General features: G+C 44.8%; 51 protein-coding genes and 6 tRNA genes (2 of these 57 only partly in view). 48 read left to right on the top strand and 9 right to left on the bottom strand.

What is annotated here, in order from left to right:
- The 5 genes from nhaC to B9N86_RS04715 all read left to right on the top strand — a co-directional run.
- Positions 1-905 carry the 3' portion of a Na+/H+ antiporter NhaC gene (gene nhaC, locus B9N86_RS04695; RefSeq protein WP_208917991.1) on the top strand. 469 nt of this gene lie to the left of the window's left edge, so the window shows 905 of its 1,374 coding nt (coding positions 470-1,374); its start codon lies beyond the left edge, outside the window; the stop codon is at positions 903-905.
- Positions 906-1,184: 279 nt separating this feature from the next.
- Positions 1,185-1,343 carry a hypothetical protein gene (locus B9N86_RS04700; RefSeq protein ID WP_208917992.1) on the top strand — a complete coding sequence of 53 codons (159 nt, stop codon included), beginning with the start codon at positions 1,185-1,187 and terminating at the stop codon, positions 1,341-1,343.
- A gap of 177 nt (positions 1,344-1,520) precedes the next feature.
- Positions 1,521-2,693: a response regulator gene (locus B9N86_RS04705; protein WP_244562947.1), complete on the top strand. Its 1,173-nt coding sequence runs from the start codon at positions 1,521-1,523 to the stop codon at positions 2,691-2,693.
- Position 2,694: 1 nt separating this feature from the next.
- A complete protein-coding gene (locus B9N86_RS04710; protein WP_208917993.1) occupies positions 2,695-3,366 on the top strand; it encodes a class D sortase in 672 nt (223 codons plus the stop codon).
- Positions 3,367-3,740: 374 nt separating this feature from the next.
- A complete protein-coding gene (locus B9N86_RS04715; RefSeq protein ID WP_210190640.1) occupies positions 3,741-8,150 on the top strand; it encodes a collagen binding domain-containing protein in 4,410 nt (1,469 codons plus the stop codon).
- An 85-nt stretch (positions 8,151-8,235) separates the two neighbouring features.
- Here B9N86_RS04715 and B9N86_RS04720 read toward each other — a convergent pair whose 3' ends face one another.
- Entirely contained in the window at positions 8,236-11,301 is a 3,066-nt protein-coding gene (locus B9N86_RS04720; RefSeq protein ID WP_208917995.1) for a hybrid sensor histidine kinase/response regulator, read from the bottom strand.
- Between the two features lie 297 nt (positions 11,302-11,598).
- On the opposite strand from B9N86_RS04720, the gene B9N86_RS04725 reads away from it, so the two are divergent.
- From B9N86_RS04725 to B9N86_RS04755, 7 genes are all read left to right on the top strand, one after another.
- Positions 11,599-12,903, top strand: a complete 1,305-nt coding sequence (locus tag B9N86_RS04725) for an ABC transporter substrate-binding protein (protein WP_208917996.1) — start codon at positions 11,599-11,601, stop codon at positions 12,901-12,903.
- A gap of 24 nt (positions 12,904-12,927) precedes the next feature.
- Entirely contained in the window at positions 12,928-13,860 is a 933-nt protein-coding gene (locus tag B9N86_RS04730) for a carbohydrate ABC transporter permease (RefSeq protein ID WP_425298572.1), read from the top strand.
- Between the two features lie 9 nt (positions 13,861-13,869).
- Positions 13,870-14,700, top strand: coding sequence for a carbohydrate ABC transporter permease (locus B9N86_RS04735; RefSeq protein ID WP_208917997.1), 831 nt, complete (start codon positions 13,870-13,872; stop codon positions 14,698-14,700).
- A 90-nt stretch (positions 14,701-14,790) separates the two neighbouring features.
- Positions 14,791-15,534 (top strand): glycerophosphodiester phosphodiesterase, encoded by a 744-nt coding sequence (locus B9N86_RS04740; protein WP_208917998.1) that lies wholly within the window; start codon positions 14,791-14,793, stop codon positions 15,532-15,534.
- 339 nt (positions 15,535-15,873) lie between these two features.
- Entirely contained in the window at positions 15,874-16,851 is a 978-nt protein-coding gene (locus B9N86_RS04745) for a LacI family DNA-binding transcriptional regulator (RefSeq protein ID WP_208917999.1), read from the top strand.
- A 119-nt stretch (positions 16,852-16,970) separates the two neighbouring features.
- Positions 16,971-17,888, top strand: coding sequence for a prenyltransferase (locus tag B9N86_RS04750; protein ID WP_208918000.1), 918 nt, complete (start codon positions 16,971-16,973; stop codon positions 17,886-17,888).
- Between the two features lie 25 nt (positions 17,889-17,913).
- Positions 17,914-18,642, top strand: a complete 729-nt coding sequence (locus B9N86_RS04755; protein WP_208918001.1) for a DUF6081 family protein — start codon at positions 17,914-17,916, stop codon at positions 18,640-18,642.
- 243 nt (positions 18,643-18,885) lie between these two features.
- Here the strand turns inward: B9N86_RS04755 and B9N86_RS04760 are convergent, their stop codons facing one another.
- Genes B9N86_RS04760 through B9N86_RS04770 form a run of 3 tightly spaced genes read right to left on the bottom strand, consistent with a single transcriptional unit; the run spans position 18,886 to position 21,804 of the window.
- Positions 18,886-19,782, bottom strand: a complete 897-nt coding sequence (locus B9N86_RS04760; protein WP_208918002.1) for a glycine betaine ABC transporter substrate-binding protein — start codon at positions 19,780-19,782, stop codon at positions 18,886-18,888.
- Positions 19,783-19,784: 2 nt separating this feature from the next.
- A complete protein-coding gene (locus B9N86_RS04765; protein WP_208918003.1) occupies positions 19,785-20,618 on the bottom strand; it encodes an ABC transporter permease in 834 nt (277 codons plus the stop codon).
- On the bottom strand, positions 20,611-21,804 hold the full coding sequence (locus B9N86_RS04770; protein WP_210190694.1) for a quaternary amine ABC transporter ATP-binding protein: 1,194 nt from the start codon (positions 21,802-21,804) through the stop codon (positions 20,611-20,613). Before B9N86_RS04770 ends, B9N86_RS04765 begins: the two co-directional genes overlap by 8 nt.
- A 376-nt stretch (positions 21,805-22,180) precedes the next feature.
- Here B9N86_RS04770 and B9N86_RS04775 point away from each other — a divergent pair, with 376 nt between their 5' ends.
- The 3 genes from B9N86_RS04775 to B9N86_RS04785 all read left to right on the top strand — a co-directional run bounded on the left by B9N86_RS04775 (position 22,181) and on the right by B9N86_RS04785 (position 24,848).
- Entirely contained in the window at positions 22,181-22,747 is a 567-nt protein-coding gene (locus tag B9N86_RS04775) for a GbsR/MarR family transcriptional regulator (protein ID WP_208918004.1), read from the top strand.
- A gap of 130 nt (positions 22,748-22,877) precedes the next feature.
- On the top strand, positions 22,878-24,206 hold the full coding sequence (locus B9N86_RS04780) for an alpha/beta hydrolase (RefSeq protein ID WP_208918005.1): 1,329 nt from the start codon (positions 22,878-22,880) through the stop codon (positions 24,204-24,206).
- Between the two features lie 81 nt (positions 24,207-24,287).
- A complete protein-coding gene (locus tag B9N86_RS04785; RefSeq protein ID WP_208918006.1) occupies positions 24,288-24,848 on the top strand; it encodes a GNAT family N-acetyltransferase in 561 nt (186 codons plus the stop codon).
- Positions 24,849-24,943: 95 nt separating this feature from the next.
- Here the strand turns inward: B9N86_RS04785 and B9N86_RS04790 are convergent, their stop codons facing one another.
- On the bottom strand, positions 24,944-25,804 hold the full coding sequence (locus B9N86_RS04790; protein WP_208918007.1) for an NAD-dependent epimerase/dehydratase family protein: 861 nt from the start codon (positions 25,802-25,804) through the stop codon (positions 24,944-24,946).
- A 250-nt stretch (positions 25,805-26,054) separates the two neighbouring features.
- Here B9N86_RS04790 and B9N86_RS04795 point away from each other — a divergent pair, with 250 nt between their 5' ends.
- The 7 genes from B9N86_RS04795 (at position 26,055) to B9N86_RS04825 (ending at position 34,162) form a co-directional block, all read left to right on the top strand.
- Positions 26,055-26,552, top strand: a complete 498-nt coding sequence (locus B9N86_RS04795) for an ArsR/SmtB family transcription factor (protein ID WP_244562948.1) — start codon at positions 26,055-26,057, stop codon at positions 26,550-26,552.
- Between the two features lie 32 nt (positions 26,553-26,584).
- A complete protein-coding gene (locus B9N86_RS04800) occupies positions 26,585-27,910 on the top strand; it encodes an MFS transporter (RefSeq protein WP_208918008.1) in 1,326 nt (441 codons plus the stop codon).
- Positions 27,911-28,095: 185 nt separating this feature from the next.
- A complete protein-coding gene (locus tag B9N86_RS04805; protein ID WP_208918009.1) occupies positions 28,096-29,202 on the top strand; it encodes a LolA family protein in 1,107 nt (368 codons plus the stop codon).
- Positions 29,203-29,478: 276 nt separating this feature from the next.
- Positions 29,479-30,657: an alanine racemase gene (alr, locus tag B9N86_RS04810; protein WP_208918010.1), complete on the top strand. Its 1,179-nt coding sequence runs from the start codon at positions 29,479-29,481 to the stop codon at positions 30,655-30,657.
- 233 nt (positions 30,658-30,890) lie between these two features.
- On the top strand, positions 30,891-31,172 hold the full coding sequence (locus tag B9N86_RS04815; RefSeq protein ID WP_046681343.1) for a CopG family ribbon-helix-helix protein: 282 nt from the start codon (positions 30,891-30,893) through the stop codon (positions 31,170-31,172).
- A 3-nt stretch (positions 31,173-31,175) separates the two neighbouring features.
- Complete coding sequence (locus B9N86_RS04820; RefSeq protein WP_208918011.1) at positions 31,176-31,526, top strand: type II toxin-antitoxin system PemK/MazF family toxin; 351 nt, start codon at positions 31,176-31,178, stop codon at positions 31,524-31,526.
- A gap of 425 nt (positions 31,527-31,951) precedes the next feature.
- On the top strand, positions 31,952-34,162 hold the full coding sequence (locus tag B9N86_RS04825) for a Tex family protein (protein WP_280174967.1): 2,211 nt from the start codon (positions 31,952-31,954) through the stop codon (positions 34,160-34,162).
- Between the two features lie 180 nt (positions 34,163-34,342).
- Here B9N86_RS04825 and cmpA read toward each other — a convergent pair whose 3' ends face one another.
- Positions 34,343-34,471 carry a cortex morphogenetic protein CmpA gene (cmpA, locus tag B9N86_RS04830; protein ID WP_208918012.1) on the bottom strand — a complete coding sequence of 43 codons (129 nt, stop codon included), beginning with the start codon at positions 34,469-34,471 and terminating at the stop codon, positions 34,343-34,345.
- A 79-nt stretch (positions 34,472-34,550) separates the two neighbouring features.
- Complete coding sequence (locus tag B9N86_RS04835; protein WP_208920095.1) at positions 34,551-34,901, bottom strand: hydrolase/acyltransferase; 351 nt, start codon at positions 34,899-34,901, stop codon at positions 34,551-34,553.
- A 203-nt stretch (positions 34,902-35,104) separates the two neighbouring features.
- On the opposite strand from B9N86_RS04835, the gene B9N86_RS04840 reads away from it, so the two are divergent.
- The 13 genes from B9N86_RS04840 (at position 35,105) to B9N86_RS04900 (ending at position 45,307) form a co-directional block, all read left to right on the top strand.
- Entirely contained in the window at positions 35,105-35,575 is a 471-nt protein-coding gene (locus B9N86_RS04840) for a SprT family protein (RefSeq protein ID WP_208918013.1), read from the top strand.
- Positions 35,576-35,619: 44 nt separating this feature from the next.
- Positions 35,620-35,695 (top strand) — tRNA-Asn (locus B9N86_RS04845).
- Positions 35,696-35,701: 6 nt separating this feature from the next.
- Positions 35,702-35,790 (top strand) — tRNA-Ser (locus B9N86_RS04850).
- A 471-nt stretch (positions 35,791-36,261) separates the two neighbouring features.
- Positions 36,262-36,957 (top strand): Type 1 glutamine amidotransferase-like domain-containing protein, encoded by a 696-nt coding sequence (locus B9N86_RS04855; RefSeq protein WP_208920096.1) that lies wholly within the window; start codon positions 36,262-36,264, stop codon positions 36,955-36,957.
- 114 nt (positions 36,958-37,071) lie between these two features.
- Positions 37,072-37,146: transfer RNA gene (locus B9N86_RS04860), tRNA-Glu, on the top strand.
- 87 nt (positions 37,147-37,233) lie between these two features.
- Positions 37,234-37,309, top strand: a tRNA-Lys gene (locus B9N86_RS04865).
- A 28-nt stretch (positions 37,310-37,337) separates the two neighbouring features.
- Positions 37,338-37,420 (top strand) — tRNA-Leu (locus B9N86_RS04870).
- A gap of 892 nt (positions 37,421-38,312) precedes the next feature.
- Positions 38,313-38,654: a KGG domain-containing protein gene (locus B9N86_RS04875; RefSeq protein ID WP_208918014.1), complete on the top strand. Its 342-nt coding sequence runs from the start codon at positions 38,313-38,315 to the stop codon at positions 38,652-38,654.
- A 313-nt stretch (positions 38,655-38,967) separates the two neighbouring features.
- Positions 38,968-40,563: an AraC family transcriptional regulator gene (locus B9N86_RS04880; protein WP_244562949.1), complete on the top strand. Its 1,596-nt coding sequence runs from the start codon at positions 38,968-38,970 to the stop codon at positions 40,561-40,563.
- 110 nt (positions 40,564-40,673) lie between these two features.
- Complete coding sequence (locus B9N86_RS04885; protein ID WP_208918016.1) at positions 40,674-41,684, top strand: ABC transporter substrate-binding protein; 1,011 nt, start codon at positions 40,674-40,676, stop codon at positions 41,682-41,684.
- Between the two features lie 22 nt (positions 41,685-41,706).
- Positions 41,707-42,714 (top strand): FecCD family ABC transporter permease, encoded by a 1,008-nt coding sequence (locus tag B9N86_RS04890; protein ID WP_208918017.1) that lies wholly within the window; start codon positions 41,707-41,709, stop codon positions 42,712-42,714.
- Positions 42,707-43,729, top strand: coding sequence for a FecCD family ABC transporter permease (locus tag B9N86_RS04895; protein WP_208918018.1), 1,023 nt, complete (start codon positions 42,707-42,709; stop codon positions 43,727-43,729). The genes B9N86_RS04890 and B9N86_RS04895 overlap by 8 nt, the downstream gene beginning before the upstream one ends.
- Before the next feature lie 18 nt (positions 43,730-43,747).
- Positions 43,748-45,307: an alpha/beta hydrolase gene (locus B9N86_RS04900; RefSeq protein WP_208918019.1), complete on the top strand. Its 1,560-nt coding sequence runs from the start codon at positions 43,748-43,750 to the stop codon at positions 45,305-45,307.
- Between the two features lie 124 nt (positions 45,308-45,431).
- On the opposite strand, the gene B9N86_RS04905 is transcribed toward B9N86_RS04900, so the two are convergent.
- The gene (locus tag B9N86_RS04905; protein WP_208918020.1) at positions 45,432-46,076 is read right to left on the bottom strand and encodes a PAS domain-containing protein; all 645 of its coding nucleotides are present in this window, start codon (positions 46,074-46,076) and stop codon (positions 45,432-45,434) included.
- Between the two features lie 171 nt (positions 46,077-46,247).
- On the opposite strand from B9N86_RS04905, the gene B9N86_RS04910 reads away from it, so the two are divergent.
- From B9N86_RS04910 to B9N86_RS04930, 5 genes are all read left to right on the top strand, one after another.
- The gene (locus B9N86_RS04910) at positions 46,248-46,613 is read left to right on the top strand and encodes a helix-turn-helix domain-containing protein (protein ID WP_208918021.1); all 366 of its coding nucleotides are present in this window, start codon (positions 46,248-46,250) and stop codon (positions 46,611-46,613) included.
- A 72-nt stretch (positions 46,614-46,685) separates the two neighbouring features.
- Positions 46,686-46,768 (top strand) — tRNA-Leu (locus B9N86_RS04915).
- A gap of 157 nt (positions 46,769-46,925) precedes the next feature.
- On the top strand, positions 46,926-47,168 hold the full coding sequence (locus tag B9N86_RS04920) for a zinc ribbon domain-containing protein (RefSeq protein WP_208918022.1): 243 nt from the start codon (positions 46,926-46,928) through the stop codon (positions 47,166-47,168).
- A gap of 85 nt (positions 47,169-47,253) precedes the next feature.
- Entirely contained in the window at positions 47,254-47,532 is a 279-nt protein-coding gene (locus tag B9N86_RS04925; protein WP_208918023.1) for a hypothetical protein, read from the top strand.
- Between the two features lie 404 nt (positions 47,533-47,936).
- On the top strand, positions 47,937-48,356 hold the full coding sequence (locus B9N86_RS04930; protein WP_208918024.1) for a thiol-disulfide oxidoreductase DCC family protein: 420 nt from the start codon (positions 47,937-47,939) through the stop codon (positions 48,354-48,356).
- 5 nt (positions 48,357-48,361) lie between these two features.
- Here B9N86_RS04930 and B9N86_RS04935 read toward each other — a convergent pair whose 3' ends face one another.
- Positions 48,362-49,201 (bottom strand): thermonuclease family protein, encoded by an 840-nt coding sequence (locus B9N86_RS04935; protein ID WP_208918025.1) that lies wholly within the window; start codon positions 49,199-49,201, stop codon positions 48,362-48,364.
- A gap of 322 nt (positions 49,202-49,523) precedes the next feature.
- On the opposite strand from B9N86_RS04935, the gene B9N86_RS04940 reads away from it, so the two are divergent.
- The 8 genes from B9N86_RS04940 to B9N86_RS04975 form a co-directional block, all read left to right on the top strand.
- The gene (locus B9N86_RS04940; RefSeq protein ID WP_208918026.1) at positions 49,524-50,678 is read left to right on the top strand and encodes a P-loop NTPase family protein; all 1,155 of its coding nucleotides are present in this window, start codon (positions 49,524-49,526) and stop codon (positions 50,676-50,678) included.
- Positions 50,671-51,918: a TadA family conjugal transfer-associated ATPase gene (locus tag B9N86_RS04945; RefSeq protein ID WP_208918027.1), complete on the top strand. Its 1,248-nt coding sequence runs from the start codon at positions 50,671-50,673 to the stop codon at positions 51,916-51,918. Before B9N86_RS04940 ends, B9N86_RS04945 begins: the two co-directional genes overlap by 8 nt.
- The gene (locus tag B9N86_RS04950; RefSeq protein ID WP_208918028.1) at positions 51,915-52,679 is read left to right on the top strand and encodes a type II secretion system F family protein; all 765 of its coding nucleotides are present in this window, start codon (positions 51,915-51,917) and stop codon (positions 52,677-52,679) included. Before B9N86_RS04945 ends, B9N86_RS04950 begins: the two co-directional genes overlap by 4 nt.
- 14 nt (positions 52,680-52,693) lie before the next feature.
- On the top strand, positions 52,694-53,566 hold the full coding sequence (locus B9N86_RS04955; RefSeq protein ID WP_208918029.1) for a type II secretion system F family protein: 873 nt from the start codon (positions 52,694-52,696) through the stop codon (positions 53,564-53,566).
- A gap of 87 nt (positions 53,567-53,653) precedes the next feature.
- A complete protein-coding gene (locus tag B9N86_RS30125; protein WP_244563118.1) occupies positions 53,654-53,779 on the top strand; it encodes a Flp1 family type IVb pilin in 126 nt (41 codons plus the stop codon).
- Positions 53,739-54,440: a TadE/TadG family type IV pilus assembly protein gene (locus B9N86_RS04965; RefSeq protein WP_244562950.1), complete on the top strand. Its 702-nt coding sequence runs from the start codon at positions 53,739-53,741 to the stop codon at positions 54,438-54,440. Before B9N86_RS30125 ends, B9N86_RS04965 begins: the two co-directional genes overlap by 41 nt.
- A 2-nt stretch (positions 54,441-54,442) precedes the next feature.
- Positions 54,443-56,680, top strand: a complete 2,238-nt coding sequence (locus tag B9N86_RS04970) for a hypothetical protein (protein ID WP_244562951.1) — start codon at positions 54,443-54,445, stop codon at positions 56,678-56,680.
- A gap of 10 nt (positions 56,681-56,690) precedes the next feature.
- Positions 56,691-57,671, top strand: the 5' portion of a protein-coding gene (locus B9N86_RS04975; protein WP_244562952.1) for a TadE/TadG family type IV pilus assembly protein. Its footprint extends 3 nt past the window's final position; the window shows 981 of its 984 coding nt (coding positions 1-981); it begins with the start codon at positions 56,691-56,693; its stop codon lies off the right edge, out of view.

Here is a 57,671-nt window from a genome sequence, read left to right on the forward strand (position 1 = left end):
GTGCCTTTTTAGGGAATAACATTTCTCCTTTATCGGATACAACGAACTTAGCTTCCGCCATAGCAGAAGTGGATTTGTTCGAGCATATACGCAACATGATGCGAACGATGATTCCTGCTTTCCTGATTTCGCTCGTCTTTTTCGTCATTATAGGTCGCTCGAATTCTTTAACTACGGGCAATCAGATTAATGAGCTGGTCAATACATTGCGTTCTTCATTCACCATCACAGTATGGACGCTGCTTCCTGTTTTGACGCTGTTCTTGTGTGCGTGGAAAAAGGTTCCTGCCATCCCGACCTTGCTATTGAGCATTGCCATTACGGTCGGTGTTATTTTCTTATATGCGCCACAGACAAGCTTTCTTGATTTATCAAATCTTATGCAGGACGGATTCGTATCGAATACAGGTGTAACCAGTGTCGATGAACTGCTTACACGCGGAGGAATTCAAAGTATGATGTGGTCTGTTTCCCTGATTCTCTTGGCTCTCGCGTTAGGAGGCTTGCTAGTGGAGTTAAATATTATTAATACGTTAATCGATAAAATCTCCGCTTTCGTTAGCAGTAAAGGAAAGCTAATTCTTATGACTGCGTTAAGCTGTATGGGCATTAACCTTCTACTGGGCGAACAATATTTGTCGATCATTTTACCAGGCAAGGCTTTTAAACATCAATTTAACAAGTTGCATCTTGCTTCCAAACATCTGTCGTCGACAGTTGCTAATGGTGGAGCAGCCTTCAATGCGTTAATTCCGTGGGGGGTTAGCGGTGTTTTTATTACAGGTACGTTGGGTGTTTCTACATTGGAGTATTTACCTTATGCAGTATTTTGTTTCGCAGCTCCATTGCTAACGATCGTGTTGGGGTTTATAGGCAAGGACAAGAAAAATACTAAAACAGCATAAGAGGAAACCGCATGCTTATCGACAAATTAAGAGGATCCGCATTTCAATAATATAGACCACCTGAAAGCCCCTGATTCATCTGGTAGATGAACGGGGGATTTCTTTATTTTGTGAGTGCATAAAAATACTGATTGCTTTAATATTCAAAAATTATTCAGAAGCTTATGATTTAATTGAAATGATATGCTTTTCTGCATAGACATTTTACAAAAAAAATGAGTGGTGAGACTTGGGATATGAATATGAAGTTATCTATTAAGCAACAGGAAGCTCTTGAGCATGCAGAACATAATGGTGGAAGGCTCTTTAGAGGTAAGGGAGGCCTTTGGACAGTTGAAGGGGCCTCATCCGCAGGGGAAAATTGGCATGGAATGGTCACCCCAGAATGGTATTGTACAACAAATACAATCTTCGCTTTGGTACGGCGGGGTTGCATGATCATGGACAATTTTGATAGCTGCTCTTTGATAAAGGATGAACAGTATCATGACACTCGAAAACGTAAGGAAGGTTAGTGAAACAATGATCCCTATGTTCAAACTTCGGAACATTTGGGCCCCTTTTCTTGGTAAAATAGAATCAGACGATGGAAGAGAAGGAGGCCGACGAGGGAAAATGGACTTGAAGGTGATCGTTGTTGACGATGAATGGCTCGCTCTGAAAAAGATGGAAAAGCTGTTAGTAGAGAGATCCGAATTGGATGTTAAGGTTGAGTTGGTCGGGATTTTTAATGATCCATACCAAGCTTTAGAATTGGCTCAGCAGGAAAAGGTGGATATAGCATTTCTGGATGTACAGATGCCGGAGATTGACGGATTTGAATTGGCTGAAAGATTTCAGCAGATTCAACCGCATATTCGGATTATTTTCGTTACGGCTTATCAAGAATATGCTGTAAAGGCGTTTGAGATGAACGCACTCGATTATTTGCTGAAACCGGTACACCAGACCAGACTGGCAACGACATTAAAGCGCGCTGTTGAATCGAACGTGACAAGTAAGCCATTACCGAAGGATGCAGCTCCACTCACACTCTGTTGTTTGCAAAGCTTGCATTATATCGATACATTAGGAAATGTCCGATTTTTTCCCTGGAAAACATTAAAGGCCCCCGAACTATTTGCTTATCTTGTATATTATCGAAATAAAACTGTGAGCAAGCAAATGCTGATTGATTTGTTATGGCCAGGGTACGATGCTGAAAGAGCAACAGCTCAGTTGTATACAGCGATTTACCAAATTCGAAAAATTATTAAAGCTGCCGGACTTGATCTGGAGATTAAATATAAAGATGAAGGCTACCGAATGGTATGGGGGACGTTGAGGCTGGATGTGGATGATTGGGAGAATGATGTTCGTCAAGCTGCTGAGGTTACTCCTGATACACTCGACAATCACCTATCCATAAAAGCACGTTACACAGGTGACTTTCTGGAAGAGCATCGCTATTTGTGGGCGGAGTACGAGCAAGACCGAATTCGTTTGATTTGGCTGGACCATGTGAAGCAAATTGCAGAATGCTACATATCCCAAGGTCAATATACGGAAGCAATACTGCTGTATCAAGAAATGAAAGAAAAGGTACCTGATATGGAAGAGGGCTATTTTGGCTTAATGAAGGTACATGCGTTACTCAACCACCAGGCTGAAGTTCGGAAACAATTCCAACTCATCTCGAACATTTTTAAAGAGGAATTTGATGTTCCTCCCAGTAAAGAGTTAACGGATTGGTACGAGCAATGGAACAACGACATACAAAGATTAAACCTGAAGATAGGACGAATGTAACATGAAAATAAAAATAACAGCTGTTCTGCTTATTGTATTTGGAATTTTTATTCTTTTTTATCCGACACTTGCAGAAAAGTATCATGATAATCAGCAAGAAAAGATTGTGAGAGAATGGCAAAACAGCATGCAAAACATTAGTAATGGTGATGAGTCTGTGGAAGAGAGTCAGCAGTCACGAATATCCGTTAGCAACACAAGTGCGGCGAATGAAAGCGAAAGCTCGGAGGAGGATTCAGAGTCCAAGGAAAATGCAAGTTCAAAATTAAGCAGCTATCCCAATGCAGAAGGTATTCTAACGATAGAAAAGATTGATTTGCTTCAGCCTATACTTCACGGGGCGACGCAAAAGAATTTGAATACGACCGTGGCAAGTGTTGAGAATACGGGAAGAGCGGGTGAAATCGGCAACTATGCCGTGGCAGGTCACAGGAATCGTACATACGGAAGAAACTTCAACAGGCTCGATGAAATTGAAAAAGGGGATAAAATTCAGGTTAACAACGGAGAGGAATTATATGAATATACCGTTACGGAAAAATTATATGTAAAGCCTGAGGAAGTGTGGGTGCTGGATCCCAATGGTAAAGATAAAGAAATAACGCTGATCACTTGTCACCCTATGGTTAACCCTACACATCGTATTATCGTTAAAGGAAAAATAGAAGGATGAACAGACAACATCGTCTCTCTAAGGAGAGCGGTGTTATTTTTTGTGTTATTATAGTTTTTCGCGGTTTTTCGCAAATTTTCATCATATTCAGAAATTATTCAACATGTTGCTGTATAGTCTATGTAAATTATCATTGCCTTGGCCTACATCAAGGGGAGCAGTTTAAATAGCTTTTTATACAGCCTGCTTAAGCCAGGGGTTGAAGGAATTTGAAAATGGGATGAAAAATCATAAGGAGGCGATAGTGACCGGCCTAACAGACATTACTTGAAGTCAGGCCTATGTCAATTAGATATGCACTTTAAGGCAGTTAAACTAAATTTGTATGAAATACGAGGTGAACGTTTTTAGTTATGAGGAAATTTAGTAAAACAATGTATTTATTCTTAATTGCAGCTTTAATGATCAATCTCTTGATACCTACTTCAATTACCAGCGCTGCTGATGAATTAGTAAACCCGGTAGTTAGTGAAGAAGGGCAGTTTGTTACTGACGAGACTGTCACGGACGAGATTGTCACAGACGAAAGTGTCACTGAGGAGAATGTGACAGATGAGAGTACCACAGATAAGACTGTCACAGAAAGTGTTTATAAAGATGAGAAAGACAAGAAAAACCCTATCATTATAACCAAAAATATTATTACCGGTGTGGTTATAAAAGATAAGGATGGTAATCTTATTGAAACGGTCCGTCCAGACCAAGGGTCGCGTGTACAGGTTGATTTTGACTGGAAGCTTCCAGCCGATCACGGTTATAAGGACGGTGCCACCTTTACCTTCGATCTACCGGATAAATTTAAAGTAGACAGAGTATTGACTGGCGATCTGGACGGTGGAGTAGGGGAATATGAAGTGACTCCGGAAGGCACAGTCACCTTCACATTTAATGATTCGATTGAAGATAATGAAGAGCTAACAGGATACTTTTTTGTATGGAGAGAATTTGAAGAAAGCAAATTCGAGGGAGGAACTCAACAAGAGGTTGTCTTTGAGTTCACAGAAACGGATATAGTCACTATTCCTGTCCATTTTAAAAGTAAGAATGACCGTGAAATAAAGAAGAGTGGAACAACCAATAAAGGTATGAATCCTAACGAAATCAGCTGGGAAGTTGATTTTAATATTGGTGAAAAGAAGATTGATGGTGCGGTCTTTAAAGATGAACTTCCAGACGGACTGAAAATCAAAGAGAATTCCATTAAGCTGTATCCATTAGAGGTTCAATTAAATGGAAGTGTAATTCCGGGCTCACAACTTACTACTGTTACGCCCCAGCTCAGTGGGAATGGGTTTGAGCTACAGCTTGGGAATATAGACAGCGCCTATCGAGTGGAGTACATAACTGAGATCACTGGTACTTCCGACAAAACATACACTAACAAGGCGACACTTTCCGGAAGCACCGGGGAAATCCTGAAGGAATCAGCCAGTGTTGATGTGAAATTCAGCAAACCGTTGGATAAAAAGTCGACGCATTATGATTCCACTAGTCAAACGATTACCTGGGCCATTCAGTATAATTACAATGAACAGGTGATCCAACAGCAGAAAGCATGGATTAAGGATACTTTTGATAAGAATCATCAACTACTAGATAAAGATTCTTTTGAAGTATACGAGATGACGATAAACGATAACGGCAGTGCTTCACGAAAAACAGGAACGCCGCTCGTAAAGGGAACGGACTACACTGTCAATGATACGGCGAAAGGGTTCGAGTTAGCGTTTCAAAACGATGTTAACGTAGCTTATGAAATTTTCTACAAAACTTCTGCCATAAAGCGTGTGCATGAAGATAAGTACACGGTTGTAAATAAAGTTGAGATTGCAGATGGCACAGAGAAAGAGATAGGCCGTGACATTAATCAAGTAATCTTCTGGAAATCTGCAGGTGAAGTGGATTACGCGGCAAAAACGATTGAATGGAAGCTCAGTTTGAACGATGACAAGAAAACAATGGAAAATGTCGTCATCCAGGACAGTTTTGCTGGACAAGGCCTGACATTTCTACCAGAGACATTGAAGGTCAGCGGGCTTAAGTTAGATAATGGAGATGGAAATGGAAATTACACCATAAAGCCAGATCTAACATATGATGAAGGTTTTAAACTTGAGTTTAAAGAACCGACTTCGACCAACCATTTTATCACTTATAAGACTTACTTTGACCCTACACGTGTCAACAAAGAGCCTTATAAAAATAAGGCTGTGTTAAATTGGAAAGAGAATAATGTCTCTCAGCCATCCATCACTAAATCAGCAACAGTAGATCCGGATAACTATACGAAAGATAACGGTAATAAAATGGGTAAGTATAACGCAGTAACGAAGGAAATTACCTGGACGATCGATGTGAACTACAATCTTCACAACATTCAAGATGCAGTCGTTCGCGATTTCTATACAGGTGAGCAGACTTTCCTCCCGGATTCATTGACCGTACATCATTTAACCCTCAATGGGGGCTCCAATGGAGTAGATGTTGGGGCAGAGGTACCGGCTGACAAATATAGCTTTGAACCGAAAACGGAAAATGGAAAAAATGGCTTTGAATTGAAGCTTGGCTCGATTGACTCTGCTTATCGAATAACATATAAAACGAGTCTGAAAGGTCATCCCGTAGCTAAGGTATACAGCAATAATGCTACATTGTATGACTCACAGACACCGGATAAAGTGATATTTGAAAAAGGGACTTCTGTTACTCCTAAATTTGGCGGAGAATATGTAATCAAAACAGGAAAACAAGGAACAGGTGAGAATCAGGATTTTGCTTATTGGGAAGTGAACATCAATCGCAGCTTGTCTCATATCGATGCGGGCGCTGTATTAACGGACACATTATCCTCTAATCAGATACTCGTTAAGGATTCCTTTAAGCTTTATGAATATAAAGCTGATTCAAGTGGTAACTTGATTAAGGGCGGCCTGGTAGACGAGTCAGAATATACATTGGATGTCCAGGGAAATTCTTTCAAGCTCGTGTTTGTAAATAAGATTGAGACCTCGTTCGTGTTAGAATATCAGTCGTTCATTAATGCTGATAATGGCGAGACCATAACCAATAACGTTAACTTTCAAGGACAATCCTCTGGTACTGTTGATGAGAAAAATGAAAATCAAGTCATAGTGAAGTTCTCTGGAGCAGGGGGCGGAGCGAACTCCCCAGGTAAAGGCAATTTGAAAGTAATTAAAGTAGACGCCGATAGTAAGAAGCCGTTAGCAGGAGCAAAGTTCGGACTCTATGACAAATCCGGAAGCAATCTTTTGGAAGAGCTTGTGACAGATGAAAATGGGGAAGCGGTATTCAAGGATTACAAATATAAAGATTACATGCTTAAGGAATTATCCGCCCCAGACGGTTATCTGATCGCAGAAGAGTATAAGAATGGAAGCATTATTAAGTTTAAAGCTGACAAACCAGATTCTACGGTTAAGTTTACGATCGAAAATGTAAAAGGCAACTGGTCTGTAGAATTAACGAAGGTGGAGCAAGACGATGAGACCCGAACATTGGAGGGTGCAGTCTTCAAACTTCAATACCTTGAGGGCGGAAAATACAGTGATGTGCCTAAACATACAGAACTCACGACCGATGCAAACGGAAAAATCCAACTCACCGATCTGAAGCCAGGTAGCTATCAGTTCATTGAGATTAAAGCGCCAAAAGGCTACAAGCTGAATGCGAATCCGATTCCTTTTACAATCGAACCTAACCAAACATCACCTAAAGTGTTGGTTGCACTGAATGAAATTTATGTCGGTGCTGTTGAATTGTTGAAAGAGGATGCGGATACAGGAAGCATTCTTGCAGGTGCTGAGTTTGAACTTTGGGATGCGGAAGGGCATGTTCTGAAACGTGACTTGATTACAGATCAAGACGGTAAACTGTTCGTAGACCAACTGAAAGCAGGCAGCTATCAATTTGTTGAAACGAAGTCTCCTGAAGGCTATATATTGAATCTTGAACCACTGAAGTTTGAAATTATTGATGATACTAAAGTTCAGGTTGTGTTCAAGAACAAGCTAGAGACGGGTTCGGTGAAGCTGACCAAGATCGAACTAGGCCGACCAGCAATCAAATTATCCGGCGCAGAGTTCCGAATTCTGGACGCCAATAAGGTTCCGGTCAAGAACAGAGAGGGTAAGGAAATCGCAGGCCTTACTACGGATAGTAAGGGAGAACTGCAGATTCCAGAGCTCCGACCAGGTAAATATTATGTTGAAGAGACCAGAGCACCATACGGTTACAGCATAAAGGACAAACTGACTGAGATCGAAGTGATTGGCGGGAAAGAGACAGTAGTAACCGTGGAAAATATCCGTATTCCAGTTACTGGCGGTGGCGGAGAAAACAACCCGAATCCTCCTGTCGGTCCAAATCCTCCCGTTAATCCTGATCCGGAAAAACCGGTCAAACCTGATCCTGAAAAACCTGTAGATCCAACTGAACCGGGTGAAACGGTTGATCCAGTTGAACCTACTAATCCAACTGACCCAACAGATTCAGGTGACGGTACAGACACAAATCCTCCTGTCGATGGAGGGACTGAGTCGGGCGGTTCAGACAATTCAGGTAAAAATCCAAATCAAGGCACAAAGCCGACAAACGGGGGCAATGGAAAAACTCCGGTTGAAAGTACAAAGCCACAAAAACCAGGCAATGTACTTCCAAAGACAGGAGAAGATAGCCCACTTCCGTTACAATTGGCTGGATTCGGCTCCATCGTGTTAGGACTGGCATTGCTGGTTCTCAGAAAGAAACAAGTACTTCATAAATAAAATATTATGTAGAACATGAAGAATGGCGGCGCAAGGAGTTAATCCTGCGCCGCCATTTCTTTATTTCGATTTGTGACACCCTATATCAATCCAATGGGATTTTAAAAGAGACCTTTGTGCCCTGATCCGGTTGACTCCAAATCTTGAGGCCCTCGCCATACAATTGTTTCAAGCGTCTGTCTGTATTAAGCAATCCAATCCCACTTTTTTCCCGAGCTTGGAAGTGAAGCAGTGGAGTTAACTTATCTTCCTTCATACCCACACCATTATCCTCAACTGAAATTTCAATACATTGATCCCGCCGTTCCACCCGAAGTTGAACAGTTCCGCCTTTAGATAGACTGAGAACTCCGTGTCTTACCGCATTTTCGACAAGAGGCTGAATACTTAACGGTGGTATCATGACATGGATATCGGGTTGTACATCCCATATGAAGTTCAATCTGTTCTCAAAACGCTGCTTCTCTATGTACAGATAGGAATGAACGAGCTCAAGCTCATGCCTAATCGGGACTAATTGTTGAGAATTCCAGAAATCGAAGCTAATTCTCAGGTAAGAACTAAACGCATCAATTAGATCATTCATCTTAGGTAGGTCAAATTCACTTAACGCAGTGATGGAATTCAATGTATTAAATAAGAAATGAGGTTTTATTTGGGCTTGCAGGTAGGCGGCCTCTAGACGCATACGTTGGCCTATCGAACGTTTTAAGTCGGTTAAAGCCTTGATCCTTGGCTTCAATTCAAACGCATTAATCGGTTTTGTTATATAATCATTCGCTCCTGACAAAAATCCGGAGTTAATATCTTCGGGCTGGCTACGTGCGGTCAGCAGCAGAATCGGAAGTTCAGAGAGAGTATACCGTTCACGAATAATCCTTGTTAATTCATATCCTGACATTTGCGGCATCATGACGTCGGCAATAATTAAATCCCACTGAGCTGAATCTAGTTTGAGAATAGCGTCCTTGCCGTTCGTTACTTTTACAACATCATATTGATCTGACGACAGGATGTCTCCAAGAATCTTTAAGTTCACTGTATCATCATCAACTGCCAGTATTTTGGGTCTGTCTGATGCTAGAATCGGTTTTAGAGGCGACAGATCGGACTCGCTTTCGTTGTTACTGGCTGCTACATACGGAGTTGAAGTCTCTATCATCGCAATAGAATCCATCTCTTCACGATCAGACAATCGGAGTGTGAAGGTGAATACAGAGCCCTGACCGGGTGTAGAGCTTACAGTTAATGTTCCGCCATGCAATTTAACCATCTGCTGGCAGATGCTAAGTCCCAGCCCTATTCCACCAATGGTTGTTGAAGTGCCTGTATCTCCTTGCTCATACGCCTGAAAAGCCCTATTTTTTAATTCTTCGTCCATCCCGATTCCTGTGTCTGAGACATGGATAAATGCCTGCCCATCACGTAATTCAGCGTTAATTGATATCGTTCCTTCGTACGTGAATTTAATCGCGTTATGAACAAGATTGTATAGAATCTGAACGAGTCTTTTCTCATCCGCAATGACACGAGGGAAGGAATCAGGTATGTCCATCGACAAGGTGATCATCTTGCCCTCAGTCATAAATTTGAGCATATCAACAACGCCGGAAGCAACCGATTGTACTCGAATGCTGTCGAGTTCCAGATGAATTCGGCCCTCTTTAAGCTGTGATAAATCGAGCAAGTCATTAAGCGTGTGTGACATGCGTTGACCAACCGTTAGGAGCAATTCTAAATTTTGAGCGTTTTGTTTGTTCAAAGATTCTTTTTCTTCATCTAATACATGTTGAGCAATATTAATCATTCCATGAAGAGGTGTTCGCAATTCATGGGAGGTATTCGCCAAGAAGTCATCCTTTAGCTTGTCAGCCATCTGGAGTTTTTTCGCAAGCTGTTTGGTTCGATTGGCAGTCTGGATAAAACGTTTAAACCAGAATGAAGCTAACGCAATTAAAGCAATAATCAGATCAAAAGGATAATACATCATATCAATAAAACCGAGATTCTTAACAATGCCCCAAAAGACATTGGTGGTGAGTGCGGAGGCAACTAGCACTAACAACAACGCGTCTTTACTGGTTCTTAAAGCTATACTCACAGTAAGTACTGGCATAACAAGATAGGTTGGAAAATATAAGATATAAAAAAACGGTACCGAAAACAGTATATATTTCGCTGGTGCCAGCAAAATGAACATCACATACATCAGGTTCAATATGGTGAGCCAACGAAAAGATCTGACAGCTGTGAATTCGTGCAGCGTAAATCTTACACAATTAAGCAATAATATTGCGGTACCCATATAAGAGAGTAAAAATATTTTTACATTCCATTCGTAGTTCAAAGGCAGCCAGGAGAGCAGCAATTGACTGTCGTCGATGAGTATAGAAGCAACACCAAAAATCAGGGAGAGAGACAGAAAGATCAATGATTTCTGGCGGTACCCAATGATGTATAAAATAGCGGCATAAATGGCGTGTATCAGAAGAATAACCACCATCATAATTTGCAGACTCATCGTAAAGGATTGTTCACTACCTACCGTTGATCCAGTTCCGAATCGGATTGGATTAAGCACACCACCTTCAAGGATACTATCAAAGTTAGCCACATGGATAACAAGCTCGATCTCACTCTTATCTGAAGAGAAAGTTACAGTAGATGGAGCATTCTTGGCTGTGTACTGTTCTCTTGTCGAAGCTGGATGGCCTGATTTTTTTAATGAATGGCCGTTTGCAAACAGTTCGTTTGAGGTTTGAATATTAGACAGATGGAGACTATAGGTTTGATGCTTGTCTGGATTAACCAAAATACGCAAACGATATGATCCATAACCTTCGGCGGTTTTATGTTCCGTTGAGAACTTGGTTTTCCAGTTTCCTGGAACCTGGATAAAATCTGTACCTTGAGTGGATGTGTTGTGGTTTGTCTCCTCATGAAGGAGAAATTGATTCGGGTAGAATTCCCACTCGCCATCCAATGAGATAGGGCGATTCGACGAAATATCCCAGTCTCGTAAATCCAGCTCGCCCTGAACCGCTTTCGGATGATCTGGCGCGTTATAGAAAGAGAGCCAACCAATACGCAACAATGTGAGAGAAACCAGAAACAATGCTAAGGTGATAAATACTTTTCTTTTCGTCATCATTCTACATATTTTCGACAACCATTGGTTATATCCTTCATGGCCATATTTTGAATTTCTTCAGAAAAAACTCTTTTTTTTTCACTGTTATCGGTAGTTGACACCAAATGTGATGAATGTCATAATAAAATCCTGAAAGCGCTTAATTGAATACTTACATTGGGTGGAGATGACGAGAATACCCATGTGCTATGTTTATTCGCTATGCGATGTATTAAACATTGGACATGCTGTATCTCGCTGTCTCCATTTTTTGTTGTCTAAAAAATGCTTTTTCAATTATGAAAGGGGAATTTGTTAATGATTAAGAAAAAATGGCTTAACACGGCAATGGTCGCTTTATTTATAGCTGCATCCCTTGTCGGCTGCTCCAAAAGCGGTGGATCTGAGGAGATGCCTAAAGGCGATCCAAACGATACCACTCCGGTTACGATTCAGTATTGGCATTCCCATGCTGAAGCTCAAATGGGCGGCGTGAATTACATGATTTCGGAATTCCAAAAGAAATATCCACACATTACAGTAGAGCCGGTCTTCCAGGGCGGTTACACAGACCTTCAAAAGAAACTCAGTGCGGCTGTAGCAGCTAATGATGTTCCTGCAGTTACTAACGTGGAAGTTTCGGTTGTACCAAACTTTGCCGATGGCGGATTATTTGAAGAACTGACGCCTTATATCAAACGCGATAAAGTGGATATGGAAGACTTCTCTAAAGGTATGCTTCAAGCTTACGCTTATAAAGATAAGCAGTATGGATTTCCGTTGATCGTTAGCACAAGCGTAATGATTTATAACAAAACGATGTTTGACAAACTTGGTGTACAGCCTCCGCAAAAGTGGGACGAAATTGAGGAGTTTAACAAAAAGGTTACGGTTAAAGAAGGCGGTAAAACGAGTCGTTACGCATTCTCCGTTCCCGGTTGGGATACATGGTACTACGATCCGTGGGTTTCCAACGGTGGCGGATCGATCCTGAATGATGATGGAACGAAAACTTCATTGGATATGCCAGAAAGTCAGCGTTGGGCAGAAAATTTCAAAAAATGGTTCGATGACGGTTCATTAACGGTCGGCTTTGGCAAAGGTGCTTCCGACACGATGCGTCAGATGTTTTTAGAAGAAAAGATCGGTATGGTGCAGCACTCCTCGGCAATTATTAAAACCTATGTTGAAAATGCTAAATTTGAAGTCGGTGTATCTTTTATCCCTGGTGATAAAGAGCGTAAATCTCATATCGGCGGCGCAGGTATCGTCATGATGAAAGGCGCGAAGGATGACCAGAAAGAAGCAGCTTGGAAATTCATTCAGTTCATGACCTCTGCCGAGAACAATATCAGATGGGCAGACGAAACAGGTTACCTGCCAACGCACAAATCCGTGATCGATACGGATGAAGGCAAAAAATATTTTGAGAAATGGCCTCAATATAAAGCTGTATTCGATAACTTCGATAACGTGGGACCTCGTCCTCAGCACCCGGCTTATCCGGAAATGAGCAATGTGTACAAAGACATTGTCGGCGAAATGGCTCTGAATGGAAAAGACCCGGTTCCATTGATCAAAGAGAACATTCAGAAAATGAACGACATTCTGTCTGATTATTAATCATAACGGAAGTGAGGAACTAGAATGAATCAGGCACCCACAGTCGTCTCAGTACCTAAAACGCCTAAGAATAAAGGTCTGCGCCGCAGAATGGAAAGTCTGAAGGATTTTGCATTCGCAGCCCCAGCCTTACTGGTTCTTGGTATATTTATCTACTATCCGCTTCTTTTTTCTTTCTATATTAGTTTTACGAATTGGAATATGACCAAGCCGGTGAAGAAATTCATCGGCTTGGACAACTACGATAAGCTGTTAAGCGACGATTTATTCTACAAGGTGCTGCGTATTACGTTCACTTATACGATTCTTGATGTTTTACTTACGCTCGCCCTGGGACTTGGACTTGCTCTTCTATTGAATGTATCTAACAGAGTCTACAATTTTATGCGTTCAGGCATCTTTATGCCGTATTACATTTCGATGGTTATCGCATCCATGATCTTTTTGTGGATTTTCAACAACCAATATGGCTTACTGAACAAAATTATCGGGATATTCGGCTTGGAACCTATAAACTGGCTTCAGGATCCGGATACGGCGCTCTGGACGCTGCTGGCTGTATCCATCTGGAAGGGTGTCGGCTTTACGATGCTCATCTTCATGGCGGGTCTGCGCAGTATTCCACTTGAATATTACGAGGCTTCCAGCCTTGACGGGGCGAACAAGTTCTGGCAGTTCCTACATATTACGCTTCCACTACTGTCGCCAACGACTTTGTTTCTTGTCATTACCAACTTTATTTCTTCGATGCAGGTATTCCAATCCGTTGATATTATGACGAACGGCGGCCCGCTCGACTCCACGAAAGCGATTGTGTACTGGATTTACGAAATGGCATTTGTAAACTTCAGGACAGGCCGTGCTTCCGCACTAGTTATTATCTTCTTCTTTATTATCATCATTCTGACTGCAGTACAGATGCTGGTATCCAAGAAGAAAGTTCATTATGAAGGGTAGGTTCGTTTGATGTCAAAACCGGTTTGGAAAACCATTAGACTCATAGCTGCGATCCTAGTAACCCTCATCATGGTTTTTCCGGTGTACTGGATGTTCATTACATCGTTGAAAACGTCGAACGAGCTGCGGCTTGCAATCCCAACGTTTTGGCCGGATAAATTTATGTGGGGTAACTATATCGAGGCATTTAATGCTGCACCTTTTGGGCGTTATGCCATCAACACTGTCGTTCAGACTGTCGGCATTCTCTTTCTTCAGATTAACCTCGGTATCATGGCGGCATATGCTTTTGCCAAGGGGAACTTTCCGGGTAGAGACAAGCTTTTTCTCCTGGTCCTTGCTGCACTGATCGTGCCGGATCAGGTTACATTCGTACCCGTGTATGTAATGATGTCGGGTGTGGGATGGATCGACTCGTTCTACGCTTTGATCGTTCCGCATGCGGTGTCAGCCTATACCATTTTCCTGCTACGCCAAACATTTAAATCTATTAACAATGATGTCATTGAAGCCGGCAAAGTCGATGGTGCGAACCGCTTTCAGGTGTTGTACCGTATTCTGACTCCTATGGCTCTTCCTACAATTGCAACGATGGGTATTCTAAGCTTTATCAGCAGCTGGAACTCGTACTTCTGGCCACTGATTATGACCAACTCGAATGACATGCGTGTACTTACCGTAGGTATAGCCATGATGAGGGACTCTGTTGCAGGGGATGAAGCACTTAATTTCCATCTGATTATGGCGGCGAGTGTTATGATCATTCTGCCGATTGTTCTTATCTTCATCTTTGCCCAAAAACATATCATTACCGCTATGTCTAACTCGACATTTAAGTAATGATAGACCACCGATAGAATGATAACGATGCAAAAGATTGTTGCAAGTGAACTTTGTTTCGATGGAGCCCTCATTAAGGAGTGTATTGTTATGTCTCACACCAAACAGCCTCTTATTATTTCACATCGCGGTGCTTCCGGAGAAGCGCCAGAGAATACTATGGCCGCTTTCAAGCTGGGATTGGAGCAGGGCTGCGATGCTTTCGAGCTTGACGTTCATTTGTCCAAAGACGGCCAACTTGTTGTCATTCACGATGGGACAATTGACCGTACAACGGATGGAAGTGGGGCCATTAACGAGCTAACGGTAGATGAGTTGAAAGCATTTGACGCGGGCTCATGGTTTAAGAAGGAGTACACTGGAGAACGGATCCCTCTTCTTGAAGAGGTGTTTGATCACACCCCTGCTCATATCTTGATCAATATTGAGGTCAAAGGCTCTTACAACCAACAGTTGGAGCCTGCCCTCATCGAATTGTTGAAAAAGAAAAATCGAATGGATACCGTTGTCATCTCCTCTTTTGATTGGAAAAGCCTGTGCTATCTTAAAGAACTTGAGCCACAAATAAAGGTAGGCCTCCTTTATAACCTGTGTTTGGATCACCATGATAAACTGCCGGAAGCCGCCGGAACGAACGTATACTCACTTCATCCCAACGGCGAAAAGCTGGATTCGCATGACATCCACCGCATACAGGCGGCCAATCTGCGTGTTTATATATGGACCATCAATAACGAACAGCAAATGCGATTTGCATTAGAAGCTGGCGTGGATGGCATTATTACCGATTACCCGGGCCAACTGAAAGCTCTGATGGCAGAAATTAATGCGTGAGGGTCAATGACTTCGCGGATAACCCACACAAATAACCCTTGATGGACCTCATCAAGGGTTATTTGTGTGCATTGCTCTCTTTTCGGACCAGCTACCATTCGATCTTTATTAGCCAAAATTACAAAAGAGCCGAACACCCCGTCACGCCCTTTCGGTCACGCCGGCCTTGGTTCTGCTCTTTCGAGATCATTGTAACGTATGAAAAGCATACCAGAGCAAGCCTTTTATTCACAAAGGATTTCATTCGCTACTCGCCACTCGCCACGGAAGATGATTCACGACACAAAACATGCTACTATTCAGCGTAGGGACAATATCTCAGATAGGGGAGCATGGAACATGGCGAACATTAAAGAAATAGCCAAGCTTGCGGGGGTGTCGGTGTCCACGGTATCCCGTGTACTGAACGATCATCCCTATGTGAGTGAGGATAAAAGAGCCAGAGTAATTGAAACCATGAAGCAGTTAAAATACGCCCGCAATATGAATGCCGTTCATCTTATTACAGGTAAAACAAAAAACGTTGCAATCATGCTGCCTTTTATAAACCATGCCTATTTTTCTCTCTTAATGGAAGGAATCGGTGGGGAAGCTCTTGCCAATCATTACCGGCTGGTTCTATGTCAGACCGGATACGAACCGGATAAGGAACGTGAAGTGCTGGAAATGCTGCGAAACAGGGAGATTGACGGTATTATCGTCCTGTCCACAGCGACACCGGTAGAAAGGATTGAAGAATACTGTAGTTATGGACCGATAGTCTGTTGTCAGGAAGCGGGGAAGAGGGCTTTTTCATCCGTTTATATAGATCATTCACGTGCGTTCCGCTCTGCCATGGAGTGCCTTATTGCTAAAGGTCACCGTCATATTGGCTTTACGGTAGGCCGAATGGATAGTCCAAGTACGAGAGCCCGTATCGATGTATACCGAAAAATATTGGCTGAGCTGGGTGAACCACTGCGGGAAGAGTGGATACTGGACGGATGCCTAGGTATGGAAGAGGGGGCAGCCATCATGCAGCGGCTTTGGGATATGCCCGAAAGACCAAGCGGGATGCTTGTTACAGGTGATCATGTCGCAGCAGGATTAGTATGGGAAGCAGGCAGACGTGGTGTTTCTATTCCGGAGGAATTGGCAGTTATCGGTTTTGATAACCAGCCGATCGGCAAAATGCTCGGGTTGACGACCATCGATAACCGGCTGTACGAAATGGGGGCAGAGGCGTTCCGGATCCTGTATAGCCACATACAAGAGCCCAATCAGGAGTCTGTTCAAAGGGAGCTTGACTTTGAGCTGATTGAGCGATCATCGGTTTGATGGATTACAAACTTCGACAAGTGTGATATTCTTAATATGCAAGTTCATTGTTTCACAACTCACGTCTGCAATGGCTATTGCAGGCGTTATCTTTAGTATGAAAGAAAGGAGCAGGTTTAGTGAGTTTATGGACACAATTTAAAAAAGCTTCACGGATGCAGGTCATTCCGATTATGTTGATCCCGGTAGCTCTTGGCGCGATCGGTGCATATGTATGGACTGGCGAATTTCATCCGTGGCTTTTCATATTAACATTGATCGGAGCAGGGGCGGCCCATTTATTTTCCAATATGGTTAATGATCTGTGGGATTATAAAAATGGAACTGATGACGAAGCGAAAAATAACGTCGATGCCATATCCACGAACTCCGGTTTTTTGACCCAGGAGAAATGGTCAATTCGTAAATTTGAGACCGTCACCTGGCTGCTATTTACGATTGCTACGCTGTGCGGCGTCGTTCTCAGTCTGTTCAGCGGCTGGTGGGCTTTCATATTTGGCGCACTGGGTGGATTGATCGCTTATTTCTATGTGGCCCCGCCGATCCGATTCGGATACCGCGGTAAGGGGTACAGCGAGGTGGCGATACTGCTCTCCTTTGGTATTCTGCCGGTCATGGGTGCATACTATGTGCAGACTTCTCATATGGACGTTCGCGCATTGATGCTATCATTGCCTATCGGTCTTTTGACCACATTAATTTTGTTTAACCATCACTTTTTGCACTGGCAGGCCGATCGACTGGCCGGGAAAAAGACACTTGTCGTTGTGTGGGGGGAGAAAAGAGCGCTTCGCTTCTCGCGGGTGCTGCTGTTGTTAGCTTGCTTGTCCCTCATTGCTTGTGTAGCTGCAGGGGCTTTGCCGCCTTACGCACTTCTGGCAGTGATTACGGTTATTCCGCTCTACATGGTGTATGGACGTTTGCAGGACAGCAATCGTTCCGAGGCTTATCTGCCGCTTATGAAGGCTTCCACCAAAACAACTTTGCGCTGCGGCGGAGTTCTAATTATATCCCTTATCGTTCAGGGCTTAATTTAAACTATGTAAGAAAGAAGGTACTAGAATGGAACAGGAACGTATTTTTGGCGATTTTCATACCATTTTATCAGAAGGCGAAGTTTGGAAAATAGGTGGATTCCCACTGCCAGACGGCACGTTCTGGGAATACCGTGAACCGAATGCTGTTGTTATCGTTCGTAATGGGATTCTGTATGTACGCGCTCCGCTCAGTCGTCAGAACAACCAGGTGCAAATACTTGATAATGCCAAACATATGTATTACTCCGTTGAAGATGTGAAGGTGCCGGAAGCGGGTGAAGTCAGCTTTGAGCTTCAAATCCGCGCACGGTCACAGGGAACAGTACCTGGTGACTTGTACGACGGCTATGTGTCTTTGAACCTGCTTGATTTTACAACCGGTGCAGCACTGGATTTCTTCGCTTCCAATGACAAGTACGCAAGTGTTTATGCCGTGCTTCCATTCCCGGGCGTAGAGGTTCCGGAGTCGGACAAGACCCGTTATTTCTGCATTTTTAAGGAAGACACCAACTTCAAGCCGCGTGAGTTTAACACCTACAAAATTACGTACAACCGTGGCAATGACGAAGCGATTTTCTATCTAAATGGAGAAGAAATTCGTCGTGAGAAGAACATTCCGATCAAATTCAACAAGTTCACGATTGCTCTTGGTATCATGACCGAGAAAGACCTGACACCGGAAGGCAGCGTATCGGTTCACGGCCAGACCGTAATTGCGGAGTATTCACCGGTGACGGTAACAATTAAGGAATAGAGATCCTGGATTCAATATATAAAACCGCCTTTTAGACGTTTACGCTACGTCACGAAAAGGCGGTTTTTTTGTTTGTGCGACTTAACTCCATTTACGCTTAATGCTTTAGTCAGATATAAGTTGTCAAGCCACATACCGATTAGAAAAAAGCATATGCAGAATCATGTAACCTTATTTAAGTTAGAAGCAAAAAAAGCCGCCCACATGGGCGGCTTCATCACATCTCTTAGAATAGTAGAAGAATTATTTAGTCTTCAAATCCTCAATCGAGTTAATGTTCATATAAGTTGGAACGACCAATCCGGTTTTAACACCTTCCATGTTTGCTCCCAGATCCTCTACCTGATCTTTGAACTTATTCCAGTAATCGGCATGAGTCAGTGGAAGCCAAGCAGATACCGTAGCATCTACATCACCTTTGGCAACACCTGTCCACATCGGACCAGCTTCAACTTGAAGAGCAGTGACTTTATAGCCAAGCTTATTCTCAAGAATGTGCATCACCAAGTGGGTACTTGCGATTTCGGAATCCCAGGCTACATAACCCAGCTTCATTTCTTTGTTGCTAACTGGCGTGATGTCCTTTGTCCACCCGTCCACACGGTCTGGGTGGCTGTCAGCCCATTCTTTAGCCGCAGCTACAGGCGTTTTACCATCCTGGATTGCGATCATGATCTCACCCATTTCATCAGAGGTCCATTTGAAATTTTGCAGGAATTGATACGCTTCAGGGTGATCCTCTTTCAGGCCCTTTCTGGCTATTGTGTGAATTTCCTCGGCCTCACCGAATGTTTTTTTCGGGTCTTCTAAATATTTAAGATCATACTTGGAGAACATCCAGTGTGGAGTCCAGCCAGTAATAATAATCGGTTCTTCTTTCTTAATTGCTTTAGCCAAGGTGGCAGTCATGGCGGCACCGGAACCTTCAATTAATTTCCAATCCGTCAAGCCGTAATCCTCAATGGCTTTTGCAGCAGCTTTCATAATGCCGGCACCCGGATCGATACCGATGATCTCATGATTCACTTGTTCGCCGACTGTTTTTGTTGCAGCTTCTCCGTCTCCGCCGGTGTTACCGCAGGCAGACAAGACAAGTACAGCCGCCAAACTGAGCGTTGCCCATAGTTTTGTTTTCTTCATGTTTATGCACCCCTTTTTTTCGATTTGAAAATATTTTGTGTAAAGCGGTCTAGCACAATCGCCAGGATGACGACTGCAAGACCGGCTTCAAAACCTTTACCAATCTGCAGTTGGGTTACTGCACGATAAACCTCGGCCCCAATGCCCTGAGCCCCGATCATGGAAGCGATGACGACCATGGAGAGGGAGAGCATGATCGTCTGATTTATACCAGCCATCAATGTAGGCATAGCGAGCGGAAGCTGTACTTTAATCAGCTTCTGAGCAGAGGTAGAACCGAATGCGTCCGCAGCTTCCGTCAGTTCACCGGACACCTGTTTGATGCCGAGCTGAGTCAGGCGAATCGTCGGCGGAATAGCGAAGATAACTGATGCGATAACGCCTGGAACCACACCCAGACTAAAGAAAGTGACGGCAGGAAGCAGGTAAACGAACGCGGGCATCGTCTGCATGAAGTCCAGCAGTGGAATAATAATCCGCGAAGCGGTTTTGCTATATGCACACCATATACCGATCGGTACACCCAGTAAGACAGAAATGAGCGCCGAAGTTAGAACGAGGCTCAATGTGTCCATCGTTTGTGCCCAGTATCCCAGGTTATCGATAATGAGGAATCCGATAACTGTGAACAGGGTCAGTGGTAGACGCCCTGCCAGGAAAGCGAGTATTCCCAGAATAACGATAAAAATTAGCGGATGGGGCAGCATGAACAGATCGCTGAACGCATTTACGATACCTTCGATAACGGTTGCGATTGCATCAAAGAAGCCTGACAAATAGTCCTCCATCCAGCTAACCAAAGATTCAATCCATTCGGCGAGTGGGATTTTAGGCATCTGTCTTCACCTCCTCGCCTTTGTTTTCTCCGGCGAGCGCACCCAAAACTGCTCCACGAACGATTACACCGAGCAATTTACCAGCATCATCAACGACGGCGAGTGGGACCTTCGATAAACTTGTAATTTCAAACAACTCATTAAGAAGTGTATCAGGACCTACACGAGGACCATCCTTAATAATAATATCTTCTAGTTTTTGGTTATTACGAAGAGCGTTAATGGCATCCTCCGCCGTTATGACACCAAGCAGTCGCTTGGTACGGTCAATAATAAACAGATTGGAAATGCCCCGTTCGCGCATAAGCTCCAGCGCAACCCGTGGTCCCCGGTCTGTCGTAATGGCCTCGGGACGACGCATGACATGTGCGGCGGTTAATACCTTGGACAAGTCCACATCCTCCACAAAACGTTCAACGTAGTCATTGGCAGGCTGTGTTAAAATTTCCTCCGGTGTGCCGATCTGCACTATTGAGCCGTCTTTCATCAGTGCGATGCGGTCCCCGATACGGAGCGCTTCATCCAGATCGTGAGTAATAAACACGATCGTTTTTTTCATTTTGTCCTGCAGCTCAATCAATTCGTCCTGCATATCACGGCGAATCAGTGGATCAAGTGCGCTGAAGGCTTCATCCATAAGCAGGATTTCGGGATCGTTTGCTAGCGCACGGGCCAGACCGACACGCTGCTGCATACCGCCACTCAGCTGGTCCGGCATTTTGTTTTCCCAACCCTTTAAACCAACAAGTTCCAGAGCCTGTATTGCAGCTTCCCGACGTTTTTTCTTATCGGCGTTTTGGATTTCCAGACCGTATTCGGCATTCTCGACAACCGTGCGGTGCGGGAATAGTGCGAACTTTTGGAACACCATGCTGATTGTTTTACGGCGCACATTACGAAGCTGCTCCTTATTCATTTTTCTTAAATCATGACCGTGAATCAGAATTTCTCCCGACGTCGGCTCAATCAACCGATTTAGCAAACGTACAAGTGTGGACTTGCCGCTGCCGGATAACCCCATGATGACAAAGATTTCGCCTTGGCGAATGTCAAAGGTGGCACGGTTGACGCCAACCGTAGTATTTTTTTCTTTGGCGATACGTTCTTTGCTCCATCCCTGTTGTAGAAGCTCAATTCCTTGCTCAGCATGAGGACCGAACAATTTGCTTACGTTGTTGACTTGCATAATGCTCAAAGATATTCCTCCTTTATATAGTAGAAGTGAAGATTAATTCGCCGAGCGCACAGTGGTTATGATGTTTAAACCCATGTGTAACATTGTAACAATATTATACGTATTGTATCAAACGTTATATCCGTACGTATAGAACGTACAGTAAAAACTGTACAAAGTTATTCTGCTGTATGCTCCCAGATGCTCCCTAATACTTCGGAGTGGGGTTCTTTACTTTTAAAATAGCTTTCCCTACAATAGACGAGAGAATGTGTGAAGGATTAACCTAGGCGGTTTTTTTCCTGGAGCAGCATGATATTAATTTTCGCTTGTTTTGAGTAAACTTGGCACAAAGCGGGGATGGTTACAGAAAGAGGAGGCTGCAAGCATGGGCTTGTACCATTTAGATGAAGAACGGCAGGCCGCCGTGCATAAAATCCGTAAACGTGTTATTGAAAATATCGGACGCAATATGGATTTATATGGAATTTCGATATCGACGGGACATTTATACGGTCTGTTATTTTTTGCGGACAAGCCGATGAACCTCGATGAGATGGGACAGGAAATGAAGATGAGCAAGACCAGCATGAGTACAGGTGTGCGGACTTTGCTTGATTACAAGATGGTTAATAAGGTATGGGAAAAAGGTTCCAGAAAAGATCTGTATGAGGTCGAATATGACTGGTATCAGACGTTTGCTGATTTTTTTGATATTAAGTGGAGAAAATCGGTGGAGAGCAATATTTTGATTTTTCGAAGAGCACTGGATGAAACCAGTAAGCTGCTGAAGCAGCATGAAGATGATGAAATCATAACCGCCGTGCTGCTGGAAGACCAGGCCAAGATGAAAGAAGCCGTCACATACTACAAATGGCTTGACCGGTTAATTGATACGTTTGTTAGCGGGGAAATTTTCAATCTGGTACCTAAAGAGCCATCAATTGATGAATAAACATATTGTAAATGAGATTGTAACTTCTTATACTAACATTAAAGGCAATGCTTACCTTAAGAGGTACAACCTGTTATAGCGGGTTGTGCCTTTTTTGTTGTCTTGAACACAATAAAGGGAGGTTTTCGAAATGGGTAAATCTTTGGATCGGCTGGTCGTTGTAACTGACTTTGAGTCATCATGGCTGGATAATAAAAGGAAACTGTATATTTATCTTCCTCCAAGTTATCGACATAACAAGGATCGGAGATATCCAGTTCTGTATATGCATGATGGACAGCATGTATTTCAGGCGGATGCGGCAGGAACTTCTTGGGAAATGCATCAAACGACCGATCGCCTTGCTCTGGAAGGAAAGATGGAGGAGATTATTGTTGTCGGCATTGCAATCGCTCCGCATCAAAGGCTTAATGAATATTTTCACGATGGTCCGGGGATTCGCCTAGTTTTTGATCCACCCTTTTCAGGTAGGCTTTATGAACAATGTGTAATTCAAGAGATCATACCGTATATAAATGAAAACTTCAGGACGTTAACCGGCCCAGAACATACAGCAATGATGGGGTCTTCTGCCGGGGGAATTGTTACGTATAACATTGGATTTCGTAATCCGCAAATATTCGGGAAAATAGCGGTGTTGTCACCTTACTTCGTACATACAGTTTTTGAGGAAGGGACTTTAAAAGAGCAGCCATTTTATCAACGTTATGACTCACATCCAAATCTTAAAGTATGGATAGACATGGGGGATGCCGAAGGATTATTTATGCCGAAATATGCGTCAGAAGAAGCCACGGCTCTGATTCGGGACGGTTTTGTTCCGGACGATGATCTGATGCTGCTGATACATCATGGTGCAGGTCATAGTCAAAAGGATTGGGCTGCAAGAGTTCATGCTCCCCTTCTTTATTTTTTTGGCACACTCGGAAAAACGGAGACGGCTGTCATTTATGGGGATGAGGTGATCGGGATTCAAGGCCCGGTCGTTACTCTTTACCCGGTCGTTCATTACGACAGTGGTTATATGCACACCCCCATGACAGGGAAGTATACGGTGAAACATCCCGAACTGCTTGACGTTTTGCCGGACGGAACGTTGAAGGCTAAAGCACCTGGGGTAACGACGATTATTTTTGAGTATAACGGGGTAAAGGCTCATAAAAAAATAACCATTGTGGAGAAGGTACAAGAGTACGTAAAAGTGTCCATACATGTGGATGTGCCGGATGATACGCCTTCATACCGAAATATTTATGCCGGGATAGAACTGCTTAGAGTAGGTGAATATACGTATGAAGGCAGTGCGCAGATTCCCCGAGGACTTACGTTTACTTTCAAAATCGCAAGAGGCTTCGGTCAGCATGAAAAAAATAAAGATGGCAGTCCCATGAGAAGCAGATCTTTTACGGCTCTTAAGGACCTGGATCTTTATTATAGCGTGCAGGCGTGGGAAGACTGACTGCTAATTTGTTCCTCCGGCATGTTAGGCATATACTTAAGTGTGTAACATAATTCAACACGGAGAAATTTGGAGGAGCATATGAACATCAGACCAGCAGTAAAAGAAGATGCAGTTGCGGCAGCTCGGCTGCTTTATGATGCACTACACGATGTTGCCCATCAGCTGACTGGGCAGGAAAGCGAAGAAGACGCAGTTACGATTCTGGAGCAGTTTTTGAAAGATGAGGAAGGGCGTCTTAGTTATCATCAGTCATTGGTAAGCGAGGTTGAAGGCAAGACAGCTGGAATTATTGTCACTTATGCTGGTGACGAAGCAGAACGGTTGGACCGTCCGATTGTGGAACGGCTGCGGAAACTGAAGAATGATCCATCTATTTCGCTAGATAAAGAAGCGGATGAAGATGAATTCTATATTGATACTCTATCCGTTTCCCCTCAGTTTAAAGGGCAGGGCATAGGTTCAGCTCTGATGCATGCGGCAGAGGAACGGGCAAAGGAACGTGGTTACAATAAAATTGCATTAGCCGTAGTAACGGACAATAAAAGAGCGTATTCCTTATATCTTAGAAGCGGGTATGAGGTTGATAAAGAAATCATCATTAATCATCATGTCTATTACCATATGGTTAAACACCTTTAAGAGGTTGCCAACTGGGACACTAGCGCATGCTTATTAAACAGCAAAAAAGAAACCGGCCTGATTTTTTTCAGGACGGTTTCTTTTTTGCTTTCTTGCTATTCGGATGACAAACTTTGATAAAACCCAGTTCTCCATGTTGGGTAAAGTGGTTTCCAACCGTATTCGATTCGGGCTTTGGCATTCGACGCTCCGCGCTCGCCACGGTTGCTGCCCTCGTTGTGATTGGGCTTAGGTGCACCTAATGCCTCCGCGTATACAGGAAGCCATTCGATTCCGGTTGCGGGTTCATCATCCACAATGTTAATCGGGCCAGATGGCCAATCCAGAGCGAGCAAGGCTGCATTAGCCGCATCTTCCACATGAAGGAAGGAAGTGATCCCTTCGGTTGCCTGCATTTGTTTAGTGGTTACTTTTTCAGCTATAACTCCTTTACGGTCGTACCAAGTATCACGACCATAGAGCATGCCGTACCTGAGAATGACATGATTAGATATCTCAGCAACTGCACGTTCCAGCGATATTATTCCATCAACCGTTGTTTTTCGCGGGTAAGGAGCGTTCAAATCTAAAGGAATCTCTTCTGAAGCGTAACCCTCACCAGGCTCATAAGCCCACGAAATACTTTGTGCGATAAAACGAGAAACATTTGCTGCTTTACCAGCATCAACCAGATTTCGGGTTCCAATTTCTCTTATTCTGGCATTGTCTGATACATTCCAATTATTCAAAGAAGTCAATTGATGTATGATCACCTCGGGCTGTACACTTGCTACGGTTGAAATGATTGAATCCCGATCTAACGCATCCGCAATAACAGCTTGTGCCCCCAAGCTTTGAATCATGTCTATGCGATCTTTGTTATGTGTCATTCCAATAACCTCATGACCTGCTTGTACCAATGCAGGAAGCAGCAAACGTCCAATAACTCCGGTTGCCCCAGCCACAAATATTTTCATTAGTTTCATCTTCTTTCTTCAACATATATCAGAACATACAATCTAGCTGTTATCCTAGCATGATCAATAGGGGTTATTAAGAGCCATTTAAATAAAGTTTTACTGTGCCAATTTATTACTGTGTATTTACAAAAGGAAAAACATGGATTATGATTGGTCGTATAGTCGATCTAAAAAATTAGAATGAATAAATATTATAGTATGAACTGTGAAAGTAGATCGATAATTGATGATGAAGGAGATGACGGGGATGAATCAGAAACAAAGCTCCATTCCGATATCCGTTGAACAGTCTAAACTGTTAGGTAGTGCACAGCGGGTGAAAATTATAGGCGCAATTGCGGACGAGGCTAAAACAGCAAAACAGGTGGCCGATGAACTTGGACAGTCTCCGGGTAGTACGCATTACCATATTCAGAAGCTGCATGATGGAGGCTTAATTGATCTGGTTGAGACAAGAACAGCGGGCGGAATCGTGGAGAAATACTATATAGCTAAAGCGAAATGGTTCGATTCTGACGGCGAACAGTTTCCCGATCCCATCTTGGCGGATAATTTTGTATCTTCAAGCTCCACGAAGATTAACCTTAGGCTAGCTCTGACACCAGACCAGAGAGAAGAGCTAACAGCGGAATTTAAATCATTGATGGAAAAATGGGTGGCCCTTACCTCGGCATCGAAGGAGGAAGGAACAGAATTTGCAATCGGCTTTAAGCTGATATCTGCTGAGAAGAAATCTGGTTCTTAAATCGAAATTAGGATCGGACGGGGGATTTGACGATGGACATTTTCAGAAACAGAAACTTCTCGATTATGTTTGCAGGCCGTATTCTGACCAATATCGGAGACAGTCTGTATGCAGTGGCAGCGATGTGGCTGGTGTATGATTTGGGCGGCTCCACATTGTATACCGGATTGGCAGGATTCTTGTCTATTATCCCCAGGATTATTCAGCTCCTGTCAGGGCCGCTGATTGACCGCATTCCGGTAAGAAGTATTCTCGTATTCACACAGCTTTTTCAAGGATTGGTTCTGCTCATTGTTCCTATAGCCTATTATTTTGAATTTCTTACCGTTGGACTGGTACTGACGATTACACCGATTTTATCGACATGTAATATGTGGGTGTATCCGGCGCAGATGACAGCTCTCCCAAAAATACTGGATCAGAAATCGTTGACGCAGGGCAATTCCCTGTTCTCTATTGCTTACCAAGGGATTGATGTTGCATGCAATGCTATATCCGGCGTGTTAATTGTTGCTCTGGGGGCAGTATCATTATACTTGTGGAACTCTTTAGGCTTTTTCATTGGAGCACTGTTGTTTGCACAAATACGCATTCCATCCCTTGCTTCTCAACCCGATATTGAAGATAATGCGGATGCTTCTTCTGACTCAACCCGTGCAGAACCTAGCTTTATGAAACGTTATTTATCCGATATGAAAGAAGGAATCAGGCTTCTCGTGGCGACACCGCTATCGCGGCTGCTGTTTGGCGTTATTATGGTCAATGCAGCAGGGGGAGCGACATTTACCGTATTGCCTGCATTTAGCGACAGCCTTGGAGGTGCCGGTATATACGGTGTGCTGTTGATGGCCCAAGCGCTCGGCAGTTTGCTTGGTGCGATTGCTGCCCCGTACTTGAAGCTGGAACGGATTACCTTGGGGAATTTGTATTCGGGAGCGTTTATGATTTGTGGTTTGGCCTGGAGCATATGTATATTTATTCCTTGGCCTTGGCTTACGGTTATCGTTTACGGTTTGGCTTGGATTCCGGGAGGAGTGACGAATGTGATGATTAACACCGTTATTCAAAAAGGAATACCATCCCAAAATTTAGGTTCTGTATTCGCAGCTGCTTCGGGAATGAGCGGTATTGCTATGCCTGTAGGCAGTCTGATCGGCGGGGCGCTCGGCATATGGATAGGCGGAAGCGGCGTAATCGTGTGGTGCGGGATTGCGATTCTTATGGTCAGTCTGTACTGGAGATTTGACCCTGTCACCCGGCGTCTTCCGGCTTCGGAGCAGATACACGGATCATTGTTTAATTATTTCAGCGGCGATAACAGCCCGTCCAAGCCTGGAACGGTCCATGAAGTCAGCTAGGATTGAGCCATATCCATGGTAGATTCACAAATAACTTCTGTTACAAAGCGGCCCTGCATCGTTGATGTGATGCCGTTTTTTTGTTAGACAACTCCCGGCTTGTCATGCCCGTCTGCATAATGTGACCAAGTCCCTCATAGACATGTATCAATCAATTCAAAACATGTGCTGAAGGGGATGATGACATGCGCCGGATTTCATGGGTGCTGCTCGCTGCTGTATTAAGCTTCACCTTGGTGTTATCGGGATGTGGAAAGAAGGATGCCGACGGAGTTATAAAGGATCTGGGCAAGGTTGCTGATAAGCTGGAGAGTGCTAAAGGAGCTTATCAGGGTGCTGGAGTGATGACCATACATACAGGTTCGACTCCTCAGCAGTATCAGGTGGAGGTATGGTATCAATCCCCGAGCTATTACCGGATCAGCTTGACCAACGGACAGAAGGACATTACACAAATTGTACTGCGCAATGATGATGGGGTGTTTGTTCTTACGCCAAGTCTTAACAAGAGCTTCCGCTTCAAGAGCGACTGGCCGGAGAATCAAGGACAGGTGTACCTGTACCAGACGATGCTCGGCAGCATTTTAAGTGATAATACTCGTCAGTTCGCGGAGGATAAAGACAGCTACGTATTTGATGTTGCCGCCAAATATCATAGCCATTCCCTCGTGCGTCAAAAGATTTGGCTTGCCAAGGACACCTACACACCAAAGCAGGTTCAAGTATCTGACTCTGAGGCTAAAGTGGTTGTGGATGTAAAATTCAACTCATTTACCTTTGATACGAATTTGACAAAAGAATCGTTCGACACGAACCGTAACCTCAGCACGATGAATCAGCCGGAGAAACAAACGATGGCTGAAGTGGATGAGAATGGAGTACCAGTGGCCTCTACCGACGGAACGGGAGAAGCTCAAGGGCCGGAAGCAGAACCTACTGCAGCCCAGCAACTCGGATCATTCGGAATCATTGAGCCTGAATACACTCCGGCTGGGGTCATGATCAAAGATACACAGGAAATTGCAGATAGCAAGGACCATGCGGTCGTTCTCCGTTATGACGGTGTGTATCAATACACAATCATGGAGTCCCGTCCGCTGGATCGTGCGGTGTCGCTGGCACCAGGCAGCGCGATAGACTTAGGCTTTACTATGGGCGTGCTGACAGGCGATGAGCAAAAAACACTGACCTGGATGACGGAAGGGATTGAATTCCGGATCACGAGTGCAAACCTTCCAACTTCTGAAATGGTTGAAATCGCTGCTTCCATGAAGGAACAATCGGGTAAATAATACGATGAAGGCGGATACCGAGTATTGTAGAAGGGTTAAATCTCTGCAATAAAGGCCATTCGCCTCTTTCTTCAAAATGTAAGGATGTGCGGTTCACAACTCCATTTTTCCTTATATTTCAAGCAGGAACGATCCATTTCTGCATGTTCGCGGGGCTGGGGAAGCTATTGAACTAATCTGGCGGCAGCGGCTGAATTGACAGTTGCCTTAAGGAACATTACCATTAGTCTATTGTAGAACATGATGTTTTTCAAAATGGTAAGAAGGTGACTGGAATTGCAAGTGATATATCGACCTACCCAAGCGGATATCAATCTGGACCATCTGCGTGACAATTACAACAGCTTCCGAAGCTCTCTTCCGGAGCAAATGAAGCTTCTGGCCTGTGTCAAAGCGAATGCATACGGACATGGGGCAGTAGAGGTTGCACGAGAGATGGAGGAACTGGGCGCGGACTATTTAAGCGTCGCCTTTTTGGATGAAGCGCTGGAGCTTCGTCAGGCGGGGATACACATGCCGATTCTTGTGTTAGGATACACGCCTCCAGAAGGGATCGAGACGGCATGGAAGCATGATATTACCGTGACCCTGTTCAGTCCAGAAGTGCTCGAAGCGATCAAGGCCCTGCCGGAAGCGGGAGGGCGTCGGCTGAAAGTGCACATCAAAATTGACAGTGGAATGGGCCGATTGGGTCTGCTTCCGGGCGAAGCTGCCATATCTTTTATGGAAGAGATTTTTTCGCTGCCGCAGGTAATTGTCGAAGGTATGTATACCCATTTTGCAAGAGCAGATGAAGAGAATAAAGACTACACACTGGAACAGTACCGGCGATTCAAAAGCGTGGCGGACGCCCTGCGGGATTTGGGTTACACCATCCCGATCATACATACGGGCAATAGTGCCGCTGCCATCGATACTCCTGATCTATCCTATAATATGGTGCGGATAGGCATCAGTTTATATGGATTGTATCCATCCGATGAGGTGAATCGAACAACGGTAAGCTTGAGCCCGGTCATGACGTTAAAGACGCAACTCGTCTATGTCAAAAAGCTTCCGCAGAACTACGGCATCAGCTATGGCAGCAAGTATGTAACCGAGGAGGAAGAAGTGATAGGAACCCTTCCCATCGGTTATGCTGACGGATATTCCCGTATGCTGAGCGGTAAAGCGGAAGTGCTGATACGCGGCCGCCGCGTTCCTGTTGTCGGTAATATTTGTATGGACCAGTGTATGGTATCGTTGAAATCTTTCGCCGAGGAGGCGGAACAAATCAAAGTCGGTGAAGAGGTTGTACTCATCGGCCAGCAGTCTGGATCGTGTATAACGGCAGATGAGCTGGCCTCTAAGCTGGGTACCATCCACTATGAATTGGTCTGCATGATCGCCCGTCGGGTGCCGCGTGCGTATATACGCGGAGGCATACCCGTTAAAAGGGCGAACCCCCTTTGGTAGCACTTCTTTTTTGATAGCATTATCCATTATTTTATTCGGGAAAGAAGGAATAAGTACAGACTTTCACGAACTATGAATATGACAGTTAGTCTGTACGAAAGTGCCGATTGTAGTTTATAATGAGATGCAGCATACTTGATATACCTTCGGCATATATATTCTTTTGTATAAATTTCCTTGAATAACGTAATACTGGTGCACAGGGCAAGAAGGTTGTGGGGGTGGAATAGAAGGTGGCCAACATGCAGAACACCAAACGAATCATGATCAGTTTACCGGATCATCTTTTGCAGGAAGTGGACGGGATTGCTCAGCTGGAAAATTCCAACCGTAGTGAGCTTATCAGGCAGGCCATGAAGCTGTATTTGAATGAACGCAAGAAGCGTTATATTCGTGAATCTATGCAGCGGGGTTACATGGAGATGGCTAAGATCAACCTGACTATGGCATCTGAAGCGTTTCACGCGGAGGAAGATGCAGACAGCACTCTGGACCGCTTAGTAAGCGGGGTGTAGACAGTGATCGTAAAACGCGGCGACGTATTTTTTGCGGATCTTTCACCCGTTGTCGGTTCCGAGCAGGGCGGTGTAAGACCGGTCCTCGTCATTCAGAACGATATCGGTAACCGGTTCAGTCCTACGGTAATTGTTGCGGCTATAACCGCACAAATTCAGAAAGCTAAACTTCCGACCCACGTTGAAATAGACGCGGCGGCCCATGGATTTGACCGAGATTCCGTAATTTTGCTGGAGCAGATCCGAACGATTGATAAGCAGCGGTTAACCGATAAGATCACCCATCTGGACGAGGAAACGATGAGCAAGGTGGATGATTCCCTGCAGATCAGTTTGGGTTTGATTGATTTCTAGTGTGTTAACGTTTAAACATAGCAGCCCTATAGGGCGCAATAACCCGCCGGGAAGTATCCCGGCGGGTTATTGCTCGTTAGTTGCAGACATGTGATATGGGGAATTGCTGGAATTCGTATGTTGAAGGGTACTGCCATCGGGTATTAAGACGTAGGCAGTAGTTGTGATTGCAATAAAAGTAGCAAAACAAACTACCGACCACGCCCATGCCTTCTTGTTGTTCATCCGTATTACCTCCAATATAATGGTACGACAGAATAATCTAGTTTAATGCTTGTTTAATAATTGTATAGATAGAATCTTAAAAACAGATGAAAAGCAGATTAAGGTTTACTTAAAAGAGGAGACAAGTTGGGCAAGCTGGAAATGCAGGCGAAGATTTGGGATAATGGTTGTATAGTTTTTTGAAGAGAGAGGGATAAACATTGTCTGAATTAGAAGCTGTCGTGGAAGTGAATGAGGAACAGATCCGCAAAGAAGAGTATGAGAGGATCGTCAAACAAATCGCCAAGGAGCTTCAGTTGTCAGTCAAGCAGGTCCGTACGACCGTTGAACTGCTGGATGAAGGAAATACGATACCGTTTATCGCACGCTACCGCAAAGAGATGACAGGGGAACTGGATGAGAACCGCCTTCGTGATATCGAAGACCGTACCAACTATTTGCGTAATCTGGAGGTTCGCAAGCGGGAAGTCATCCGGATTATAGATGAGCAGGGCAAACTGACCGACGAACTCAGATCGTCGATTGATCAAGCGGTGAAGCTTCAGGAAGTGGAAGACTTGTACCGTCCGTACAAGCAAAAGCGGAAGACACGCGCTAGTGTGGCGAAGGAGAAAGGACTTGAGCCTTTAGCCTCCTGGATTTGGAATCAGCCGAAGCAAGGGGACGCCCTGACGGAAGCTGCGAACTATGTGGATGAAGAAAAAGGAGTGGCTACGGCGGAAGAAGCGCTTCAAGGCGCAATGGACATTTTAGCGGAAAATATCGCTGATGATGCTACTGTTCGTTCCTGGGTGCGTCGCTATAGTATGGATCACGGCATATTGACCTCCGAAGCCAAGGATAAGGAAGCGGAGTCCGTCTACGAGAATTATTACGAATACCGTGAGCTGGCCAAAAAAATGCCGCCTCACCGTATCCTGGCTATCAACCGGGGGGAACGCGAGAATATCCTCAAGGTTGGTCTGGAGGTTCCGCCCGAGTCGATTCACGGATATATTGGCAAACAGGTATTAAGCGGCACATCTATGGTATCCGATATTTTGAACGCGGTTATTGAGGATGCTTACAAGCGCCTGATTGCCCCTTCCATTGAGCGGGAAGTTCGAGGTGAGCTGACGGAGAAAGGTGAGAACCAAGCTATCTCTATTTTTGCGGGGAATTTGCGCAGTCTGCTGCTGCAGCCGCCGGTGAAGGGACGCTGTGTGCTTGGGGTTGACCCGGCTTACCGTACGGGCTGTAAGCTGGCTGTGGTGGATGATACAGGTAAACTGCTTGAAGTAGCTGTGACATACCCTACGCCTCCGAACAATAAAAAGCGGGAGGCAGCCGCTAAATTTAAAGAGCTCATCACCAAATATGGAATCCAGCTAATTGTTATCGGAAACGGTACCGGATCCCGGGAGACGGAGCAGTTTGTTGCTGAGGTTATTTCTGACATTGGCGATCCTGATCTGGCGTATTTGATCGTTAATGAAGCGGGAGCAAGTGTGTACTCAGCCTCCAAGCTGGCCCAAGAGGAGTTCCCTGATCTCGATGTAGCGGAACGAAGTGCAGCCTCGATTGCCCGCCGTGTTCAAGATCCACTGGCTGAGCTGGTGAAGATTGATCCGAAATCGATCGGTGTGGGACAGTATCAGCACGATGTATCGCAAAAGCATTTGGAGGAAAGTCTGAAGGCGGTTGTGGAGTCGGCAGTTAACCATGTTGGTGTTGATGTTAATACGGCTTCTCCATCCCTGCTGTCTTATGTGGCGGGTATTAATGCGACAATCGCCAAGAACATTGTGAAATACCGGGAAGAGAACGGAAAGTTTGTCAGCCGGAAGCAGCTTCAGAAGGTGCCTCGTCTTGGGGCTAAAACCTTTGAACAATGTGTGGGTTTTATGCGGATTTCTGACGGGGATAATACGCTAGACAGTACACCAATTCACCCGGAATCTTATCCTGTGGTGGACCGGTTGTTCAAGGAGCTGAATGTTAGCTCGGACAAAGTTGGAACGAAAGAGTTGTCTGAACTCCTAGATGGACAAGCGACCGAAAATCTGGCTGTGAAGCTGGAAGTCGGTGTACCGACTCTGCGGGATATCCTGGATAGCCTCCAGCGCCCTGGCCGTGATCCACGGGAGGAGCTGCCGCTTCCGATCTTCCGTACGGATGTGTTGAAGATTGAAGACCTGCTCCCTGGAATGGAGCTTCAGGGGACCGTCCGCAACGTAATCGACTTTGGTGCCTTTGTTGATATCGGTATCAAGAGTGATGGATTAGTTCATATTTCACAGCTCAGCGATGGGTATGTCAAACATCCGATGGATGTTGTATCAGTCGGTGACAATGTAACCGTATGGGTATTGAATGTAGATTTGAAAAAAGGCCGCGTCGGTTTGACTATGCGTAAGCCGAAGGACCAATAAGAATAACGAGAAGCCCCGAATCCAGTGCTGGATCGGGGCTTTTTGTTAAGAGATTGGCTTTTAACGCGCAGTTTTGAATGATCGGGAATAAACTTGAAATCATCTCAAAATAAACTAAAACAAGCCGGACCCTTGGTCTGGCTTGTTCGCATACCTGATATGGATAATATTGTGCACCCTTTATTGGGCATCCGAGCTCTCACCCGGGGAGTTTCGGTAAAAAAACCAGCACTCGTTCAGTAGTTTGATTTGGCGTCTGTCCTTTTTGCGAAAGGCACGTGTCAGTTGATTGCAGAGCCATTGCGGCAAGGGTATCTCCTCCTCTTGCGATCCGTCTGTATGGATAGCATATGGGGAAGACGCCCAAAGCGTGCAGGTCTACCTATTTTTAAACGGCTTCTTCTTCATACCACTGCTCTAGCTGTGCCTGTAGGGCGCGAATTTCAGTGAGCAGAGATATGAGCGGATAATGAGTCTCATCCAGGGAAGCAAAGGTGCGCTCCAATTCATTTATGTAGTCAAGACCACTGACCAATTGCGCAGATTCCTGAAGCAAGTCCAGGTTATCACATTCAGCTATGGCGAGCGGAAGCTCCGGCTTGTCCGGTGCGGTCAACTTGCTGAATTCCTTATTGAGCCGCAGATTGAGCGCGCTAAGCTGGTAAGCGTAATCCGAAGGCATCTCCACGTATTGCAGTTTATCGTTCAGCTGTAAAATCACATAACGCATGTTCGGCATGATTGTAAGTTCTCCCTTCATACTTTCCTGCTTCAGATTATTTGCAAAATTCATTCTGATCGTTTGACGAAAGCCGTTCATTTGCATCATCCTTACTTGACAGTGTAGCTTAGAGAGAAGTTAAAATTCAAGTAGTATCCTTCGCGTGTCGTGTGCACAAATAAAGGAATGCGGAAAGGGAGAAGGCAGACGTTATGCATGAGATGAGTAACGAAGAGCTTCAGGCTTGGGTGGAAGAGATCTCGATTAAAAGTTTTCATGTTCCATTTAGGCACCGTGCTTTGTTTAACCGTAGGCTTTCCACCACAGGCGGGCGGTATTTTATGAAGAGCCACAATATAGAAATTAATCCTCACCAGCTTGAGATTCATGGGCGAGAAGAGGTGGAAAAGATTATAAAGCATGAGCTATGCCATTATCATCTACATCTGGCAGGACGGGGGTATAAGCATCGTGATTCCGATTTCAAAACACTGCTTAAGGCTGTAGGTGGCAGCCGTTTCTGTAAAGCAATTGTAAAACCGCAGGATAAACAACGAAAACCAGAGCCCTATCGCTATGTGCTGCGGTGTGTGGATTGTGGAACAGAATACAAGCGCAAACGAAAAATGGATCCAACGCGTTACCGCTGTGGCCGCTGCAGTGGTCGTCTTCGTCTTCTGCCGCTTGACTGAAAGCGCACATCATGGTAAATTAATATTCAGTTACTTCATAATGTTCCCTGATAGCTCAGTTGGTAGAGCACTCGACTGTTAATCGAGTTGTCACAGGTTCGAGTCCTGTTCGGGGAGCCATTCATTGGAGAGATACCCAAGTGGCTATAAGGGGACCCTCTGCTAAGGGGTTAGACTGCGTAAGCGGTGCGAGGGTTCGAATCCCTCTCTCTCCGTTTAGAAATAACATCGATTAGAAAATGACCTGTAGCATATGCGATGGGTCATTTTTGTATGTACAGGGATGAGAACCCTCAAAAGAGGGGGCGTCGGAGCCTGAGCTTCGGTAGGAATAGCATCGCAGTCTCAAGCGAAGTGAGAGTATCCCTCTCTCTCCGTTTAGAAATAACATCGATTAGAAAATGACCTGTAGCATATGCGATGGGTCATTTTTGTATGTACAGGGATGAGAACCTCAAAAGAGGGGGTGTCGGAGCCTGAGCTTCGGTAGGAATAGCATCGCAGTCTCGAGCGAAGTGAGTATCCCTCTCTCTCCGTTCTGAATAACATCATCAAAGCTCTCGACGCGAAAGCGAAGGGAGCTTTTTTGCAAAGGGAGGAGAACCCTCCCAAGGGTTCGTCGGAGCATAGGCATCGGTAGGATCAAGCATCGCAGTCTAGAAAAAAGGGGGAGGGAGCGACCTATGATGAAACAAATCATTGCGATGGGTGGAGGGGGATTCTCCATGGAGCCAGATAATCTGTTATTGGATGAATATGTGCTGGCCCAATCCCCGGAGAAACACCCTAAAGTATGCTTCATCCCTACGGCTAGCGGTGATCAAGACAACTATGTTGAAAGATTTTATAAAGCATTCAACACTTTATCTTGCATCCCCAATCACTTATCGCTGTTTCAACCGAACTTTAAGGATTTGGAATCATACATACTTGAGCATGACATTATCTATGTCGGCGGGGGAAACACGAGAAATATGCTTCTCCTATGGAAGGAATGGGGAGTGGATAAGGTCTTGAAGGCAGCTTACCAAAAGGGTGTGATTTTAACAGGCTTGAGTGCAGGCTCTATTTGTTGGTTTGAAGAGGGACTGACAGATCCCCTGAATGCACCGTTGTACAAGTTAGAGGGGCTAGGTCTGTTGCAAGGGAGTCACTGCCCGCATTATGACGGAGAAAATAAAAGAAGACCAGCCTATCGCGAGCTCATTCGTAATGGCGGTATTCAAGCAGGATATGCGGCAGATGACGGGGCAGCAATCCATTTTAAAGATGGTCAATTGTTTGGTGTTGTAAGTTCAAGACCGAATGCCCAAGCCTATTACTTAAAATGTAAGGGGAATACCGTGATAGAGGAATCGATAGCAACGAAATTTTTGGGGTGAATTTGATGAAGGATAAAAACTAAAATTTTTTAAAAAAACATATAAAAAAAGCTTGTCATCAGTTTTATTTTTATGCTATACTCAATCTTGTCGTCACGGCGATGTTGAAAATAAGGCCCGTTGGTCAAGGGGTTAAGACACCTCCCTTTCACGGAGGTAACAGGGGTTCGAATCCCCTACGGGTCACCATTATTTACTCGCTTCAGGGGATGAGAACCCCGGCGGTTCGTCGAAGCATAAAATTACTTTTATGGCAGCCACTTTGATTGTCATCGAGAGCCATTAGCTCAGTTGGTAGAGCACCTGACTTTTAATCAGGGTGTCGAAGGTTCGAGTCCTTCATGGCTCACCATTCTTTACAGTTTCATCCCTTATAATATGCGGTAGTGGTGGAATGGCAGACACGCTATCTTGAGGGGGTAGTGGGTGTATACCCGTGGAGGTTCGAGTCCTCTCTACCGCATACTAAAAAGCTCCTGCATTTTTGCAGGGGCTTTTTTTGGCGTTTTTGCAGGAGATATTTCCTGCTTAGCTGTTCCTTTTTGCGTTTATCCTCCACCAGCTCTTCTGAATAATTCGTATAGGTATCCAGGTCATTAGTATGATCCAATTCACGCTTCAGGATCAATTTGTAAAAGCAGTCTATACAGTTCGAAGAGTGTCCGGATCTAATTCTAAACAATATAACTTTAGAAACGTTAAAAATTTAGTCGATCGCAAACATCACTTAGGAGAATTCAGCAATAAGAGGATTTCGATAGGGGTTTGAATTTGGATATCATGATGATGATTTAGGATATACCTATATAGGATATCTTAAAGAGTGGATTAAAAAAGGGGCGAAATGGCGTTCTCACCCCAAACCTAAGGATTTCGATCTAAAAAAACAGGCTCAATCTAATAATCAGTTCTTGATATAAAAAGCAAAGTAGCGGAGGGGATGGAATCGATCTGAAGAAGCGAAGCGTTCGCCCGAAAGCTTTCCACAGGAAAGCTCACATCGGAAGCATAAACTGTCCCCGAATTTCATCCACTTTAAAAGTTGATTCATAAGAAATTTGGGGACAACAGCGATCGTAAGAACGATCCATCCACGTAGCGGCTTCATTGCTTAATGCAAGCAACGATTTTGGATTTGAGCCAAAAAACAATTACTGAATATCGGCTATACTTTATAGGTATTTAATTATTCGGACCCATTTCCAATTTAATTTGGAGATGGGTCTTTTAACGGTCCGAACGAGGGGTTCGCAGGGGCGTCCTTGAGAAGTAAATGATGTTTCATTTTTGGTCCAGCGGTTAATAGGATACCATGGACAGGCAACTTCCCAAAAACCTATAAGGAGTGATTCGTAATGGCTAGAAACAACACTGGTAAAATGAGCCGTGAAGAAGCAGGACGGTTAGGTGGAGTAGCAACAGCCAAGAACCATAATAAAGAGTTTTATCAGGAGATCGGACGTAAGGGTGGCAAGGCAACGTCAGATTCTCACAATAGACAGTTCTATCAGGAGATTGGCAGGAAGGGCGGAGAAGCTACTTCTGACTCCCAGGGTAAAGAGTTTTATCAAGAAATTGGTCAAAAAGGTGGCGAGTCCCGCAATAACTCCAGTAATGGTGGAAATAGCGGCAAGTTGAGCCGAGAGGAAGCGGGACGTAAAGGCGGTCAGGCCAGAGCACGTCAACGGCTAGGTTAATATAAGAGCAGATGATATATAACGTATCTTCTTTAAGGTAGTAACCCTGTAACTTGCTGTTACTTTGTCAGGTGGAACCTTCATAAGTAATTAGGAATAGCCATAGTCTGGGGCTGAACCCGGCTATGGCTGTTTTATTTCTTACTGTACAGGCTACAGAAGAATAGCAGTAGTTTTCTGGACAGAGTGACTAGGAATATGTTATTTATATGATAATGATAACCATTCTCATATAAGGGCGGAATTTGTTTTGATATTGAATATAAGGAAAGACAGCAACGGCAAAGGAAAGCAGCAAACAACATTCAACTCTTTGACAATCAAATTGTGGAATATAGAAGTGTTCACTCTGGAAGGCATGCATCTGGAACAGCGGCTTACGCTTCAACCAGCACTTGTTGTTTTGCTCGGAGGAGAGGCTTTTCTGGAAAGAGAAGATCGTAAAAATCGGATGGGAAAAGAATTTGCTTACTTTTGCCCGGGTGGTACAACTTTCGGAATAAACAGGCATGGTGCGGAATCGGTGTCTGTTGCCGTCATTTATTTTAACTTCTATAAAGAATCGTTATGCAGGAGACAGCTGGAGGAGGCTGACGCCGAAAAAATACTTCAGTACGATGGTGCATTGACGCTAAGTTCAGCAGATCGATTGAGTTTGTTCTGTCGATCCATATATGAGCATTTTCGAAGTGATGATGACTTTAAACAATGGCGGGCTCAGCTGGATTTTCAAGAATTGCTGCAAGAGATGTTATTTTTGGGCAATTTGAATGCCAAGAGCGATAAAACTCAGGGATTGGAACGGACCAGAGAATACATGGACAATCACTATCATGAAGAATTAACGATTGACCAGCTTGCCGGTATGGCCGAACTCAGTCCCAAATATTATATGGATATGTTTAAAAAAACGTATAGTCTTAGTGCGATGGAATATCTGGCTCAGGTCAGAATGAATAAGGCGAAACAATTAATGTTGGGTTCAGGACGCATTCTTAAGGAAGTCGCGCACATGGTGGGGTATAAAGACGAATTTTATTTCAGTCGAAAGTTCAAAAAAGAATTTGGTCTATCTCCGTCGGCCTACATAAAAAAACGAAAAAATAAACTAGCCGTCTATGGTTCAACCTCCCTATTAGGTTATTTAATACCGCTTAATATCATTCCGTATGCAGCGCCGTTGCATCCCAAATGGTCTTGGAATTACTATCATAACCTTGGTCCGGATATCCCTGTACACTTGAATGCGTTCCGCCAAAATCATAACAAAACAGGTAATCTGGAAAAGCTTGAATTATCACAGCCGGAGCTTATTATCTGTTCACAGGATCTGGAATTATGGGAGAAGGAGCGGTTGCAGCAGATTGCTCCTGTTTATGAACTTCCTGAGGAAAGTGTTGGGTGGGAGGAGCAGCTACTGTGGATGGCACATTTACTTGATAAAAATGTAGAGGCACAGCAGTGGATAGAGTCATTTTATAGTAAATTACGCTCCTTCCGGCATGAGATTTTCAGGGAAATCAAAGATCCGCCAACGATTTTGACCGCACGTCTTCATGATCATGAACTGGTCTCATATAGAAGCCACGGTATAAGAGAAGTGCTGTATGACAATCTGGACTTTCTTTCACCTTCCCTTATAGAAAAAATGACTGACGATGTCCCCTTAACTGTTGACAAGATAAAGACAATGGAGGCAGATCATATTTTTCTTTTGGTCCGTCAGGATTCGGAAACGCTTGAATACTGGCGAGAACTGCAATCTTCTCCGGATTGGATGACGATACCTGCTGTTAGAGAAGGAAGGTTTCATCAGATATCCTCCTATCCCTGGCGAGAATATTCACCGATTGCACTGGAACTAATGGCTGAAGAGGCTGCTAAAACCTTTTCCGGAAATTGTCCATGATAGATTCGGTGATTTGTCCATGGTGTAATGAACGTTCATCCCTTACCATTATTAATAATGATAATCATTATCAATTACAGGGTGACCGTTGAAAGGGGAACAAGAAAGAGATGAAAAAAATGAAGTTTATGCTGGGGTTATTCCTAGTGATGGCCATGATTTTATCGGCTTGTGGTGGAGATAAGCAAGGAAAAGAGCAGGCCGTTAATAGTGAATCCCAAAACAATGCTTCGCAGAATGAATCCACAGAGAAAAAAGCAGATGCTCCTCAGACTGCAGATACCAAAGTTGTGAAATATCTGGACCAAGAGTACACACTGCCAACTAAGACAGAGCGAATTGTTATCACAGGTGCTGTCGAAGCCATGGAGGATTCCATTGTTTTGGAAGTTAATCCTGTTGGGGCCATTACTTTTGCAGGGGAGTTCCCTCCTTTGTTTCAATCCATAACGAAAGATGCTCAATCCGTTGGAGAAAAAATGGAACCGAATTTCGAAACCATTTTGTCATTGAAACCAGATGTCATTCTGGCATCTTCCAAAGCCAAACCGGAGGTTATTGAGCAGTTGAACAAAATTGCACCGACAATTCCGTATTCCCATATCTCGACGAACTGGGAGAGTAACTTAAGACTGCTCGGGGAGTTAAGTGGCAAACAGGAGCAGGCAGAGAAAGAAATTGCCCAATACAAAACTGACCTGGATGCGGCCAAATCTCAGCTTGGAGATTCCCTTAAGGATAAAAAGGTTGTTGCGTTAAGGATCCGGGGTGGAGAGCAGTACATTTATCCGGACGCTGTATTCTTTAATCCGGTATTGTATGAAGATCTTGGGATCGCAGTTCCTGAGGAAGTGAAAGCAGCAAAAGCACAGGAATTGATCTCTAAAGAGAAATTTGCAGACATGAATCCGGACTATTTGTTCATCCAGTTCTCTCCAGCAGAGAACAAAGAAACACCGGATGCGCTTGAGAAATTCAAGAACGATCCGATCATGAAGAACATTAAGGCTTTCAAGGACGATCACGTTTTTGTTAATGTTGTCGATCCCTTGGCTCAAGGCGGAACAGCCTACAGCAAAATTCAGTTTTTGAAGGAAGCGGTAAGCCATCTCACAAAATAGATCAGTATAAGGCGTGTTGTATATGCGATTCAGATGTTCGCTGCCGGCGGCTATCCTTGTGATAGCCCCGGCAGCAGTTATATTGCTCATCATCGCTTCTATTTTATATGGAGCTAAAAATATTACAGTTGATGTGATTTGGGATTCCGTATTCGCATTTGATGCAGACAGTGTAGATCATCAGATCATTATGACTTCTAGGCTGCCGCGTGTCATTGGAGCGATGCTGATTGGTGCTTTTCTGGCTATATCAGGAGCACTCATGCAAGGAATGACAAGAAATTACCTTGCATCGCCCTCCATCATGGGCGTATCGGACGGTTCTGTTTTTGCGGTTACTCTATTTATGGTATTTATGCCAAACGCGAATTCCACCTGGTATATTGTATGTTCCTTGATCGGATCTGCCGTCGGTGCAGGCATTGTTTTCGGTCTTGCCTGGATGATTCCTCATGGACTTAGTCCAGTTCGTCTGGCAATACTCGGTACAATTATCGGAACATTTCTAAGCGGAACAGCTAATGCCATTGCGACTTATTATCAGATTTCCCAGAATCTTAGTTTTTGGTATAACGCCAGGCTGCATCAGATGGATCCGGAATTGATTAAGTTAAGTATTCCGTTTGCCGTTGTGGGTTTGTCACTGGCTCTTGGTCTGTCTAAATCTGTATCTGTCCTTTCACTCGGCGAAGAGATTGCGAAGGGACTAGGAATACGTACAGTGCTTGTTAAATCGCTCGCGATACTGGCCGTCGTTATTTTGACCGGTGTCTCTGTGGCACTAGCTGGAAAAGTTGCCTTCGTAGGTTTGATCATTCCCCATATCGCCAGATTTTTGTCGGGTTCTGATTACCGCTGGATCGTTCCCGTATCCGGGGTGCTAGGTGGAGTGTTTCTGGCTCTGTGCGACATCCTTGCGCGGTTTATCAATTTTCCTTTTGAAACTCCGGTAGGTGTTGTTACGGCTTTGATTGGTGTTCCCTTCTTCTTGTATTTGATTAAGACGAGAGGGGGAGGGCAGCATGCGTAACACATCTTATGCACGTGTGAGTACTGTCTTAGTTATAGGAACCGTCATTGTGTTTACGGCTGCTTATTTCAGTTTGACGAGCGGAACCTTTGACATGTCAGTTATGGATCTAATCAAAACATTGCTAAGAATCGACCCTCAGCCAGACCATAATCTTGTTGTGTTTGATTTTCGCCTTCCTCGTATCGTTCTTGGTGCCCTGGTTGGCTTCTCCTTGGGAATAGCCGGTGCCGTGATCCAAGGCGTAACGAGAAATGGACTGGCAGATCCCGGGATACTTGGAATTAACGCAGGTGCGGGAATGGCTGTTGTACTGTTTATGTTCCTGTTTCAAGGGAGTATAACAATGACGGGATGGCTTGGCGTAATGATGATGCCAATGTTCGGTGTGGTCGGCGGGATGGCTGCCACAGCGGCGATTTATTTATTTGCCAGACAAGACGGAACGCTCGATCCGCAGCGGCTTATATTGGTCGGGATTGCTATTGCTTCCGGATTCGGCGCTGTGACCATGTATGTCTCTCTCAAAATGAATCCGAATGATTTTGAGATGGCGGTTGTATGGCTCGCGGGCAGTCTTCACAGCGCGAACTGGAAGTTTGTTATTACCATGCTGCCTTGGATACTGCTTCTTCCACTAATAATTTGGCTGCGCGCTCATGTTCTGGATTTGTTTCAGCTGAGTGAGGAAAGTGTGAAAGGGCTTGGCGTATCTGTTGAAAGGGAGAAAAATATTTTTCTGTTGTGCAGCGTTGGATTGGTGAGTGCCAGTGTAGCTGTCTCAGGCAGTATCGGTTTCGTGGGCCTGATCGCTCCTCACATGGCCAGACAATTGGTAGGACTGAAGCACAAAAATATCATTCCTGTCAGTGGTGTGGCTGGCATGGCGATCGTTCTTATCGGTGATTTCATTGGAAAAACGATATTTGCACCTGCTGAACTGGCTGTTGGTATTGTGGTATCCATCATCGGTGTGCCCTACTTTGTTTATTTGCTCATTCGAACGAGGAAATAAAAAGACTGGAGGAGTGGAATGAATCACTTTCATCATTTAAAAGTGGAACAAAGAGAAGTCATATTATATCTGCCACCTTCCTATGATCAATCCGACCGGCACTATCCCGTTGCTTATGTCCAGGACGATGGCTACCTTTTTACCGAGTGCTTGAACTATTTGGAGCATTTATTTGCTACAGGAGCACTGGAGGAACTGATTCTGGTTGGCATCACGAGCCCAAACCGAAATGATGAATATACCCCATGGCCTGCAGAAGCGCTTCTTAAAGACATGAACGCCTTCGGTGGCAATGGGAAGGTATATGTAGATGAGGTCGCAGATGTACTCAAACCTTACATAGACAATCACTATCGGACACATAAAGAAGCTGAAAATACGGCGATCATCGGCGGTTCTTTTGGAGGATTAATTTCACTGTTTGCCGGGTATTGGCGCCCGGATACATTTGGCCGGATCGGCCTGCTGTCAGCTTCCTTCTGGTATGAGGGGGTTATGGATTACATCCGACAAAATGAAAGCATGAACAATGACTTGCGAATTTTCATGTCCGTGGGCTTATGCGAAGGGATATATAAACTGAATGCACAGAAGCAAATGGTGCCAAATACCAAAGCCGCAGCTTCATTATTTATCGAAAAAGGTTTTCCTGAAGACTCGCTCCGTTTGGTTTTGGAGCCACAAGGAACACATGATGGTATATTCATGATTCAGCGGTTCCCTGAAGCGCTACAGTGGCTGTTTAACGAACGTCCTGAAGCAAAGTGCCCCGTAAAAGAAAAAGAAAGTACAAGAGAATTTAGTATACCAGGAACCCAAGTGTGGAATGTGCAATCGAACCGTACGGGGCGTTGGTATCGAATTAGTATCGCTAAGCCGGTAGAACCGCCCCCTGAAGAGGGATATCCTGTCCTGTATACGTTGGACGCAAATGCATCGTTTGGTTCTCTGGCAGAGTCCATACGGATGCAATCGAGGCGCCCACATGGGATTTCGCCGGCACTTATCGTTGGAATCGGCTACGATTCCGACAATCCGATCGTAACGAATGAACGTTTTTATGACTACACTGTTCATGCTGACGAAACTGAACTGCCAGCCCGTCCTGATGGGTCCCCATGGCCTAAAACCGGGGGGGCCGAGGAATTCCTCACATTTATTGAGGAAGAGTTGAAACCGAAGGTTGAGGAGTGCTTCTCCATCGATCATTCGAGGCAGTCACTGTTCGGCCATTCTCTTGGAGGATTTTTGTCGCTGTATTCTTTGTTTACTCGATGTGGGACTTTTCAGCGTTATATCGCGGCCAGTCCTTCTGTTTGGTGGAAAAATCATGTCCTTTATCAGATATGGAACGAGAGACAGGAAAACTTGGGGCAGCATGAACCATCTGGGGAACTGCTTATTTTCGTAGGAAGTAATGAGAAGCCGTCTATGGTAAAAGATGCGAAGGAGTTATATGAGGTTCTTAAAGCGTCCCCAAAAGGAATACATCCAATATTTCAAGAAGTTGAGGGTGAGGGGCATGTTTCGGTTATACCTTCGCTAATCAGCCCGCTACTCCGTTTCATTACGAAGTAAATAAGAGAATAAAAAGATAAAGAGTCTTCGCTCATGAGCGAAGGCTCTTTATGCTGGGAACTTAGAGTTGGTAAAGGATGTATCATCAAGGGTCAGATCATTAAGGTGACCATTTAACTCGTAGCTACTCTTCTGACGAAAAATGAGGATCCTCTAACGCATATGAGTATTTAGGATATAATCTTTTGATACAGCTAGGGCAAATATCGTGTGTAAATTCGATAGGCATACGGCTTTCCAGATAGCTTTCGACGGGTTCCCAGACTTTCGCAGTTCGGACATGCTTACATACGGCGCAGATCGGAACATGTCCGTGAAGCGAGCATGTCTGAGCAAGCGCCCGCTCGAGACGGATCTCTTTTTGTTTATATCGCGTAATATCGGAGAACGAAACAATCATTCCATGGGGGTTGTTTTTATCTATTGTAAGAGAATAAGCCTCGCACAAAATCCAAGCGATCCTACCGCTCCAGTCTATGGAATACTCCACAGTATAACTAGAATTTTTTCCTGTTAGTACATCCTTCAATGAGGTGAGATATATCGTTTTATAAAATTCCCCGAAGGAGGATTTGCCAAAAAATTGTGGAGGCATTTCAAAAAAAGGGGTTCCAGGCCATTCAAAATTAGGAGAGGCACCATACTTTGGAGCCATCAGCCTCCATGAGTCGTTAATTTGATCTATCGTACCATCCGGACGGATAATCATCAGTCCAGGTTTCAGGAAATGGATTGCACAATTCCAAGATGTGGATAAAGATTGTCGCAAATTACTCGCTCCCCTGGTATAGAAACTTTGGATAAGAGACAACGGGCATGAAGAAATGGTATAATTTAGACGTGTATTTTCTCATTATACACTTAATTAAGTCATTATTCAAGTCAAAAATAACGTAAATAAGTATTTATTTTTTAGAGGATTGGGAAAGGCGGTTGTTTCATGCAGTCAATATACCAACGAATCGAACATCTCATTGAAAGCCGGGGTATGACTAAAAAAGCATTTTGTGAAAACCTCGGGATCAGCACAGGGAATTTTGGTGACTGGAAAAGAGGTAAGACAACCCCAAGCACCAATAAACTGATTGAGATCGCCGGCTATTTCGAAGTTAGTCTGGACTGGCTTATTGTCGGTAGGGGAAGTCCTTCTCCAGGTGTGATGGAAGTTCGGGAAAATTACGGGGCAAATCATAAGCAGGAGACGGCTGAACAGATCCAGGCATCAAACCTTACCGATGATGAGAAGGATTTTATTAGAGAGTATCTAGAGTTTACGGAATACAGGAAGCATCGGGATAGGGAGTAATTTCCTCTTTACTTCTTGGCAAGAAATCTATATAATAGGGAATGTTCTCTTGTAGAACTTCCCTTACAATATGCGGTAGTGGTGGAATGGCAGACACGCTATCTTGAGGGGGTAGTGGGTGTATACCCGTGGAGGTTCGAGTCCTCTCTACCGCATCATACAACAGAGGAACAACACCTTGCTTATCAAGGGGTTGTTCTTTTTTGTTTTCAGGCGTACAACGTTTCATCTCTTGATATAAAAATATGCAACTGCAACCCCAGATGATCCGTAAGAGATGTGTATGGATTGTTATGAAAGGGGATATTCAATATGCGTATTGAAGAAATGATAGAGGAACGCTTTAGATGCTCCAAATGCGGAGGAACCCATTGTGCAACGAAGGAAGTAGCGATGTCTGGATCAGGGCTAAGCAAAATGTTTGATATTCAGCACAATCATTTCCTATTCGTTTCCTGTACCAATTGCGGATATGTAGAAGTATTTAATCCGGATATTCTAGAAGGCAAGAAACGCGGACAGCTAGGCTCTATACTGGATGTGTTCTTTGGTTGACATCATCCTTAAAATTCTTTAATATGTCTAAGTACCAGAAAGTACAAGGTAATCTAGACGAAACTTAAATAGATGGGTGATGCATGTGTCATACAGACCACAGATTTCTAACGTGATCAAAGCCGGAAGCAACGACAAAGAAGGGCTTTACGAGTTCATTATCAGCTTAGCTGATGGAACAGATTGCCGCGTGTTCTACAACCGTTTTCCGGAATGGAAAATGACTAATGTAAGCCGACTTGGAAAAACACCTTGTCCGGTTTGCCGTAAAGATTTCATCTGCAAATGCATGGAGAAGTTCTCCGCTGAATTTGATCAACAGATGAGAGATGGCGAATGGCTGAGTAAAGCAGCTGCAGAATAATAGAACTTGCTACGATAGAGCGCGGGAGGATCCTCCTGCGCTTTTTTTCTTTTAGAGGTTGTTCAAAAAGTCCGCTTTTGATCACGAAGTGAATCAGGAAGTGGGCTCGGCATCGAATCTTGAATTCAGCTAAAATGTTTCCTTCGGAAACATCTCAAGTGCTCACGTACCCAAAACAGCTGATGCTTCCGAAGACGTTTTCTACGAAAACGTGCAGCTCCGCTCCTCAGTCCCTAGCTTCATCCAACTGAAGCGTTTGAAAAAACGCACATCGGAAGCATAAGCTTCGGTGCTGAAAACCGACCTTTTTGAACACGCACTTTTATATTTGAAACGGAAGTAATTGAATCAGGGGATGTAGTTGTATAGTATCATTGGAGCTATACATACAAGGGAGGGAAGAGATGATGGACAAACATCTTGAACAGTCACAGCATACCATCGTGCTGATTGACGGGGTGTGTCATATGTGCCAGGGGCTCACGAAGTTTATCATAAAGCGCGATCCTGCAGGTGTGTTTCAGTTCGCTTCACTTCAGTCCGATATCGGAAAAGATATTCTTCGGCAAGGGGGATTGCCTGAGGAAACGGTCGACACCGTCGTTGTTGTGGAGAACGGTACTTACTATACCCGCTCTGCGGCTGCTCTGCGCATTGTACGTCGTCTTACTTTTCCGTGGCGGCTGCTATATGGATTTATCATCGTGCCGCGGGCACTCCGCGATGTATTGTACAAGTGGGTAGCAAAAAATCGGTATCGCTGGTTCGGGCAAGACGAGGAATGCATGATACCAACGCCGGAAATCCGGCGCAGGTTTCTTTAGACATACTAACGTGGGGCGCGGAAACCGGCTTGTTTAGCCTCGCTTTCGCTGCAGAACCACTGTTCCTGCTTGGTTTTGTTGTAGTATGGGGATTCCGGGGTATGATAAATTTTTTCACCTTTCGAATTGATGTTGCCTTTAATGTTACATCCATTTATAGGTTTATCCGTATTGGAACTTGTGTTCGCGGTTGCACCATTCTTCTTACTCTTCTGTTCTTCAGGATGAAAGCCATCATCCTGTGCATAATTCTCGACACTCCAAATTCCTAGCGACTTATTGCGGCTGATGGTCTGAAGATCGTTGAATTTATCGACATAACGTACATTGGGCTGATAAATATAGGCCACTCGGGCGAGCCCCTGTTCCAGAAGGAGCTCCTGAACCATCTGGCCGTCTGCGTACACGTACGCAAGCAGTCTGGAGTATTTATCCCGGTTCGGTCCGATGTCGAATTCGAGTTCAAGCTTATCGGCTTTTTCCACAATATCTTTAGTAAATGCTTTTGCTTCCGGGCCAAAGGGCTGTACACCAAGTCGTGGATGGCTCGTTTCCGGTGTATCAATCAGCAAAAAGCGAACTTTTTCCGTTTTACCTTCATATTTAACACTGATTGTATCGCCGTCTACGGATTTAACAAGTTCGACGGGGACTCTTGGAATGTTGAGATCATCGGTCGGATAGGATTTATGGTCAGGCTTTGAAGTTGTGGGTTTGGAATTGTTCGGTGCAGCCGTATTAATGTCTGTGTTTGACTGCTCTGACGATGCAGTGGGAAGTGGATCGCTGCAGCCGGACAATAAAAGCAGGCCTGTAATGATGATTGGTAAAATGCGTCTTTTCATAAGCTGTCACTCTCCTGGCTAAGATGCCTTGTAATTAAGGTAGGTATAGGAGACTCTATATAGGATGACGATGAATAGAGAGATTCCTTCTAGGAACATCTGTTCCTGCCGAGTCCATTATGACGGTATTTCATCTTTTTGGCAAGGGTATGTCGGACTGTTTTATTAAGGATTATAAAAAATCGCTTGATGACATACCGTAAGTTATGCTATTCTTATGTAAAATTATAACAAGACAACGGAAGCACCGTTCAATGATCGCTTAAATGCGGCTTGGACGGTGCTTTTTTGCGTTGTCTATTGAAAGAAGGGATCTGTAAACATGTTACCGGTCAGGGTTGTGCTGGCTGTTCAGGATTCCGAGTATGTCGAACCGCTACTTCAATATATACACGGAAGTGAGTATGTGAAGAAGGTGCAGGTTACGGCGTTCACTCGGGTTGAAGCACTGCTGCAGTATAGAGACATACCGGACCTTATTGTAGGTGAGGCAAACATGCTGGAAGCTTGGTTGTCAGAAGAGGTGTTATCCGTGCCGTGGATCGTTCTTACTGAAGGGGGAGAAGAGCTAAATCTGGCTGGTGAAGGACTGACTGCCGCGAAGTATCAGCCCTTGCCCAAGCTGCTGGATATGTGGATCAGCCATGTTGGAGGAAACCGCACAAGAAAGAACGAGCTTCACTCCGGAAGCACCCAGATCATTGGTCTTGTGTCGGTTCTTGGAGGGAGCGGACGGACTACAGCAGCTGTAAATATGGCGAGACAATTGGGTGTAATGGGCTTGAAGGTGTTTTATTTGAATTTGGAGACGGTAAACTCCAGTGCTTTGTTCTCGGGCGGTAACCGAAGAGAGGGCACCTTCTCGCGGCTGCTCTATGAGATTAAATCCTCACAAGAAAATGGGGAAAGAAACGAGTTGTCTCTAACCCGATATGTGATGGCGCACGATGCCTTGAAGTGTGATGTGTTTGAACCGAGTGATCATCTGAAAGAGCTGATGGAAATGACGGCTGAGGATGTAAAGGTACTGATTGATCTGATCTACAAGAGCGGCCAATACGATGTGATCGTCATTGACACGGACAACCAGTCAAGGGAGCGTCTGAATGCTGTGATGGAGAATTGTCACTTTCTTCTGTGGATGTTACTGGATGACCTCATCAGTATGTATAAGAACGGTATATGGCTTAGTCACATGGAGAAAGAGAATCCAGATTGGTTCGGACAGATCATGGGCAAGAGCAGGTTTATCGTTAATCGGTTCACTGGCAGTCTGGGTAATCCGCTTCCCCGCAAGGATATGAGGATGGATGGTGTGCTGCCTTACATTCCTTCATGGAAGCAGGTGCAGCAGGAGGACTTGCTGTTGTGTTCGCCGATTTTTCAGAGGGAAATATTGAAGCTTTGCAGTGATTTGCTTGGGGAGACCGGATGGTTTGGCATGAGAAGCACCAGCGGTGAACGTGCCTATGGATGAAGAAATTTTTATCTCTATACGAAATGAAGTAAGGGCGGGACTAGATATTACAGCAGCTGTCGGCAATCGTGAACTGATGTTGTATATCGAGGAGGTGGTATGGGCGCGTCAAGAGCTGAGTGAACTGACTGCAGCGGTAAGGCGCACACTGGTGCGGAGAGTTTTTGATTCCTTTCGTGGCCTGGATGTGTTGCAGCCTCTGGTTGATAATCCCGCGATTACGGAAATTATGATTAACAGTCATAAGGATGTGTTCATTGAACAGGAAGGTGAAGTAAAGCGTCTCCAGGTTCAGTTTGAATCCCAAGGCAGGCTGGAGGATATCATTCAGACTATAGTGGGCACGGTGAACAGGGTTGTAAACGAATCTTCACCGATCGTTGATGCCCGTCTGAAAGATGGGTCACGGGTTAATATTGTTCTTCCTCCCATAGCGCTAAAGGGTCCGACAATGACGATCCGTAAATTTCCCGAGTCCCCAATGACGATGGAAAACCTGGTGGCCAGGGAGGCGCTAAGTCAGGAGGCGGCAGATCTGCTCCGGACGCTGGTAGTCGGAAAATATAACATTTTTATAGGCGGAGGAACAGGTTCAGGAAAAACAACTTTTCTGAATGCCTTATCCCAGTTCATACCGGCTGATGAGAGAGTGATTACCATTGAAGATTCAGCCGAGTTAAAGATCGTGACTGTGCCGAACCTTGTGTCACTAGAGACGAGAAACGCCAACACCGAAGGGCGGGGCGAAATATCTATTCGTGATTTGATCCGCTCGTCCCTTCGGATGAGGCCTAACCGGATTGTGGTCGGAGAGGTGCGGGGGAGTGAAGCGTTGGATATGTTACAGGCGATGAACACAGGACACGATGGAAGTTTGTCAACCGGACATGCCAACAGTACTCGGGATATGATCAGCCGTCTGGAAACGATGGTATTGAGCGGAGCTGAACTGCCGGTCTCGGTTGTCAGGCAGCAGATCAGCTCGGCGATTGATATTTTTGTACATCTTTCCAGGCTGCGAGACCGCTCGCGTCGTGTAACAGAAATTAGTGAGGTTATCGGTATGAACGGAGATGTCGTTATGATTAATTCCCTTTATAAGTTCCGGGAGACGGGCGAAATCGGAGGGCGTGTAATGGGAAGGCTTGAGCCTTGCGGTAACCCGCTTGTGAATAGGGATAAGCTGCGAATGGCGGGGATTGCTACTTGGCCGCTTCAAAACTTTGAGGTGGTGAAATGAGACCACGAAGAAACATACTTCCGGATTACAGGGGTTATAACCTATCGAAGGGACAGCGGATCCGCTGTGTTGCGGTGGGCGGACTATTATTTTTCGGGATGGGCTATCTGTTTTATCAAAATGTGATCATGTCTCTGATACTGAGTGCCGGAGGGTTGATCGTTCCGCGGTTATGGCGGCGTCATCTTCTGAACCGCAGAAGAGCTATGCTGAATCTTCACTTTAAGCAGGCGCTATATTCTCTATCCTCTTCACTATCTGCAGGGCGCTCTGTTGAGAACGGATTTCGCGATGCGGTGGAAGATCTGCTGATGCTGGATCCCGGAGCTCAAAATGATCTGATATTCGAATTAAAGGTTATTGTTTCGCGACTGGAGTTTGGCGAGCCCATCGAAGCAGCGCTGCAGGATTTTGCCCTGAGAGCAGGGATGGATGATATAACGAATTTTGCTGACGTGTTTACGACCTGCAAAAGAACCGGAGGTGATCTGGTGGAGGTCATCCGCCGGACATCTTCCGTCATTGGAGAGAAGCTGGATATCCAGCAGGAAATATCGGTCATGATTGCTCAAAAAAAGTTTGAATCCAAAGCATTGCTGGCAGCTCCTTTTCTGTTGTTGCTTTTTATGAACATGTCGGCTTCAGATTATATGAAACCTATGCACGGTAGTGCAGCCGGATTCATAATTTCTACCTTAGCACTTTTAGTTCTTGGGGGCTGTTTCTGGTGGATTACGAAAATGATGAACATTAAGGTGTAGGAGGTGAGTGAGCTGTGTTGGGATGGCTGTGCGGTGCTCTGCTGATTCTGCTGGTGGGTGGCTGGGTGGTGCTGAATCAAATGGGAGGTGAACGATATCGGCGCTTCAGCAGGCTGCCCATGGAAGGGCTCAGGCTTGCGAAGCTTACGCCGCCTTTGTTATTCGTTTTGGAGAAGAGTAAGGTGACTACCCGATTCCCTATCCTCTTCTTCCGTATACAGAGATCCGTGCAAAAAATTCACGGCCTTCGCCACAGTGCGGAGATGAGCTTGCTCTTCATGGCAGATTCTCTTGCTTACAGCTGGTTGATCCTTATTGGCGGCTGTTTCTGGTCGATCGGGACAGGTGAACCTATTGGTGTGCTTGGAGGCGGCTTTCTTAGTATTCTTTTGCCGGTTTCCATGGTGAAGGATCTGAGTAAGAAAGTACTGCTTCGTGATCAAGATATCGTGATGGAGCTCCCCGAGCTGTTGAACAAGATGATTTTGCTCGTTGGAGCCGGAGAGACTGTTCAAAAAGCGATCGTTCATTGTGTAGAACGGAAATGTGATGATCAGCATCCGTTGTATTCGGAGCTCAGGAAAATGGTTGGCGATTGGGAAGGTGGACATTCCTTTCAACAGGCGTTTGAGCAGTTCAGCAAGCGCTGTGCCGTGCAAGAGGTATCGATCTTTACTACAACCGTACTGCTGAACTTCAGGCGCGGAGGGAATGATTTTGTTCTGGCGCTCCGTGATCTGTCCCGGGTGTTGTGGGAGAAACGGAAGGCGATCGCACGGACAAGAGGTGAACAGGCTTCATCCAAGCTGGTATTTCCAATGGTCGTTATTTTTATGGTTGTGATTGTGTTGGTCGGTGCGCCGGCTTTTATGATGATGAATATGTAGAAGGGTTTGGTGATAAGGATGCTGTCTGTACTACGAAATCAGGTTAGGGCTTTTTGGAAGGATGAAAAAGGAATTGGTACGCTTGAAATGATTCTCATTATTGTGGTGATTTTGATTATTGCTCTTATATTCAAGGATCAGCTTAAAGATTTAGTTACGCGACTGTTTAACAATGTTAACACTAGATCAGATGAATTCATCAACTCGAAATAGGCGCCGGTTCTGGAAGAATGACGAGGGGAACTTTACGATTGAAGCCTCTCTTGTTCTGCCCATAGTGCTGCTGGTGACGGCGCTGCTTCTGTTCCTATGTCTGTATATTTATCAGAGATCTTTTCTCGTCCAAGCTTCTTCCGCTGCTTCTGAACGCACGGCCTTTATCTGGGATAACAGCCATAAGGATGCGGTTAGCGGAGCGGCAGAGGAGGGGCAGTATGATCCGCTATATTGGCGCTTGACGGATGATCGATTGCTTAGCTCCTTATTTGGTCTAGGAAACGGAGAGCCAGCCGGGGCCATTACCATCCCTAGAGGAGATCAGAGCACTGAACTACCGGAGGTGAAAATGTCCAAGGGAGCCTCTGCTGTACCAGATGGGATGCAGGGGGAGATGATGTATGACAATAAAGTGCTCTTACGAAAAGTGAACACAGAACTATCTTGGCCTGTAACGATCTCCCCGCTAGAAAAGGTGATGTCCGGGGGAACTGATCTTCAGGTCAGCTCGCAGTCTGTTGTTGTGGATCCGGTCGAGTTTATCCGAACCGTTGAGCTTATGCGCTATTACGGCTCGAAATTTAAGGGTGCGGGTGGAAGCCGAACCGATCCCGGTAGCGCTTCCGAAGTAATTCAGAAGTATGGGGGGCGTCGATAGCAATGAAACGGCCCAACAAGAAAAATAGGATAATGGGCAGAGTAAGATCTTCTGATGGATCTGTCTCGATATTTTTAATCATTGCTCTGTCTATGGTGTTTATGTTCGTCGCTGTATTTATTGATTACGCGCGGGTAGCAGCAATGAAGGTCCAAAGTGAGCGTTTGGCCCGTGCCGCTGTACGGTCTGTCATGTCCTCCTATGATCCCCAACTGCAGCAGGAGTATGGTCTATATGCGTTCGGGGATAGCAGCGGAGATTTTATTATGGGTAAGATGCTTAACGAAAGCCTCAGCCCAGGAGAAAGAGGCGATGCTTTCCATTTGCTGCCGCTGGAACTCGATAGCTCGGGCCTTTCACTAGAGCGCCCGTTAGGGAAGTATAACATTTTTAACCGTCAAATCAGTGAGGATATGAAGTACAAAGCACCCATTGATTTTACGCTGGAGCTAGTGAATAAATTCAAACCGCTGTCACAGTCGATGAAAGAGGCGTCCAATGCGGTGGACGTCTTAAAAAAACTTAGGAAGTTATATGACAAAAGGGAAGAAGCACTCGATGACATGCTGGCGAAGCAGAGAAAAGCAGGTGAAATTGTAGAGGCATTGTCAAAGCTGATCATGAATCCGCCGGGTTCATCCATTACGGATACCTCTTTGGGGGGAGGTATCCGTACAGCTGCGGATGCCGCGGCACAATATAACGATTACGTGACCAAATCTGAGGAGGATGCTGCACGCCCGTCAGATGAAGAGAAATTGTACACTGATCTCATTCAGTCCTACTTAGACGGAGTTTCTTCCATGAGTATTACCATCTCACTCAAAGTGGAGAAGATCCGTAAGGAACAGGATAAGCTGTTGAATGATGCGAACGAACGGTGGGAAGAAGCCCAGCAATTAAATGAAGAAATGAAACAGGTTATTAAAGATGCGGAAAACCGCTCCGAAACCGAAGGATATGATCAAGTGACAAGGGATAACACCCCTGGGTCAGATGGTTCGAATGCCGGTGATGCGGAAATGATTGTGTCGATACGACAGCAGGCGGAAAAGCTCATTCATTCGGAAGAGTTGTTGAACGGTTTGAAGAGTGAAATTTCAACGCAGAAAAGCCGATGGGATGCGGTAGATAGCCAGGTTTCAGGACTTCTCGCATCAATGGGTGGAAGCGGTATGATGGGGAGCACAATAAGAGCCAGCAGCAGCGTCCAGGATTATGTTCGGAAGTACGGCATACCGGGAAATGACAATATTCCGGATCGTGAGCTTGCTATGCTGGAGCAGTTTCGGTCATCGGATAAAGAGCGCAAAGCGACGGAGAAGAAGGCTCAAATGAAACTGAAAGAGGCCGCCAAGGTCATCAATGCCATCGGTGGATCAAGTCAGCAGAGTAATGAAATACAGGAGCAGTTTCGTGAACTTCAGCGTTATTACAATGGAAGCCTCACGTTTAACGAAGGACAAGGAGGATCTGGTGAGGCTCCGATTAAAGGCAAAGCGCTGGACAATGATCCTTACGATGCGGGGAAATCATCAATGGATGAAATGGACAGCGCTTACGGCTCGATGGGGAATATGTTAAACGGTATAAGGGATGAGCTTTTTCAAAATGAATATGCAGTTCATTATTTTCAGCATTTTGACATTACTCGGCTGGAAGAGATCGTTAGAAATCCTGCATCGGCAGACCAATTAAGTGAGGAGTTTGCAGTAGGTAAACAGGAAGTGGAGTACATACTATACGGATTTCATAATCCTGCAGGTAATGTTGCAGCTGCTTATGCTGAAATATTCGCTTCAAGGCTTGCAATACGGACTATGGAAGGCTTTGTGGTGAACAGTAAAATGGGCAACCCGTTGCTCATTTTAGCGGCAGCTATTCTGTACGGCATTGAAAAGGCTATAGAGGATATGATCCAGCTCTGTCAGAAAGGTTCAATTCAGCTGTCGAAGTACGTGCCTGTAGAGATAACGTACAGGGACCACTTGAGGATGTTTCTGTTTATCCACAGCAATAATGAGAAAAAAATGTCCCGTATGCTGGCGCTAATCCGGCTAAATACAGGAGTGAACCCGGCCGACAGGGGAACTTATGCATCCGGTGAAATCGTTACGGGAATACGGCTGTGGTTCCTGCCAGGGATTACGAAAGCGCTTGGCTCCGTGTTTGATAGCGGCACCGATCAAGTTGAGGGCAACCGATACGTTGTAACCCGTAATGCTGATTTTTCCTATTAGGAGTTCATAAATGAAACGAACTATGCTTATGAAGCTAAAAAGGAGTCGGGAGGTTCCTGCGTCCGAACAGGGCAGTATGGTTGTTGAAGCATCGATTGTACTACCCTTGTTCATGTTTTTTGTTATATTTCTCATTTATATTGTTCAGATGACACTCATTTCAACAGCGCTGCAGAGTACGGTGTCAGATGCCGTAAAAACAGTTGCATCCCATATATATCCTATATCTCTAGCCGTTAACAAGGGGAACGAGGGCAGCGGAGCGGAAGGACAGGCAGGTCAAACTTCACATTGGGAGATTCCGAAATTATCTCTTACGGACTGGGCTTCACAGTACAGTTCTTCCCTTCCCTCACCTCTAAATCAATGGGTAGCAGATGCAGCCGTAGCTGGTGACGAACCGCTTCAGCAGCTAAAAAATCAGGCTGCAGAGGCAGTACTTGATCCCGTCATCAAGCCGATCTTAAAGCCGTTTATGCCCAAAGGCCTTCTGGATTACGACCGTATTCATGTATCCAATGTCTCGGTGCCCAATCTAAAGAGTGGGAAAAATCCATACTTTGGAATTGAGGTCAGCTATGAGCTGCCAATCCGTGTTCCATTTATGAATAAGAAGATCGTACTACAGGCTAAATCACAGGAAAGGCTATGGATTGGAGACACCGGCGAAGGTGGGGGGAACGGCTCGAATGAGAACGAGGGAAAGGAAGGAAGCATCCAGCTGCTGGAGAAGCCTGATCCAGCAATCGCAAGTAAACAGGCAAAAGTTAAGGTGAAAGTGGAGCCTGGAGCTTCCGCTAATATGTCAGTGTACTACAAAACCGGAAAAAGCACGGCGAAGTATTTGGGCTGGAAGACAGCAGATGAGAATGGCTATATCGAATGGGAGTGGAACGTGGGCTTTAATACAACTCCGGGAACCTGGCCATTTATTATTGAAACTGCAGATGGGGAACGTATGGAAGTGATGTTTACGGTGATAGAGCGGCAG

This window comes from Paenibacillus uliginis N3/975, from assembly GCF_900177425.1.
Taxonomy (GTDB): Bacteria; Bacillota; Bacilli; order Paenibacillales; family Paenibacillaceae; genus Paenibacillus_AQ; species Paenibacillus_AQ uliginis.

What these genes read in the sequence shown, in the direction of transcription:
- B9N86_RS04700 (WP_208917992.1), top strand. Translation starts at nt 1,185, where the DNA reads ATGCAGAACATAATGGTGGAAGGCTCTTTAGAGGTAAGGGAGGCCTTT.
- B9N86_RS04705 (WP_244562947.1), top strand. Translation starts at nt 1,521, where the DNA reads ATGGACTTGAAGGTGATCGTTGTTGACGATGAATGGCTCGCTCTGAAA.
- B9N86_RS04710 (WP_208917993.1), top strand. Translation starts at nt 2,695, where the DNA reads ATGAAAATAAAAATAACAGCTGTTCTGCTTATTGTATTTGGAATTTTT.
- B9N86_RS04715 (WP_210190640.1), top strand. Translation starts at nt 3,741, where the DNA reads ATGTATTTATTCTTAATTGCAGCTTTAATGATCAATCTCTTGATACCT.
- B9N86_RS04720 (WP_208917995.1), bottom strand. Translation starts at nt 11,301, where the DNA reads ATGATGACGAAAAGAAAAGTATTTATCACCTTAGCATTGTTTCTGGTT.
- B9N86_RS04725 (WP_208917996.1), top strand. Translation starts at nt 11,599, where the DNA reads ATGATTAAGAAAAAATGGCTTAACACGGCAATGGTCGCTTTATTTATA.
- B9N86_RS04730 (WP_425298572.1), top strand. Translation starts at nt 12,928, where the DNA reads ATGAATCAGGCACCCACAGTCGTCTCAGTACCTAAAACGCCTAAGAAT.
- B9N86_RS04735 (WP_208917997.1), top strand. Translation starts at nt 13,870, where the DNA reads ATGTCAAAACCGGTTTGGAAAACCATTAGACTCATAGCTGCGATCCTA.
- B9N86_RS04740 (WP_208917998.1), top strand. Translation starts at nt 14,791, where the DNA reads ATGTCTCACACCAAACAGCCTCTTATTATTTCACATCGCGGTGCTTCC.
- B9N86_RS04745 (WP_208917999.1), top strand. Translation starts at nt 15,874, where the DNA reads ATGGCGAACATTAAAGAAATAGCCAAGCTTGCGGGGGTGTCGGTGTCC.
- B9N86_RS04755 (WP_208918001.1), top strand. Translation starts at nt 17,914, where the DNA reads ATGGAACAGGAACGTATTTTTGGCGATTTTCATACCATTTTATCAGAA.
- B9N86_RS04760 (WP_208918002.1), bottom strand. Translation starts at nt 19,782, where the DNA reads ATGAAGAAAACAAAACTATGGGCAACGCTCAGTTTGGCGGCTGTACTT.
- B9N86_RS04765 (WP_208918003.1), bottom strand. Translation starts at nt 20,618, where the DNA reads ATGCCTAAAATCCCACTCGCCGAATGGATTGAATCTTTGGTTAGCTGG.
- B9N86_RS04770 (WP_210190694.1), bottom strand. Translation starts at nt 21,804, where the DNA reads ATGCAAGTCAACAACGTAAGCAAATTGTTCGGTCCTCATGCTGAGCAA.
- B9N86_RS04775 (WP_208918004.1), top strand. Translation starts at nt 22,181, where the DNA reads ATGGGCTTGTACCATTTAGATGAAGAACGGCAGGCCGCCGTGCATAAA.
- B9N86_RS04780 (WP_208918005.1), top strand. Translation starts at nt 22,878, where the DNA reads ATGGGTAAATCTTTGGATCGGCTGGTCGTTGTAACTGACTTTGAGTCA.
- B9N86_RS04785 (WP_208918006.1), top strand. Translation starts at nt 24,288, where the DNA reads ATGAACATCAGACCAGCAGTAAAAGAAGATGCAGTTGCGGCAGCTCGG.
- B9N86_RS04790 (WP_208918007.1), bottom strand. Translation starts at nt 25,804, where the DNA reads ATGAAAATATTTGTGGCTGGGGCAACCGGAGTTATTGGACGTTTGCTG.
- B9N86_RS04795 (WP_244562948.1), top strand. Translation starts at nt 26,055, where the DNA reads ATGAATCAGAAACAAAGCTCCATTCCGATATCCGTTGAACAGTCTAAA.
- B9N86_RS04800 (WP_208918008.1), top strand. Translation starts at nt 26,585, where the DNA reads ATGGACATTTTCAGAAACAGAAACTTCTCGATTATGTTTGCAGGCCGT.
- B9N86_RS04805 (WP_208918009.1), top strand. Translation starts at nt 28,096, where the DNA reads ATGCGCCGGATTTCATGGGTGCTGCTCGCTGCTGTATTAAGCTTCACC.
- B9N86_RS04835 (WP_208920095.1), bottom strand. Translation starts at nt 34,901, where the DNA reads ATGCCGAACATGCGTTATGTGATTTTACAGCTGAACGATAAACTGCAA.
- B9N86_RS04840 (WP_208918013.1), top strand. Translation starts at nt 35,105, where the DNA reads ATGAGTAACGAAGAGCTTCAGGCTTGGGTGGAAGAGATCTCGATTAAA.
- B9N86_RS04855 (WP_208920096.1), top strand. Translation starts at nt 36,262, where the DNA reads ATGAAACAAATCATTGCGATGGGTGGAGGGGGATTCTCCATGGAGCCA.
- B9N86_RS04875 (WP_208918014.1), top strand. Translation starts at nt 38,313, where the DNA reads ATGGCTAGAAACAACACTGGTAAAATGAGCCGTGAAGAAGCAGGACGG.
- B9N86_RS04885 (WP_208918016.1), top strand. Translation starts at nt 40,674, where the DNA reads ATGAAAAAAATGAAGTTTATGCTGGGGTTATTCCTAGTGATGGCCATG.
- B9N86_RS04890 (WP_208918017.1), top strand. Translation starts at nt 41,707, where the DNA reads ATGCGATTCAGATGTTCGCTGCCGGCGGCTATCCTTGTGATAGCCCCG.
- B9N86_RS04895 (WP_208918018.1), top strand. Translation starts at nt 42,707, where the DNA reads ATGCGTAACACATCTTATGCACGTGTGAGTACTGTCTTAGTTATAGGA.
- B9N86_RS04900 (WP_208918019.1), top strand. Translation starts at nt 43,748, where the DNA reads ATGAATCACTTTCATCATTTAAAAGTGGAACAAAGAGAAGTCATATTA.
- B9N86_RS04910 (WP_208918021.1), top strand. Translation starts at nt 46,248, where the DNA reads ATGCAGTCAATATACCAACGAATCGAACATCTCATTGAAAGCCGGGGT.
- B9N86_RS04920 (WP_208918022.1), top strand. Translation starts at nt 46,926, where the DNA reads ATGCGTATTGAAGAAATGATAGAGGAACGCTTTAGATGCTCCAAATGC.
- B9N86_RS04930 (WP_208918024.1), top strand. Translation starts at nt 47,937, where the DNA reads ATGATGGACAAACATCTTGAACAGTCACAGCATACCATCGTGCTGATT.
- B9N86_RS04935 (WP_208918025.1), bottom strand. Translation starts at nt 49,201, where the DNA reads ATGAAAAGACGCATTTTACCAATCATCATTACAGGCCTGCTTTTATTG.
- B9N86_RS04940 (WP_208918026.1), top strand. Translation starts at nt 49,524, where the DNA reads ATGTTACCGGTCAGGGTTGTGCTGGCTGTTCAGGATTCCGAGTATGTC.
- B9N86_RS04945 (WP_208918027.1), top strand. Translation starts at nt 50,671, where the DNA reads ATGGATGAAGAAATTTTTATCTCTATACGAAATGAAGTAAGGGCGGGA.
- B9N86_RS04950 (WP_208918028.1), top strand. Translation starts at nt 51,915, where the DNA reads ATGAGACCACGAAGAAACATACTTCCGGATTACAGGGGTTATAACCTA.
- B9N86_RS30125 (WP_244563118.1), top strand. Translation starts at nt 53,654, where the DNA reads ATGATTCTCATTATTGTGGTGATTTTGATTATTGCTCTTATATTCAAG.
- B9N86_RS04965 (WP_244562950.1), top strand. Translation starts at nt 53,739, where the DNA reads ATGTTAACACTAGATCAGATGAATTCATCAACTCGAAATAGGCGCCGG.
- B9N86_RS04970 (WP_244562951.1), top strand. Translation starts at nt 54,443, where the DNA reads ATGAAACGGCCCAACAAGAAAAATAGGATAATGGGCAGAGTAAGATCT.